49 protein-coding genes, 1 tRNA gene and 1 pseudogene (2 of these 51 cut by a window edge) are annotated in these 56,480 nt (G+C 68.5%); 19 read left to right on the top strand and 32 right to left on the bottom strand.

Annotation, left to right across the window (positions count from 1 at the left end; genetic code table 11):
* The 3 genes from AC6EUL_RS13145 to AC6EUL_RS13135 all read right to left on the bottom strand — a co-directional run.
* Positions 1-633 carry the 5' portion of a CaiB/BaiF CoA transferase family protein gene (locus AC6EUL_RS13145; protein ID WP_499870536.1) on the bottom strand. 603 nt of this gene lie to the left of the window's left edge, so only the first 633 of its 1,236 coding nucleotides appear in the window; it begins with the start codon at positions 631-633; the stop codon falls past the left edge of the window.
* Positions 634-697: 64 nt separating this feature from the next.
* Positions 698-1,999 carry an MFS transporter gene (locus AC6EUL_RS13140; protein WP_056213782.1) on the bottom strand — a complete coding sequence of 434 codons (1,302 nt, stop codon included), beginning with the start codon at positions 1,997-1,999 and terminating at the stop codon, positions 698-700.
* A 307-nt stretch (positions 2,000-2,306) separates the two neighbouring features.
* Positions 2,307-3,482 carry a pyridoxal-phosphate-dependent aminotransferase family protein gene (locus AC6EUL_RS13135; RefSeq protein WP_056213781.1) on the bottom strand — a complete coding sequence of 392 codons (1,176 nt, stop codon included), beginning with the start codon at positions 3,480-3,482 and terminating at the stop codon, positions 2,307-2,309.
* A 221-nt stretch (positions 3,483-3,703) separates the two neighbouring features.
* Here AC6EUL_RS13135 and AC6EUL_RS13130 point away from each other — a divergent pair, with 221 nt between their 5' ends.
* Positions 3,704-4,432: a GntR family transcriptional regulator gene (locus AC6EUL_RS13130; RefSeq protein WP_056380498.1), complete on the top strand. Its 729-nt coding sequence runs from the start codon at positions 3,704-3,706 to the stop codon at positions 4,430-4,432.
* Between the two features lie 52 nt (positions 4,433-4,484).
* On the opposite strand, the gene AC6EUL_RS13125 is transcribed toward AC6EUL_RS13130, so the two are convergent.
* Positions 4,485-5,531 carry a threonine aldolase family protein gene (locus tag AC6EUL_RS13125; protein ID WP_499870533.1) on the bottom strand — a complete coding sequence of 349 codons (1,047 nt, stop codon included), beginning with the start codon at positions 5,529-5,531 and terminating at the stop codon, positions 4,485-4,487.
* 131 nt (positions 5,532-5,662) lie between these two features.
* Between AC6EUL_RS13125 and AC6EUL_RS13120 the strand changes: the two genes are divergently transcribed.
* Both AC6EUL_RS13120 and AC6EUL_RS13115 read left to right on the top strand, forming a co-directional pair.
* A complete protein-coding gene (locus tag AC6EUL_RS13120; RefSeq protein WP_499870531.1) occupies positions 5,663-8,677 on the top strand; it encodes an FAD-binding and (Fe-S)-binding domain-containing protein in 3,015 nt (1,004 codons plus the stop codon).
* 109 nt (positions 8,678-8,786) lie between these two features.
* Entirely contained in the window at positions 8,787-9,617 is an 831-nt protein-coding gene (locus AC6EUL_RS13115) for an oxidoreductase (RefSeq protein ID WP_499870567.1), read from the top strand.
* Positions 9,618-9,643: 26 nt separating this feature from the next.
* On the opposite strand, the gene AC6EUL_RS13110 is transcribed toward AC6EUL_RS13115, so the two are convergent.
* The gene (locus AC6EUL_RS13110; protein WP_499870529.1) at positions 9,644-10,633 is read right to left on the bottom strand and encodes a DUF6662 family protein; all 990 of its coding nucleotides are present in this window, start codon (positions 10,631-10,633) and stop codon (positions 9,644-9,646) included.
* A gap of 344 nt (positions 10,634-10,977) precedes the next feature.
* Here AC6EUL_RS13110 and AC6EUL_RS13105 point away from each other — a divergent pair, with 344 nt between their 5' ends.
* Positions 10,978-11,265 (top strand): hypothetical protein, encoded by a 288-nt coding sequence (locus AC6EUL_RS13105; protein WP_056213765.1) that lies wholly within the window; start codon positions 10,978-10,980, stop codon positions 11,263-11,265.
* 22 nt (positions 11,266-11,287) lie between these two features.
* Here the strand turns inward: AC6EUL_RS13105 and AC6EUL_RS13100 are convergent, their stop codons facing one another.
* The 4 genes from AC6EUL_RS13100 to AC6EUL_RS13085 all read right to left on the bottom strand — a co-directional run bounded on the left by AC6EUL_RS13100 (position 11,288) and on the right by AC6EUL_RS13085 (position 16,069).
* On the bottom strand, positions 11,288-12,007 hold the full coding sequence (locus AC6EUL_RS13100) for a spermidine synthase (RefSeq protein WP_499870565.1): 720 nt from the start codon (positions 12,005-12,007) through the stop codon (positions 11,288-11,290).
* Positions 12,008-12,207: 200 nt separating this feature from the next.
* Positions 12,208-13,644, bottom strand: a complete 1,437-nt coding sequence (locus AC6EUL_RS13095) for an MATE family efflux transporter (RefSeq protein WP_499870527.1) — start codon at positions 13,642-13,644, stop codon at positions 12,208-12,210.
* Positions 13,637-15,550, bottom strand: a complete 1,914-nt coding sequence (locus AC6EUL_RS13090; protein ID WP_056274601.1) for a monovalent cation:proton antiporter-2 (CPA2) family protein — start codon at positions 15,548-15,550, stop codon at positions 13,637-13,639. Before AC6EUL_RS13090 ends, AC6EUL_RS13095 begins: the two co-directional genes overlap by 8 nt.
* Before the next feature lie 189 nt (positions 15,551-15,739).
* Positions 15,740-16,069, bottom strand: a complete 330-nt coding sequence (locus AC6EUL_RS13085) for a DUF1127 domain-containing protein (protein ID WP_499870525.1) — start codon at positions 16,067-16,069, stop codon at positions 15,740-15,742.
* A gap of 120 nt (positions 16,070-16,189) precedes the next feature.
* Between AC6EUL_RS13085 and AC6EUL_RS13080 the strand changes: the two genes are divergently transcribed.
* From AC6EUL_RS13080 to AC6EUL_RS13070, 3 genes are all read left to right on the top strand, one after another.
* On the top strand, positions 16,190-17,614 hold the full coding sequence (locus AC6EUL_RS13080; RefSeq protein WP_499870523.1) for an aminotransferase-like domain-containing protein: 1,425 nt from the start codon (positions 16,190-16,192) through the stop codon (positions 17,612-17,614).
* A gap of 137 nt (positions 17,615-17,751) precedes the next feature.
* Entirely contained in the window at positions 17,752-18,753 is a 1,002-nt protein-coding gene (ispH, locus tag AC6EUL_RS13075; protein ID WP_056213754.1) for a 4-hydroxy-3-methylbut-2-enyl diphosphate reductase, read from the top strand.
* Between the two features lie 92 nt (positions 18,754-18,845).
* Complete coding sequence (locus AC6EUL_RS13070; protein ID WP_499870520.1) at positions 18,846-19,820, top strand: homoserine kinase; 975 nt, start codon at positions 18,846-18,848, stop codon at positions 19,818-19,820.
* A 64-nt stretch (positions 19,821-19,884) separates the two neighbouring features.
* Here the strand turns inward: AC6EUL_RS13070 and AC6EUL_RS13065 are convergent, their stop codons facing one another.
* Positions 19,885-20,367 (bottom strand): peroxiredoxin, encoded by a 483-nt coding sequence (locus AC6EUL_RS13065; protein WP_499870519.1) that lies wholly within the window; start codon positions 20,365-20,367, stop codon positions 19,885-19,887.
* 218 nt (positions 20,368-20,585) lie between these two features.
* Here AC6EUL_RS13065 and AC6EUL_RS13060 point away from each other — a divergent pair, with 218 nt between their 5' ends.
* Positions 20,586-21,194: a YqgE/AlgH family protein gene (locus AC6EUL_RS13060; protein WP_499870517.1), complete on the top strand. Its 609-nt coding sequence runs from the start codon at positions 20,586-20,588 to the stop codon at positions 21,192-21,194.
* Between the two features lie 9 nt (positions 21,195-21,203).
* Here the strand turns inward: AC6EUL_RS13060 and AC6EUL_RS13055 are convergent, their stop codons facing one another.
* Positions 21,204-22,175 carry a hypothetical protein gene (locus tag AC6EUL_RS13055; RefSeq protein ID WP_499870515.1) on the bottom strand — a complete coding sequence of 324 codons (972 nt, stop codon included), beginning with the start codon at positions 22,173-22,175 and terminating at the stop codon, positions 21,204-21,206.
* A gap of 439 nt (positions 22,176-22,614) precedes the next feature.
* Here AC6EUL_RS13055 and dnaK point away from each other — a divergent pair, with 439 nt between their 5' ends.
* The 4 genes from dnaK (at position 22,615) to AC6EUL_RS13035 (ending at position 27,110) form a co-directional block, all read left to right on the top strand.
* Positions 22,615-24,528, top strand: coding sequence for a molecular chaperone DnaK (dnaK, locus tag AC6EUL_RS13050; RefSeq protein ID WP_056213744.1), 1,914 nt, complete (start codon positions 22,615-22,617; stop codon positions 24,526-24,528).
* Between the two features lie 155 nt (positions 24,529-24,683).
* On the top strand, positions 24,684-25,844 hold the full coding sequence (gene dnaJ, locus AC6EUL_RS13045; protein ID WP_499870514.1) for a molecular chaperone DnaJ: 1,161 nt from the start codon (positions 24,684-24,686) through the stop codon (positions 25,842-25,844).
* Positions 25,845-26,022: 178 nt separating this feature from the next.
* Positions 26,023-26,658, top strand: a complete 636-nt coding sequence (locus AC6EUL_RS13040) for a class I SAM-dependent methyltransferase (protein WP_056213738.1) — start codon at positions 26,023-26,025, stop codon at positions 26,656-26,658.
* 122 nt (positions 26,659-26,780) lie between these two features.
* Positions 26,781-27,110, top strand: a complete 330-nt coding sequence (locus AC6EUL_RS13035; RefSeq protein WP_499870512.1) for a hypothetical protein — start codon at positions 26,781-26,783, stop codon at positions 27,108-27,110.
* 42 nt (positions 27,111-27,152) lie between these two features.
* On the opposite strand, the gene deoA is transcribed toward AC6EUL_RS13035, so the two are convergent.
* Genes deoA through AC6EUL_RS13015 form a run of 4 tightly spaced genes read right to left on the bottom strand, consistent with a single transcriptional unit; the run spans position 27,153 to position 30,508 of the window.
* Positions 27,153-28,466, bottom strand: coding sequence for a thymidine phosphorylase (deoA, locus tag AC6EUL_RS13030; protein WP_499870510.1), 1,314 nt, complete (start codon positions 28,464-28,466; stop codon positions 27,153-27,155).
* Entirely contained in the window at positions 28,463-29,206 is a 744-nt protein-coding gene (gene deoC, locus AC6EUL_RS13025) for a deoxyribose-phosphate aldolase (RefSeq protein ID WP_499870508.1), read from the bottom strand. The genes deoA and deoC overlap by 4 nt, the downstream gene beginning before the upstream one ends.
* The gene (locus tag AC6EUL_RS13020; protein ID WP_499870506.1) at positions 29,206-30,036 is read right to left on the bottom strand and encodes a purine-nucleoside phosphorylase; all 831 of its coding nucleotides are present in this window, start codon (positions 30,034-30,036) and stop codon (positions 29,206-29,208) included. The genes deoC and AC6EUL_RS13020 overlap by 1 nt, the downstream gene beginning before the upstream one ends.
* Positions 30,037-30,040: 4 nt before the next feature.
* The gene (locus AC6EUL_RS13015) at positions 30,041-30,508 is read right to left on the bottom strand and encodes a cytidine deaminase (protein ID WP_499870504.1); all 468 of its coding nucleotides are present in this window, start codon (positions 30,506-30,508) and stop codon (positions 30,041-30,043) included.
* A gap of 164 nt (positions 30,509-30,672) precedes the next feature.
* Here AC6EUL_RS13015 and AC6EUL_RS13010 point away from each other — a divergent pair, with 164 nt between their 5' ends.
* Complete coding sequence (locus AC6EUL_RS13010) at positions 30,673-30,894, top strand: DUF2093 domain-containing protein (RefSeq protein WP_499870502.1); 222 nt, start codon at positions 30,673-30,675, stop codon at positions 30,892-30,894.
* A 223-nt stretch (positions 30,895-31,117) separates the two neighbouring features.
* On the opposite strand, the gene AC6EUL_RS13005 is transcribed toward AC6EUL_RS13010, so the two are convergent.
* From AC6EUL_RS13005 to AC6EUL_RS12990, 4 genes are all read right to left on the bottom strand, one after another.
* On the bottom strand, positions 31,118-33,280 hold the full coding sequence (locus AC6EUL_RS13005; RefSeq protein WP_499870500.1) for a TonB-dependent siderophore receptor: 2,163 nt from the start codon (positions 33,278-33,280) through the stop codon (positions 31,118-31,120).
* 402 nt (positions 33,281-33,682) lie between these two features.
* A complete protein-coding gene (gene lpxK, locus AC6EUL_RS13000; protein WP_499870498.1) occupies positions 33,683-34,693 on the bottom strand; it encodes a tetraacyldisaccharide 4'-kinase in 1,011 nt (336 codons plus the stop codon).
* 10 nt (positions 34,694-34,703) lie between these two features.
* Positions 34,704-36,011: a 3-deoxy-D-manno-octulosonic acid transferase gene (locus tag AC6EUL_RS12995; protein ID WP_499870563.1), complete on the bottom strand. Its 1,308-nt coding sequence runs from the start codon at positions 36,009-36,011 to the stop codon at positions 34,704-34,706.
* A 5-nt stretch (positions 36,012-36,016) separates the two neighbouring features.
* A complete protein-coding gene (locus tag AC6EUL_RS12990) occupies positions 36,017-36,793 on the bottom strand; it encodes a lysophospholipid acyltransferase family protein (protein WP_499870496.1) in 777 nt (258 codons plus the stop codon).
* A 317-nt stretch (positions 36,794-37,110) separates the two neighbouring features.
* On the opposite strand from AC6EUL_RS12990, the pseudogene AC6EUL_RS12985 reads away from it, so the two are divergent.
* Both AC6EUL_RS12985 and AC6EUL_RS12980 read left to right on the top strand, forming a co-directional pair.
* Positions 37,111-37,611, top strand: a pseudogene (locus AC6EUL_RS12985) (VIT1/CCC1 transporter family protein); the annotation flags it as partial.
* A gap of 100 nt (positions 37,612-37,711) precedes the next feature.
* Positions 37,712-38,611, top strand: coding sequence for a metallophosphoesterase family protein (locus tag AC6EUL_RS12980; RefSeq protein ID WP_499870561.1), 900 nt, complete (start codon positions 37,712-37,714; stop codon positions 38,609-38,611).
* A gap of 27 nt (positions 38,612-38,638) precedes the next feature.
* On the opposite strand, the gene AC6EUL_RS12975 is transcribed toward AC6EUL_RS12980, so the two are convergent.
* From AC6EUL_RS12975 to AC6EUL_RS12955, 5 genes are all read right to left on the bottom strand, one after another.
* A complete protein-coding gene (locus tag AC6EUL_RS12975; protein WP_200917569.1) occupies positions 38,639-38,791 on the bottom strand; it encodes a hypothetical protein in 153 nt (50 codons plus the stop codon).
* Between the two features lie 330 nt (positions 38,792-39,121).
* On the bottom strand, positions 39,122-39,742 hold the full coding sequence (locus AC6EUL_RS12970; RefSeq protein WP_499870494.1) for a hypothetical protein: 621 nt from the start codon (positions 39,740-39,742) through the stop codon (positions 39,122-39,124).
* Positions 39,743-39,851: 109 nt separating this feature from the next.
* Positions 39,852-40,307, bottom strand: a complete 456-nt coding sequence (locus AC6EUL_RS12965; protein ID WP_056213714.1) for a hypothetical protein — start codon at positions 40,305-40,307, stop codon at positions 39,852-39,854.
* A gap of 90 nt (positions 40,308-40,397) precedes the next feature.
* Positions 40,398-41,705 (bottom strand): hypothetical protein, encoded by a 1,308-nt coding sequence (locus tag AC6EUL_RS12960; RefSeq protein WP_056213712.1) that lies wholly within the window; start codon positions 41,703-41,705, stop codon positions 40,398-40,400.
* Positions 41,706-42,211: 506 nt separating this feature from the next.
* Positions 42,212-42,490 carry a hypothetical protein gene (locus tag AC6EUL_RS12955; protein WP_499870492.1) on the bottom strand — a complete coding sequence of 93 codons (279 nt, stop codon included), beginning with the start codon at positions 42,488-42,490 and terminating at the stop codon, positions 42,212-42,214.
* Positions 42,491-42,965: 475 nt separating this feature from the next.
* Here AC6EUL_RS12955 and AC6EUL_RS12950 point away from each other — a divergent pair, with 475 nt between their 5' ends.
* A complete protein-coding gene (locus AC6EUL_RS12950; protein WP_499870490.1) occupies positions 42,966-43,733 on the top strand; it encodes a Crp/Fnr family transcriptional regulator in 768 nt (255 codons plus the stop codon).
* 66 nt (positions 43,734-43,799) lie between these two features.
* Here AC6EUL_RS12950 and AC6EUL_RS12945 read toward each other — a convergent pair.
* A tRNA-Glu gene (locus AC6EUL_RS12945) sits at positions 43,800-43,874 on the bottom strand.
* A gap of 148 nt (positions 43,875-44,022) precedes the next feature.
* Here AC6EUL_RS12945 and AC6EUL_RS12940 point away from each other — a divergent pair.
* Both AC6EUL_RS12940 and rpoH read left to right on the top strand, forming a co-directional pair.
* Positions 44,023-45,018: an RluA family pseudouridine synthase gene (locus tag AC6EUL_RS12940; RefSeq protein WP_056380458.1), complete on the top strand. Its 996-nt coding sequence runs from the start codon at positions 44,023-44,025 to the stop codon at positions 45,016-45,018.
* 245 nt (positions 45,019-45,263) lie between these two features.
* Positions 45,264-46,154, top strand: a complete 891-nt coding sequence (gene rpoH, locus AC6EUL_RS12935) for an RNA polymerase sigma factor RpoH (RefSeq protein ID WP_056213706.1) — start codon at positions 45,264-45,266, stop codon at positions 46,152-46,154.
* A gap of 133 nt (positions 46,155-46,287) precedes the next feature.
* Here the strand turns inward: rpoH and AC6EUL_RS12930 are convergent, their stop codons facing one another.
* The 5 genes from AC6EUL_RS12930 to purB all read right to left on the bottom strand — a co-directional run bounded on the left by AC6EUL_RS12930 (position 46,288) and on the right by purB (position 52,427).
* Positions 46,288-47,856, bottom strand: a complete 1,569-nt coding sequence (locus tag AC6EUL_RS12930) for a histidine kinase (RefSeq protein ID WP_499870488.1) — start codon at positions 47,854-47,856, stop codon at positions 46,288-46,290.
* A 144-nt stretch (positions 47,857-48,000) separates the two neighbouring features.
* Positions 48,001-49,293: an adenylosuccinate synthase gene (locus AC6EUL_RS12925; RefSeq protein ID WP_056213701.1), complete on the bottom strand. Its 1,293-nt coding sequence runs from the start codon at positions 49,291-49,293 to the stop codon at positions 48,001-48,003.
* 173 nt (positions 49,294-49,466) lie between these two features.
* On the bottom strand, positions 49,467-49,817 hold the full coding sequence (locus tag AC6EUL_RS12920) for a hypothetical protein (protein WP_056213699.1): 351 nt from the start codon (positions 49,815-49,817) through the stop codon (positions 49,467-49,469).
* Between the two features lie 383 nt (positions 49,818-50,200).
* Positions 50,201-51,061 (bottom strand): D-amino-acid transaminase, encoded by an 861-nt coding sequence (locus tag AC6EUL_RS12915; protein WP_499870485.1) that lies wholly within the window; start codon positions 51,059-51,061, stop codon positions 50,201-50,203.
* Positions 51,062-51,119: 58 nt separating this feature from the next.
* A complete protein-coding gene (purB, locus tag AC6EUL_RS12910) occupies positions 51,120-52,427 on the bottom strand; it encodes an adenylosuccinate lyase (RefSeq protein WP_499870483.1) in 1,308 nt (435 codons plus the stop codon).
* Positions 52,428-52,932: 505 nt separating this feature from the next.
* On the opposite strand from purB, the gene AC6EUL_RS12905 reads away from it, so the two are divergent.
* Entirely contained in the window at positions 52,933-55,074 is a 2,142-nt protein-coding gene (locus tag AC6EUL_RS12905; protein ID WP_499870481.1) for a TonB-dependent receptor, read from the top strand.
* Positions 55,075-55,096: 22 nt separating this feature from the next.
* Here AC6EUL_RS12905 and AC6EUL_RS12900 read toward each other — a convergent pair whose 3' ends face one another.
* Positions 55,097-55,843 carry an arginyltransferase gene (locus AC6EUL_RS12900; protein WP_499870479.1) on the bottom strand — a complete coding sequence of 249 codons (747 nt, stop codon included), beginning with the start codon at positions 55,841-55,843 and terminating at the stop codon, positions 55,097-55,099.
* A gap of 193 nt (positions 55,844-56,036) precedes the next feature.
* Positions 56,037-56,480, bottom strand: partial view of an RDD family protein gene (locus AC6EUL_RS12895; RefSeq protein WP_056274637.1) — the 3' portion only. Its footprint extends 45 nt past the window's final position; the window shows 444 of its 489 coding nt (coding positions 46-489); the start codon falls outside the window, past its right edge — the gene reads right to left on this strand; it ends in the stop codon at positions 56,037-56,039.

Here is a 56,480-nt window from a genome sequence, read left to right as displayed (position 1 = left end):
GTCGATGTACTGGCCCTCGCCGCTGGCCTGCCGGCCGATATAGGCGCTGAGGATGCCGTAGACCGCGAACAGCGCGCAGCCGATATCGGCCACCGGCACGCCGGCCTTCACGGGCGGCCCGCCGGGATGGCCGGTGACGCTCATGACGCCGGACATCGCCTGCGCCATGAGGTCGTAGCCGGGGCGCTTGGCCCAGGGGCCGGTCTGCCCGAAGCCCGAGATGCTGGCGTAGATCAGGCCGCGGTTGCGGGCCCGCATCGCGTCGTAGCCGAGACCGAGGCGGGCCATCACGCCGGGGCGGTAGTTCTCGACCACGATGTCGGCGGTCTCGGCCATGTCGAGGAGGAGGTCGCGGCCCGCCGGGCTCTTCAGGTTGAGGGCGAGGCTGCGCTTGTTCCGGTTCATGTTGAGGAAGCCCATGCTGTCGGGCCCCTTCATCTTGAATCCCATGGCGCCCCGGGTCTGGTCGCCGGTGCCGGGCGGCTCGATCTTGATCACGTCCGCCCCGAGATCGGCGAGCAGCATGCTGCAGACCGGCCCCGCCATCACCTGCGTCACGTCGAGGACGCGCAGGCCCGCCAGGGGCAGGGGACGGGAACTGGGGCGGGATGTGTCGTGCACGGGTTCGTCCATCGTGCTCGGCTCCTGTGTTGCTCGCGTAACCCTCCCCCTCTGCGGGGGAGGGTGGGATCCAGCGCTATTCCGCCGGGACGGCCCGTCCCAGCGGCACCGCGGGCTCCTCCACGAAGGGACGCTCGGGGTGCATGGTGAAGGCGAGGCCGGCGCCGAGCAGGCAGAGGCCGACGGACCCGGCGAAGGGCAGGGTCCAGCTTCCCGTCATGTCGACGATCATCCCGAAGACGATCGGCGAGATGATCGCCGCCACCGCCGAGCCGGTGTTCATCAGGCCGGCCGCCGTGCCCGAATATTTCGGCGCGATGTCCATCGGCACCGACCAGATCGGGCCGATGACCAGCTCGGCGAAGAAGAAGCCCGAGCTCAGCAGCAGCGCCACCAGGGTCAGGTCGCGGGTGAAGAACACGCCGGCGAGGCTCGCCGCCGCGCCGAGGAACCCGACCACGATGACGCTCAGGCGGGCGAGCTTGAGGTTGCCGGTCTTCTTCAGGATGCGGTCGCTGAAGACGCCGCCGAGGGTGTCGCCGACGACGCCGGCGAAGAACACGCCCGAGGCGAACAGGGCCGAGTTCTTCAGGTCGAGGCCGTAATTGAGCTTGAAGAAGCTCGGCAGCCAGCCGAGGAACAGCCACAGGGTCCAGCCGTAGCAGAAGTAGGTCAGCGTCACCGGCAGCATGCGCAGGGTCAGGCGGCTCCAGGGAATGTTCTGCTTGGCGCCGACCTTGCTCGGCGGCGGCAGGACGGCCAGTTCCTCCGGGGTGATCGCCGGATGGTCCTTCGGATCGTCGCGGAAATACAGGTACCAGACCACGACCCAGGCGAAGCTCGCCACCCCCAGGACGACGAAGCCGAGGCGCCAGCCCACATGGTAGATCAGCACGGCCACGATGGGCGGTGCCACCGCGTTGCCGAGCCGGGCGAAGGCGTGGGTGATGCCCTGCGCGAAGCCGCGCTTGCCCGGCGCCGTCCAGTTCTGCATGGCGCGGGTGGCGGTGGGGAAGGTCGCGCCCTCGCCGAAGCCCAGCAGCACGCGGGCGAGGAACAGGCTGATCAGACCGCCGACGAGGCCGGTGAGGATCGTGGCCGAAGCCCAGATCAGGCCACAGACCAGGAGCGTGCGCCGGGCGCCGAACTTGTCGCCCACCGAGCCGCCGATGACCTGGAAGATGGCGTAGGGATAGGCGAAGGCGGACAGGATCAGGCCGAACTGGGTGTTCGAAAGCCCGAGATCCTTCATGATCTCGCCGCCCGCCGTCGCGATGTTCACCCGGTCGAGATAGGTGACGAAGTACATCAGGCAGAGCAGGAACAGGACCATGTTCGACGCGGAGACGCGTCTTTTCGCTGGTCCTGACGCGGTCATGCGTCCTTGATCTGGCGTCATCGGGGTTTCCTCCGGTTGAACGCGTCCTCCCGCCCGGTCTGATCGCCGGGCTGTTTGTGGGGGTGCGTCGGGGTGGTGTGATGAGGGCGTCGGGTCTTCGTTTCTCCGAGGGTTTCGCCTTTGGCACTCGGTCATCCCGGGGCCGCGCAGCGGAGCCCGGAATCCAGAACCGCAGGGTTCATCGCGTCCGGCACCGTCGGCGGATCTGGATTCCGGGCTCGCCTTCGGCGCCCCGGAATGACGGTCTGTCAGACCCCGATCCGTCAGGTCCGCCGGAGGTGGCTCCTCAATCGTCCAGCCCGGAACGCAGGGCGTCCATGGCGGCCAGCACGCCGCCGCGGGTGTGGGGCACGGCACCGGCCTTCAGGCCCATCTCGACGCCGGACAGGGCGGCCATCAGCATGAGGTCGTTGGTCTCGCCGAGATGGCCGATGCGGAAGACCTTGCCGGCGACCTTCGCAAGGCCGGTGCCGAGGGACAGGTCGTACTTCTCGAGGATCAGGGTACGCAGGGCGTCGGCGTCGTGGCCCTCGGGCATCACCACGGCGGTGAGCACCGGAGAGTACTCCGACGGCTCCTGGCACAGGACCTCGAGGCCCCAGGCCTCCACGGCGGCGCGGGTCGCGGCGGCGAGGCGCTGGTGACGGGCGAAGACCTGGGGCAGGCCCTCCTCCCTCAGGATGGCGATGGCCTCGCGCAGGCCGTAGAGCAGGTTGGTCGCCGGCGTGTAGGGGAAGTAGCCCGCCGCGTTCGGCTTCAGCATCTCCTGCCAGTCCCAGTAGGAGCGTGGCAGGGTGGCGGTCTTGGTGGCGGCGAGCGCCTTGTCCGAGAGCGCGACGAGGCCGAGGCCGGGGGGCAGCATCAAGCCCTTCTGCGAGCAGCTCACCGAGACGTCGACGCCCCAGGAATCGTGGGCGTACTCGGCCGAGCCGAGGCCCGAGATGGTGTCGACGAGGAAGAGGGCCGGATGATGGGCCCGGTCGATGGCCTTGCGGATCTCGGCGATGCGGCTGGTGACGCCGGTCGAGGTCTCGTTGTGGACCACCATCACGGCCTTGATCGACTTCGCCCGGTCCTCGGCCAGGATCGCCTCGACCCTGGCCGGATCGACGCCCCGGCGCCAGTCGCCCGGCACGAACTCGACCTCGATGCCCCAGCGGGCCGCCATCTGGCGCCACAGGGTGGCGAAGTGGCCGGTCTCGAACATCAGCACCCGGTCGCCGGCCGAGAGGGTGTTGACGATGGCGGCCTCCCAGGCCCCGGTACCCGAGCCGGGATACAGGATCACCGGCGCGCGGGTCTGGAACACGGCCTGCGCGCCCTCCAGCACCGCCCGCCCGAGCTTGGCGAAATCGGGACCGCGATGGTCGATCACCGGCATGTCCATGGCGCGCAGGACGCGCTCGGGCACCGGGCTCGGGCCCGGGATGTGCAGGAAATGGCGTCCGGTCCGTGTCGTCATGGGGGCCTCGCAGGCTTTGAGGTGCGCCAGACGAAGCTGGCAGGTCGCGGGACGGGGGCAGCACGGTCGCGTCGAAGGGCGAGCAGCGCTGGATTGTCGTCGATACGATCCGCGTCCGGTTGAATCGACCAAAAATTTGCATTCATTTTTGCGCGACACAAGCATTATTTTGCGCTCGATCGCCCTCGACCGCGGCGCAACCGGCTGATATTTCTGGAACGATGATGCTCGATTCCGTCCCGGATTCCGCGGTCGACCCGGAGGCTGCATCCCCGCCCCGGATCGCGGGCGCGGGGGTCGCCTCGCTGCACGGGACCTTGTTGGCGCAGCTTCGCGACTACGTGGTCGAGGGCAACCTCGCCCCCGGGGCGCGCGTGCCAGAACGGCTCCTCTGCGAACGCTTCGGCATCTCGCGCACCCCCCTGCGGGAAGCCCTGAAGGTGCTGGCCTCCGAGGGGCTGATCGACCTGCTGCCGAACCGGGGCGCGCGGGTCCGCCAGCTCGGCCCCGACGAGATGGTGGCATTGTTCGACGTCATGGGCGGTCTCGAGGCCCTGGCCGGTCGCCTCGCCTGCGAGAAGATCACCGAGGCGGGCTTTGCCGAGATCGAACGCCTGCACCACGAAATGTACGCGGCCTATCTCCGCCGCGACCTGCACGGTTACTTTGCCGGCAACCAGGCGATCCACGACCGGATCGTGGAGGCCGCCGACAACGAGCCCCTGCGGACGACCTACGCGAATTTCGCCGGGCGCCTGCGCCGGGTGCGCTACGCGGCCAATCTCGACAAGGACCGCGACCGCTGGGGCGAGGCCATGCGCGAGCACGAGGAGATCCTCGACGCCCTGCGGCGCCGGGCGGGACCGGAGCTCAGCGACATCCTGTTCCGTCACCTGCGCAACAAGCGCCGCGCGGCCGCCGTGCGGGAGACCGCGACGGCCGGTGCCTGATGGCCACGATGGGGTCCACGCCGAATCCTTCGCCGGATCTCGGCGAAGCCGATCAGCCGGCGCGCGCCGACAGGCGCTCGGCCTCGGCGTGGATCACCTCGGCCGCTCGCAGGATGCTGGGCTCGTCCACCTCGAGATGGGTCGTGGCGCGGATCTGATGGGCTCCGATCGCCCGCACCCGGACACCTTCTGCGAGGCAGGCCTGGGCGAAGGCGGCGGCCGTGACGCCGAGGGGCTCCACCGAGAAGCACAGGATGTTGGACTGGGCCGCACCTTCGTCGATGGCGAGGCCGGGCGCCCCCGCGATCCGGTCGCGCAGCAGGGCCGCGTGGGCGTTGTCGCGGACGAGCTGGTCGACGTGGTGATCGAGGGCGTAGAGGCCGGCGGCCGCCAGGATCCCGGACTGGCGCATGGCTCCGCCCAGGCGGTACTTCCAGCGCCAGGCCTCGGCAATGAACGCCCGCGTCCCGCACAGGACGGCCCCGACCGGGCAGCCGAGGCCCTTGCTGAGATCGATCCAGGCGCTGTCGAAGCCCTGGGCGTAGTCCTTCGCGGCGATGCCGGTGGCCGCCACCGCATTGAGGAGACGGGCCCCGTCGATATGCGCCCGCAGGCCCCGCTCATGGGCGATGTCGCGGATGCGCCGCATGTCCGGGAGCGCCCAGACCGAACCGCCGGAGAAGCTCGTCGTCTGCTCGATCGAGACCAGGGCGGAGCGCGGCGCCGTGCGGGCGGACGGGCGGATGGCCGCCGCGAAGGCCTCGGGCGTGTAGACACCCGCCGGGGTCTTCAGGGCCATCACGGAGACGCCGCCGATGGCCGCCGAGCCGGCGGCCTCGGTGTTGTAGATGTGGGACTGGTCGTCCACGATGATCTCGTCGCCGGGCCGGGTCTGCACCAGGATCGCCACCAGATTGCACATCGTGCCGGACGGCATGAAGACGCCCGCCTCCTGGCCGAGCAGGTCCGCCACCCGTTCGCAGAGCGCCAGGGTCGTGGGGTCGGAATCCGACTGCTCATCCCCCACCTCGGCCCGCACCATGGCGTCCCGCATCCCCGTCGTGGGCCGCGTCTGGGTGTCGCTGAACAGGTCGATCATCTTGCAAGCCCGTTTGCATTCAAAATATCACCGGTATCTTAGCTCCGGCGACCGAGACCGCCACCCCATCCGGCGGCCGCAGCCCGGCATTCCGATCCGGATGCCCATCCGCAACGCGAGGACGATGACGCATGACCGCCACGGCTGAGCCATCGACCACGCCGCGGGCGGCGAACCGCACGCCCCGCGCGGCCACTCGACTGAATGCCGGGCTCGCCCGGCGGCTGGCCGAGGCCCTGCAGGGCGAGGCCCGCTTCGATCCCTTCACCCGGGGACGCTACGCCACCGACGCCTCGATCTACCAGATCGTGCCGGCCGGCGTGGTGCTGCCGCGCTCGGCCGCCGACATCGCCGCGACCCTGAAGATCGCCGCCGAGCACGACGTGCCCGTCATCCTGCGCGGCGGCGGTACCTCGCAGAACGGCCAGCCGATCGGGCACGGCCTCGTGGTCGATTGCTCGCGCCACTTCAACGGCATCACCGCCTACGATCCGCAAGCGGGCACCATCACCGTCGAGCCCGGCATGGTGTTGGAACGCCTGAACACCCGGGTGAAGGCGGACGGCTGGTTCTTCCCCGTCGAGCCCTCCACCGCCACCCGCTGCACCATCGGCGGCATGGCCGGCAACAATTCCTGCGGCGCGCGCTCGCTCCGCTTCGGCAAGATGAGCGACAACGTCCTGGCCATGGAGGCGCTGTTCCCCGACGGCACCGCCTTCGGCTTCGGTCTCACGGGTCACGACAGCACCGGGGTCACGGGCTCGGACCGGGCCATGCACCTCGCCGCCGCGATGCGCGCGCTCGCCGAGGCGGAGCGCGACGAGATCCTGGCCCGGTATCCGCGGGTGCAGCGGCGGGTCGGCGGCTACAACCTCGACGCCCTGATCGAGGCGCGGCCGAACCTCGCCCACCTCCTCGTCGGCTCCGAGGGCACCCTGGCGGCCACCACCGGCGTCACCCTGAAGCTCTCGCGGCTGCCCGCCCACCGGGTCATGGGCGTCTGCCACTTCCCGTCCTTCCGCGCCGCCATGGAAACCACGAAGGCGCTGGTCGACCTCGATCCCGTGGCGGTGGAACTCGTCGACAACAACGTGCTGGTCCTCGGGGCCGACATCCCGCTGTTCCGCACGACGCTCGCCGACATCACCCGCGGCACGCCGAACTGCCTGCTGCTGGTGGAATTCGCCGGCGACGACCGCGACGCGCTGCTGGCCGACCTCGTGCGCCTCGACGCCTGCATGAGCGACCACGGCTTCCGGAACGCCGTGGTGAAGGTGCCCGAGCCCGTCCGGCAGAAATCGGTCTGGGAGGTGCGCGAGGCCTGCCTCAACATCATGATGTCGATGAAGGGCGACGCCAAGCCGGTCTCCTTCATCGAGGACTGCGCGGTGCCCCTGGAGCACCTGGCCGACTATACCGACGCCGTCACCGAGGTCTTCACCCGGCACGGCACCCGCGGCACCTGGTACGCCCACGCCTCGGTGGGCTGCCTGCATGTCCGCCCGATCCTCGACATGAAGCAGGGCGGCGACGTCGCCAAGATGCGGGCCATCGCCGAGGAGGCCAGCGCGGCCGTGCGCCGCTTCAAGGGCTCCTACTCGGGCGAGCACGGCGACGGCATCTCGCGGTCCGAATACATCGAGCCGATGTTCGGGGCGCGCCTGACCCGCGCCTTCGAGGCGGTGAAGGACGGCTTCGACCCGGACAATCGCCTCAACCCCGGCAAGATCGTCCGGCCGCTGCGCATGGACGACCGCTCGCTGCTGCGCTTCCAGCCGGGCTACGCCGTGACCGAGCCCACCGTACCCGCCCTCGACTGGTCCGATTGGGGCGGCTTCGGCTCGGCGGTCGAGATGTGCAACAGCAACGGCACCTGCCGGAAACTCGCCGGCGGCGCCATGTGCCCGTCCTACCGCGTCACCAAGGAGGAACAGCACCTCACCCGGGGCCGGGCCAATTCCCTGCGGCTCGCCATCTCGGGCCAGCTCGGGCCGGACGCCTTCACCAGCCCGGAGATGAAGCGGACCCTGGACCTCTGCGTCTCCTGCAAGGCCTGCCGGCGCGAATGCCCCACCGGCGTCGATATGGCCAAGATGAAGATCGAGTTCCTGCACCATTACCACGCCCGGCACGGCCTGCCGCTGAAGGAGCGCCTGGTGGCAGCCCTTCCGCTCTACGCCGGCACGGCGGCGCGGCTGGCGCCCCTCCTCAACCTGCGCGACCGCCTGCCGGCCCTGGCCCGCCTGTCCGAGCGCTGGGTCGGCCTTTCGGCCCGCCGGACCCTGCCGCAATGGCGCCGGCCCTGGCGCGAATCGGGCGAGCCCGCCCATCCCGCCGACGTGAACGGCGATTTCCGCGACGTCGTCCTGTTCGGCGACACCTTCAACCGAGCCTTCGAGCGCGAGAACCTGGAGGCGGCCGAGCGGGTGCTGGTCGCCGCCGGCTACCGCCTGCACCGGGTCTTCCCCCATCGCGGTCGCCGCCCCCTCTGCTGCGGACGGACCTACCTCGCCTCGGGCCAGACCGACCGGGCCCGGGCCGAGGCCCGGCGGACGCTGAGCGCACTGCTGCCCTACGTCCGGGCCGGCGCCCGGATCGTCGGCCTCGAGCCGTCCTGCCTGCTGACCTTCCGCGACGAGTTCGCCTCGCTCCTGCCCGGCCCCGACGCCGCCGAACTCGGGCGCGCGAGCGTCCTGTTCGAGGAACTGCTCGCCGCCGACCTCAAGGCCGGTCGGATCGACCTGCCGCTCGCCGACCAGGGCGGCCGGGTCGCCCATCTCCACGGCCATTGCCACCAGAAGGCCTTCGCGGCCATGGGTGCGGTGGAGACGGTCCTGCGGGCGGTGCCCGGTCTCGACGTCCGCCCGATCGAGTCGAGCTGCTGCGGCATGGCCGGCGCCTTCGGCTACGGCGCCGAGACCATCGACGTGTCCCTGGCCATGGCCGAGCTGTCACTGTTCCCGGCCCTGCGCCAAGCCGGCCCGGACGATCTCGTGGTCGCCGACGGCACGAGCTGCCGCCATCAGATCCACGACGGCCTCGGCCTCACCGCACGTCACGTCGCGCGCGTTCTCGACGACGCCCTTGTGACCTCGACACGTCCTTCGCCCGCGTTGCGAAACGGAAAGCCGTTTTTGCCGCTGTAATACCAACGATGCGCGTGTGCCACGGCACGCCCATCCGCTTGCCATTTTACATTTCAATCGTCATTTAAAAGGGGACGGGCCGGTGGATCGGACCCGCTGGGAGAGGGTCATGAGCCAAGCCATTCGCGAGCAAGCCGTTCGAAAGACGGCCATCGTCACCGGAGCCTCCTCCGGCATCGGTCTCGCCAGCGTCCGTGCCCTCCACAAGGCCGGCTATCGCGTGTTCGGGACGAGCCGACGCAGCAGCGCCGTCCTGTGCGATGCCGGCACCCTCCTGACCTGCGATCTGACCGACGAGGCGTCGGTCGCCGCGATGGTGAAGGTGGTGCTGGACGAGACCGGCCGGATCGACCTCCTCGTCAACAATGCCGGCTTCGGCATCAGCGGCGGGGCCGAGGAATCCTCGATCGCCCAGGCACAGGACCTGTTCGACGTGAACCTGTTCGGCGTGATCCGGGCGATCCGCGCGGTCATTCCGACGATGCGCGCGCAGAAGAACGGCCGCATCATCAACATCAGTTCCGTGCTCGGTCTGATTCCGGCCCCCTACATGGCGCTCTACGCTGCCAGCAAGCACGCGGTGGAAGGCTATTCGGAATCGCTCGACCACGAGGTCCGCAGTCAGGGTATCCGCGTCGTCTTGGTCGAGCCGGCCTATACCCGCACGGCCTTCGACCAGAATCTTCTCGTTCCCGATGCCCAGCTTGACCTGTACATCGAGGCCCGGGCCGGTGCCGACCGGACGATGCGGGCGGCCATGGCGACCGCCGACGCACCGGAGATCGTGGCCGACGCCGTGCTCGCCGCGGCCGAGGCATCCGTGCCGCGGCGCCGCTACACCGCCGGCAAGGTCGCGCGCCAGATCAGTCTGCTTCGCCGCTTCGCCCCCGCCCACCTCTTCGACAAAAGCCTGCGCAAGCAGATGCAGCTGACGAACTGAGGCGGCAGACTTTCCGCACCCGGCGCTCAGAACTCCATGCCGAACTTGACCCGGACGGTGTGCCGCTCGAACTGGTTCAGGCCGAGCGCGCGACCGGACAGGCTCGGGTCGGCATCGCGGCCCCAGACCTGTCCGGCATACGCCACCGTGAGCCAGATCTTTTCGGTAAAGCGGTGGTGCAGGGCAGGGCCGACGAACAGGGCCTCACTCTCCAAGTCATTGAGAAACGTGCCGTTGTAGCCCCGCAAGTAGCGGATCTCGGGCCCGAGATAGGTGCTCTCCCCAACGCGGGCGACCAGGGCGTTCGACCAGAGGAAGGTCGATGAGCGGTAGCCCGGGGCGTCCGGGCCGCGCTGGCGACCGGCCGCCGGCTCGAAGCTGATGTTGCTGCCGTACCAGAGCTTGTTCGGCACGAGTTGCAGATCGAGCTGGAGCACGGTCTCCATGTCGAAGATGTCGGCACCATTTCCCTCGATGGGCAGGACGCGGGCGAAACGCGGACGAAGCTCAAGCGCGAGCCCGAGGGGCTGATCCTTGTCGCCCTTCAGGAACTGGTACTTCACCTCGACGGAGACGCCGTCGAACGTTCCGTAGGACTTATCGTCGAGATCGACGATGTTGCGGACCTGACGAAAGGTGCCGAACGCGCCGAACTCGATGCTCAGGCGGTCGATCGGATCGAACTGGTAGCCGAGCTTGGTGTCGAGGACGCGGTAGTGGCCTCCGCCGGGGCCCGATAACCGCTTGCCCAGGCGGGAAATCGTATCCACGACGACCTCCTGCTCGCCCTTCTCACCGGCATCGGAGCCTTCCGTGAAGCCGAAGAGATGCTCGGTGTCGACATCCTGAGACTTACCGTCGTCACCGCCGCCCTTACCGTCCCGTGTGTCTTTGTCCGCCTTGGCATCCTGGTGGCCCAATGGCTTTTTCTGTGGTGGGGCCCCCTTTCGGGACGGCGCTGACCGGCCATCCTTCGATGCCCAGACCGATGGTTTAGCGGTTGCGGGATCGTCCATTTCAGCGGCGCCAACGACTGTCGACGATAGAGCCAGGACCATACCCATGATGGGTATGATTGGACGCACGCAACTCCCAGTCATCAGGCAAGATCCTGCTTCGTCCCCCGACATGATGACTGGCGGACCCTCGTTATGACCTTAGACACGCCCGCGTTGATCCTGCCTGCTGCGAATGAGACACAGATCCAAGAAATGACGATACTGATGGATTAAGAACGCAGTTTCTTACGCGCAGGACGCCCGGAGGAGATCGCATCGGGAATTTACCGGATCCGCGTCTTCCGATCGGAACGGGCGCGGTGTGGGACGGTTTCCTCGACGCATCAGCCGGGAGATTGAACATGCGGATCATTGCGACAGCGTCGGCCCTCGCCCTCCTCACCTTTGGCAGCGTCGGAGCGGCCGAAGCCAAGGGCTGCATCAAGGGCGCGATCATCGGCGGAATCGCCGGCCACTACCTCGCCGAACGTGGGGTCGTCGGGGCGGTCGCGGGCTGCCTCGGCGGCCGATATCTGGCGAACCGTCAGGCGAAGCGGCAACGCGACATCGATTACGGTTCACGCGTGGAGCCCCGCGGCGCGGGTTATGGGCCGTCCCAGGGACCGGCGCGCCGCAACTACAGCTACTGACACGAGGCCGGGGCCATCGAGCTTAAGGCCTGCTTCCCAGCGACGCGAACCGCAGCGGGGCAACGGGGCGCGTCGCCATCCAGAGAACGTGGCGCGGTCCGTCAGCCCCGCCGTTCGCGCGAATGCGGAATTCATCGACGGCAAAGCCATGCAGGCGTAGGCGCGCCTTGAAACGTCGGTCGGGTTTACCGGACCAGACCGCGAGGATGCCGTCGCTCCGCAGGGCGTAGTGCGCCCGCTTCAAACCCCAGGCATCGTACAGGCGGTCGTTCTCCCGTCGTGTCATGCCGGACGGACCGTTATCGACATCCAGCAGAATTGCATCGAAGCGCTCGGGTCCCGATTGGATCAGGCGATTGACGTCGGTCTCGACGATCTCGACTCGTGGGTCGTCGAGACTGTCACCGAAGAGATGGGCGAGGGGACCTCGTGCCCAGGCGACGACAGCCGGGATCAGTTCGGCGACCACGATCTTCGCGTCCGGTCCGAGGGCACTCAGGGCAGCGCGCAGGGTGAAGCCCATGCCGAGTCCGCCGATCAGGATGCGTGGCGCCGCGCGACCAGCGAGTCGTTCACAGGAGATCGTCGCGAGGGCCTGCTCCGAGCCGCGATCGAGGCTCGTCATGAGTTCCGCTTTCCCGACCTGGATCGAGTAGGCGTCTCCCTGGCGCAGGAGGTTCAGCGGAGCGGAACTACCGGGAATGAGGCTGGTGTCACAGAGGACCCAGGGGGGTGACGACATCGACGCTGGACTCCCTCCGCGACATCGTACGGACGCGGCTGCCACCGCCTCATCCGAAATCTCGCGAAGGTCAACCTCGGTAGCGACCCTGCGTTTCTCCATCGGAGAGGGTTCGTACACCCCGAAGCGTTCGCTCAAGGGGACGGATCCAGCACGATCCTGAAACCCGGCTCGCGGATAGGTCTCCCCGGCGGCAGAATTCAGATCAGGGCGCCGGACTGCGCCGGTGCAGCGGCGCGGGTGGCCTCCGTGCCAGCATTCGGGGCCTCCGCAGCTTTGGCCGGGGAGAGCACGACACCGGCCCGTCGCTCCAAGGTGACGACGGTGCGGAAGGCAAGGGCGATCCCGGCGAGACCGAACAGGACGGAGCCGAGGCCGACCCCGGCGATGACGCCTTTGGGACCGTAGAAATGCGCGCCGATGAGGGCTGGCGGTACGGTGCCCAGGGTGGCGCGTCCCCAGTTCAGGGCGGTGGAATAGAATGGGAACCCGAGATTGTTGAAGGAGGCGTTGGCCAAGAACAGCAGCCCGGTGAAGAACCAGACGCCACCACTAACGAGACAGAAGAACCCGAACAGGTCGGCCGCAACGCCCTCCAGAGCAAAGAGGCGTGTCAGAGGGTCGGCTCCCAGGATCAGGGCTGTCCAGACCACCAGAACGTAGACGGCGGTGACCAGCGTGCCATCACGCAGAACGCCGCGCATGCGATCGAACCGGGCCGCACCCCAGTTCTGACCCAGGATCGGTCCAATCGAGCCAGACATGGCGAAGAGGCCGCCGAACGCTACCGGAGTCAGGCGGTCGACCACCACGTTGCCAGCCACCGCGACAGCGCCGAATTGCGCGAGCGCGTGGGCGATGAAGGCGCTCGCCACCGAGGGCGCGAGATTCGTCAACACCGCCGGCAGGGCGATCCGCATCACGACGGGCGCGTCCGCGATGACGTCGGCGAGCTTCGGTCGCGCGAGCATCCGATGCTGACGCACACCCCACAGGCCGATGATCGCAAAGGTGGCGCGGGCAAAGCAGGTCGTGATGGCCGCCCCGTCGACGCCGAGGCCAGCACCGAAGATCAGCAGTGGGTCGAGTCCGGCGGTGACGATGGCGCCGCCAAGGGTCACGTACATGGCCTGACGCGCAGCCCCGACCGCTCGCAGCAGGCCGGAGAACATCATGCCAGGCCCCATCAGCAGGTTGGAGGGCAGCGTGATCCAGAGAAAGCGTGTCGCCACCGGAAGAGTCTCGGCGTCGGCACCGATCCAACCCAGGAAGGTAGGCAGGCATGGCAGCATCGCCACGACGAGGACGCCGGAGACGACGATTCCCTGGAGGGTCCCGGAGGTGGCGAGGCGCCGCGCGCTCTCCTCATCACCGGCCCCAATGGCTCGCGAAACGAGAGCACCAGCCGCGATCATCAGGCCGATATTGATGGCGATGGCGAAGAACTGGACGATGGTGGCAAAGCCCACCGCCGCCGTCAGCGTCGGCTCTCCGAGCTTGGAGACGTAGAGCAAGGACAGGAAGTCGACGACGAAGATCGCCATCAGCCCGATTGAACCAGTGGCGCTCATGGTCACCACGTGGCGCAGAATCGATCCCTCGACGAACCGCGCCGACCCGGATGTCACCTCAGGCATCCGTCCGGGATTCCTGCTGCCGACTCTGGAAGGCTTCATCGGTCTCGAGGGTGCGGGTTGCCGCCTCCCGCCTCTGGGATCCAATGATGTCGCGCGTCTCCGCATTGAGTGCACGGGAAGGCCGCTTCGGCTCCGTCAGCGGCTCCGGCTTGATCTCGTTGAGGCCGCGGGCCCAGCTCATGGTGTCCGGCAGCGCGCCCGCCTGCTGAAGTACGAGGCGTGCGACGTCGCGCTTGCGCACGTCCTCGGCGGTGGCGGCGGCCGCCTCCGTGCTGAGACCGAGACCTTCCAGGGTCGCCCGACCGAAGGCGAGGGCGGAGTCGACCGTTTCGCGGAGCTGGAAGTCGACGTCCCGGTTCATCAGCTCGACGGCATGCATGCGATCGAAGGCCCGCACATAGGTGCGCACGCTCGCGAATTCCTCGTGGACGATATCGACGATCTTCAGGGCGGCCTCGCTGTCGTCGACGCAGATGCAGACGAGTTCGGCCCGGCCGATGCCGGCGGCGCGCAGCACATCGAGGCGGGTCCCGTCTCCGTAATAGATGCGGAATCCGAAACGGGCGGCACTGCGGATCTGCTCCACGTCCTTGTCGATCACCGTGACGCTGATGCCCTCGGCGAGCAGCACCTGTGTGAGAATCTGTCCGAAGCGGCCGAAGCCGATGACGAGGACGCGGGCCTCGGTGCTCTCGATGGCCTCCGGCAGCGCCTCGGGCCCTTCGGGACGTCGGGCAAGCAGGGCGTCCAGAGCCTTCGCCGCCACTGGACCGACCAGCATGGTCAGTGCCGCGAGCGCCACCGCAAAGCGTGTGCTCGCAGAATCCACGAGGCCGAGTTCGCCGCCCGCCGGCAACAGCACGAAGGCGAATTCTCCCGCCGGCGCCAGGATGGCTCCACCGCGCACCGCATCGAGCCAGGGCGAGCCGAACAGGCGGAACAGGCCCGCCACCACAGCGACCTTGAGCAGGATCGCACCGGCTGTTGCCCCCAGCAGGGTCGGCCATTCGGCCTTGAGCAAGCCGCCATCGATCGACATGCCCACGCTCATGAAGAACAGGCCGAGCAGCATGCCGCGGAACGGCTCGATGTCGGCCTCAAGCTGATGGCGGAAGTTGGACTCGGCCAGAAGCACGCCTGCCAGAAATGCGCCCATCGCCATCGACAGGCCGACATGCTCCATCAGCATTGCGGTGCCGAGCACAACGAGAAGGGCCGCGGCCGTCATGACCTCGCGGGCGCCACTGGCCGCCAAGAGGCCGAAGAACGGATTGAGGCCGTAGCGCCCGACCAACACCACGGCAAGGATCGCCGCGCCCACCGTACCGGTGGATTGCAGGGCTGAAAGGAGCCATCCGTCGCCGCCGCCCGTGCCGGATGAGGCGACCAGCGGCATCAGCGCCAGGATCGCGACCACGGAGATGTCCTGAAACAGCAGCACCGCGAAGGCCCGCCCGCCATAGGGCGTCCCCATATCGCCGCGCTCTTCCAGCAATTGGAGCGCGACGGCTGTGGCCGAGAGGGCGAGCGCGATGCCGATCACGAGGCTCGCCGAGGGCTTGGCCCCCATCAGGATTCCGACGCCTGCCAGAGCTGCCGAGCAGACGACGAGCTGAGCGGTGCCGAGGCCGAAGATGTCCCGTCGCATCGAGACGAGTCGCGAGATCTGGAGTTCGAGCCCGACGATGAAGAGCAGCAGCACAACGCCGAGTTCGGCGACGCTCGCCGCCGTCTCGGGCTCCGCGATCAGCGAGAAACCGAAGGGCCCGATGACCACACCGGCGACGAGGTAGCCGAGCACGGCGCTCTGGCCGATGAGGCGGAAGATCGGCACGCCGATCACCGCCGCCGACAGGAACGTCAGCACGGGAGGCAGGAAGCTGACGTGGGTCGTGGCGCTTGCCATGAAAATCCGAGGTTGGATGCGAATCCAAGACGGCGATGGCCGACCCCGCTCGGAACGATCCAAGCGTGCCAGGCGGGTCCGTCTTAACCAGCGGGAGCCCAGCCGTCACGTTAGGGGAAGGAGGAAGCTCCCCGCAAACAACCCGAAGGGTCTCCCACAGTGCGAATCGGCACCTTCCTGGATCCGGCGTCAATCGCATCGCGGCGGCCATTGTCCGCGCGGAACGCGCCGGCCCGCCCGGCGCTCGTTTCGGCGGCCGATCAGGAAACTCGACGCATCGCCTTCAAGCGGCAGGATCTCGGAATCCAGTACGTCCTGGCGGCTGAGCCCGATGTCCCGGAGTTCGCGATCCGACATCACCGATAGCTGTCGGACGACCCGCCGATTGATCGCAGAGCGGGAAATTCCGGAAGCCGCAGCGGCGAATATGGCGCCCAACCGCGCCGTAGCCACCGCCATGACGGTCCGGGTCCTACCAGCGGTGACAGGCCCAGCGATGGTCGTACGGAAGCCGTCCATGATGCGCGTCCTTTCTTCGAAGCGCGTGGCGATGCCGCGACTCTGCGTGGAAGAGGATGGGCACGACCGGGACAGTCCAGTACGGTTGGGGTGAATTGTCCGGGACAAGGATCAGGACAGATGAAGACGTTCCCCTTGTCGAAGCGCTCTTTGGTCGAGACGGTGGCGGGGGCGATCACGGATCGGATCGACAGCCGCCAGCTCATGCCCGGCGCACGCCTCCCCTCGGTCCGCGCCTTCGCTGAAGCCATGGGAGTCTCGAAGTCCACTGTCGTCGAGGCCTACGACCGGCTCGGGGCCGAGGGCGCGATCGTGGCGCGGCGCGGTTCGGGGTTCTACGTGGCGGGCAAGACCCGCCCGCTCTGTCTCAAGGCGGTGGGACTGCAGCTCGACCGAGCCGTGGATCCGCTCTGGATCACCCGGCAATCCATGCAGGCCGGCCCGGACCTCGTGATGCCGGGCTCCGGCTGGCTTCCGTCGTCCTGGATGCCCGATGAGGCGATTCGGCGCGGCCTTCGTCAGCTCGCACGCGGTCCAGCAACCAACCTGGTCTCACACGATCAGCCCCTCGGCTTTCCACCCTTACGCGCCCAGATCGCCCGGCGGCTGGCGGAGAAGGGGGTCGAGGCCGGCGCCGATCAGGTGGTGCTGGTCGACTCGGCGACGCAGGCTCTCGACCTGCTCTGCCGATTCCTGCTCGAACCCGGCGATACCGTGCTGGTCGACGATCCTTGCTACTTCAATTATCACGGCCTCCTGCGGGCGCAGCGTGCCCGGGTCGTCGGCGTTTCGATAACCCCGAACGGTCCTGATCTCGCTGCCCTCGCCGCGCACCTCGTCGAGCATCGGCCGCGCTTCTACGTCATCAATTCTGCGCTTCAGAACCCGACCGGCTCCACCCTCGCGTCGGCCATCACCCATCGCATCCTGAAGCTCGCCGAGGCGCACGATACGCTGATCATTGAGGATGATATCTTCGGGGATTTCGAGGGAAAGCCGTCTCCACGCCTCGCCGGTTTCGACGGGTTGGAGCGCGTCATTCAGATCGGCAGCTTCTCGAAGACGCTGTCGGCTGCCATCCGTTGCGGTTTCATCGCGCTGCGCGAGGACTGGGTGGAGCCTCTGATCGACCTCAAGCTGGCCATGAGTCTGGGGAACAGCCACCTGTCGGCGAGCCTGATGCACGGGCTCCTGACGGACGGCACGTACCGCCGGCACCTCGCCGAGGTCCGCGAGAAATTGGGACGGGCGATGGCGCCGGCTCTTCGGCGCCTCGAAGGATGCGGACTGACGGCGTGGCTGGAGCCGTCCGGGGGGTTCTTTCTGTGGATGCGTCTGCCGGATGGAATCGATTCGGCAGACGTTGCCCGGCGTGCCCTGGCACGCGGACTCGTGCTCGCACCGGGAGGCGCCTTCAGCCCCTCGTCGCTCGGCAACAGTTTCCTGCGCTTCAACGTCGCCCAGTGCACCGACCCACGTCTGATCCCCATGCTCGAGGCCGCCCTGAACGAGTGCGTGGCGGCGCGATCCGAGCCGGTGGGTTGACGGAAGGCTGGCGGAAAATTTTCCGGGTCCTGTGCGCCACGCGTACCCGCTTTCGCCGGACCGGAGGTGCCCGCAGGGGAGTTTTCCGTTATGACAGGTTGACAGGGGCGTCCCCGCCTCGCCACATCCCGGCTATCATGAGCGACGCGAATCTGACGACCTCCTCCGCCTCCGGTGACACGGGCAAGCCACCTCTGGAGATCCTGCTCTGTGCGCCGCGCGGTTTCTGCGCCGGTGTCGTGCGGGCGATCGACGTGGTGGAACGGGCACTCGCCATCTACGGACCTCCGGTCTACGTCCGTCATGAAATCGTCCACAACAAGTACGTGGTCGAGAGCCTGAAGCGGAAGGGCGCGGTGTTCGTCCGCGAGCTCGACGAGGTTCCCGACGGCTCTGCTCCGGTAATCTTCTCGGCTCACGGCGTCGCCAAGACGGTGCCACACAACGCTGATTCCCGCGGCCTCACCACCATCGATGCCACTTGCCCGCTGGTGACCAAGGTCCATCGCGAGGCGGAGATCCACCACAAGCGCGGCCGCCACGTGCTACTCGTCGGCCATTCCGGTCACCCCGAGGTGGTCGGCACCATGGGCCAGTTACCCAAAGGCTCGATCACGCTGGTTGAGGACCTCGATCAGATCGCCGCCCTGGAGCCGGAAAACCGCGACAACCTCGCTTGGGTGACGCAGACCACCCTGTCGGTGGACGACACACACCACATCGTCGAGGCGCTGAAGAAGAAGTTTCCGACGATCACCGGCCCGCACAAGGACGATATCTGCTATGCCACCACCAACCGCCAGGAGGCGGTGAAGCAGGTAGCGCCGCTCGTCGATGCGGTCATCGTGGTCGGTTCCTCAAACTCTTCGAACTCGCAGCGCCTGCGCGAGGTCGCCGAACGCGTCGGCTGCCCGATCACCCGCTTGGTGCTGCGGGCCGAGGAAATCGATTGGCCGGCCTTTGAGGGCATCCGAAAGCTCGGACTCACGGCTGGTGCCTCGGCACCGGAGGTGCTGGTGGAGGAGATCATCGACGCCTTCGCAGCGCGCTACACCGTGACGGTGGATACGGTTTCCACGGTGGTCGAGGACATGTCCTTCCCGTTGCCGCGCGAACTGCGCAGCGAAGCTGCCGAGTAGGCAGACAGCGCTCCCGATAGACTTGGCTTCAGCAGGGGCGCCGTTCGGCGCCCCTGTCCATTTCATCCCCGAAATTATCAAGCGAACGTGCCGTGGCAGTCTACACCGAGGTCTCCGACGCGGCGCTGACCGCCTTTCTCGCGGCCTACGACATCGGTACGCTGCTTTCCTACAAGGGCATCGCCGAGGGCGTGGAGAATACGAATTTCTATCTCCACACCACTGGCGGCTCGTTCATCCTGACTCTCTACGAGAAGCGCGTCCGAGCGGACGACCTGCCGTTCTTCCTCAACCTGATGGAGCACCTCGCCGCTCGCGGCCTCGCGTGCCCACAGCCGATCCGCGATCGCACCGGAGTTGCACTGGGTGAGCTCTGCGGCCGACCCGCAGTGATCGTGACCTTCCTCGACGGTGTCTCGGTGAAGCGTCCCGGCGTCGATCACTGCCATGCCCTCGGTCGGGCGCTCGCCGGGTTGCACGCGGCAGGTGCCGATTTCGGGATGCGGCGCGTCAACAATCTCTCGGTCGATGCATGGGAACCGCTCTTCCGTCTTTCGGAGCCTCAAGCGGACACCGTTTCACACGGCCTGACCGAACGGGTTCTCGGCGACCTCGCCGTGCTCCAGGCGTCGTGGCCCTTGGGTCTTCCGTCCGGCGTGATCCACGCCGACCTCTTCACCGACAACGTGTTCTTCATCGGCGATGAACTGTCGGGGCTGATCGACTTTTATTTCGCCTGTACCGACGCCTTCGCTTACGATCTGGCCATCTGCCTCAACGCCTGGTGCTTCGAGGCGGACGGCAGCTTCCACCGCGATATGGGCGCGGCTCTGATCGCGGGCTACGAGGCGGTGCGCCCCTTGGTTTCGGCCGAGGTCACGGCCTTGCCGATCTTGTGCCGGGGCGCGGCCCTACGCTTCATGCTGACCCGACTCGTCGACTGGCTCAATGTGCCGACCGGCGCCCTGGTCCAGCCGAAGGATCCCCTGGAATACGACCGCCGGCTGACCTTCCATCGCACTGCGACGGATGCGCGGGATTACGGTTGGGCCGGCCCGGGACCGTAAGCCTAAGGGCCTCCCCGGACGTCTCATGTTGCCGGCGGATCCATGGCATCCGCCGGCGCATGGGTCAGATCACCTTGAGAAGAGCCTCGGCACCCGACAACTCGGTCTTGGCCGGGGAGTCCTCGACGTTGAGAACACGTACGACACCGTCCTCGACGAGCATGGCGTAGCGCTTCGAACGGGTACCGAGGCCGAACCCGGCACCGTCCATATCGAGCCCCATCGCCTTCGCGAACTCGGCATTGCCGTCAGCGAGGAACTCGAGGCCCTCGGCCCCACTCGCCTCCTGCCAGGCATCGAGCACGAACACGTCGTTGACCGAGGTGATCGCGATGGTGTCGATGCCCCGAGCCTTGATCTCGGCCTGCTTCTCCACGAAGCCGGGCAGGTGGTTGCGGTGACAGCTCGGCGTGAAGGCACCGGGGACCCCGACGAGGACGACGCGGCGGCCCTTGAAGAGGTCGTCGGTGGTCTTGGCTTCCGGGCCGTCCGCCCCACTCACGCGGAACGTGACCTGGGGGAGGTGGTCGCCAACCTGAATGGTCATCCGTCGTCTCCTGAAGATCGCCGGGGCATCCGAACCTTCGGATCCCTGATCACTGTCGCAGCGTCGTACCCGGTCGACACACTGGGCCCGCCCGTGAAAAATCGTCTAGCTCGCAGGGGTTAGCCTGTCGAGTTTCCACTGCCGCCGATGTGGCGGATATCCATCGGCGGAACGTGCCGTGCCCTGGACAAAGGCGTCTGCCCGCGTAGCATGCGCCAATGCAGCGTTCACAGGCCCGCACGGGCGATCCCGCCTATCTTGATGGTCAGTTTCTCGTCGCCATGCCGGGTCTGACGGATTCACGCTTCGCCCGGTCGGTCATTTATCTCTGCGCCCATTCGGCGGACGGAGCCATGGGGATCATTCTCAACAAGGCCGTCACTGACCTCAGTATGCCCGATCTGCTGATCCAGCTCGATATCGCGAGCGAGACCGATGCGATCCGGCTCCGCGAGCGCGTCGGGCACATGCCCGTGCTGATGGGCGGCCCGGTCGATGCCAAGCGCGGCTTCGTTCTCCACACTGACGATTTCCATATCGATCAGTCCACGCTGATCATCGATGATGGAATCTGCCTCACGGCGACAGTGGACATCCTACGGGCGATCGTGGCCGGAGACGGTCCGGCCAGTGCCGTCTTGGCCCTTGGCTATGCGGGATGGCAGGCGGGGCAACTCGAGAACGAGATCCTGGCCAATGGCTGGCTGGTCTGCCCGGCCGACCCAAACATGATCTTCCACACGGCTCTCGAAGCCAAGTACGAGCGCACGTTGCGCAACAACGGCATCGATCTCGCGATGCTGTCGGTGAGCGCCGGCCATAGCTGAGGCTTCGCGCTACTGATCGGCGAACGGAGCGCCACCCGTATCCGGATTCATGCCCTCCACCGGCGGCTTGCGGCGCGGGCGTGGCGGGGATGCCGAGGCGCTTGGTGACGCGGTGTTGGTGTTGACCCCAAGGCGGGTGGCGAGTGCCAAGGCCCGCGCTTCGGTGAAACGCAGGTTGCAGAAGCCATGCGCCCCTTCGCGAGCATAAGTTCGGCACATCTGCTCACGATCCGATGAGAAGGCCGCCTGTTCGGTGACCACGGGGCGAAGCTCGGGGCCGCGCAGGCGCTGGCTGATCAGCTTGTAATTCTCACGCACCGCCCGGTCGGCACCACCGCGTGCGGCCTCGAACTCGCTCGCTCGTGGAACGAGCGTCGCGGCAGCCGGTCCCCACAGGCCCGTTGGGGTCGTGGCGCAATCGGCCGATGCGAAGGTGCAGACAGGACCGGACATCGATTGCACCAGGATGGCGCCATCGAGCACATCGAACCGAAGGGGACACTCGCCGCCGGTGACCTCGAAGCGGCCGACGCCTTCCGGGCGGCCCTCCGACGAGACCGCCAACGGCGCCCCCCCGTTCAACGGCACCTTGCAGACTTCGACCGGCTGCGAAATCTTATTGCCGGGCAGGACGATGCGGGCTGTGGTGCCCGCTCCGGCCCGTTCCAGCTTCAGGCTACCCGTGAGCCCGTTCAGCATCAACTCCTGGCCCATCAGGTTGTCCTCGGAGGGCGCTTTGAGGACGATGGGCTGACGGGGAACCGGGGGCGCTTTCGGCGCCTCGGTGGCGGATGGCGGAATTCCCTCGCCGGGGGCACCCGGCATCGGAGCCTGCGGAGCCGAGGGCACCCCCCGTGGAGGTACTGGCGGCTTGGCCGCCCGCCCAATCCCGAACAAATCCTCGAAGAACGACTGCGCACAGGCCGGGTGAGGAACCGATGCCAGCACCGGGAGAAGAAGAAGCACGCGGGTCAGACGCATCGAAACTTTCAGGCCTATATCCGTGGAAACGGCGTGATGCGCAGGCAAGCACGTTCAAGCCCCACTTACCATGCAACGATTGTCTTGCCACGGCAGCGATGCCGCTCCTTGCCGACGAGACATCGGGGACCCCGCTGGCGCCGTCGTTGCTAGAACCGCCGCTGGCGGTCCGTGAAGCTGTCGGAATTCCAAGTCGACGAGGGGGGTAACGCGGTTCCGCGCAATCGGATGCACCTCCTCGCCGGGCTCTGCCTTGCGGCCTCGCGACACCCTTCTTATATCGGCCGAGACGCGGGATTAAGACCCGGCTCTGCACCGTTCCGGGGCGCGAACCGGTGTCCAAGCCCGTTCTCACACAGTCAGTTTTGCAAAGCCATGGGCCGAGCTGCTTCGGGGCTCGGCGGTCTGCTTGACCAAACGACAACAGAGGGATCCCACCATGGGTAAGGTAATCGGTATCGATCTCGGCACCACGAATTCCTGCGTGGCCGTCATGGAAGGCACGCAGCCCAAGGTCGTCGAGAATTCGGAAGGTGCACGCACCACGCCGTCGATCGTCGCATTCACCGACGAGGGCGAGCGGCTCGTGGGCCAGCCCGCCAAGCGTCAGGCGGTCACGAACCCAGAGCGCACCTTCTTCGCCATCAAGCGTCTCGTGGGTCGGACCTACGACGATCCGATGACGCAGAAGGACAAGGGTCTTGTCCCCTACAAGATCGTTCGCGGCGACAATGGCGATGCCTGGGTCGAGGCGGACGGCAAGAAGTACTCGCCCTCGCAGATTTCCGCCTTCACCCTGCAGAAGATGAAGGAGACGGCCGAGGCGCATCTCGGTCAACCGGTGACGCAGGCCGTCATCACGGTACCCGCTTACTTCAACGATGCCCAGCGTCAGGCCACCAAGGATGCTGGCAAGATCGCCGGTCTCGAGGTCTTGCGAATCATCAACGAGCCGACCGCGGCGGCCCTCGCCTACGGCCTCGACAAGAAGAAGGCCGGCACCATCGCAGTTTACGACCTCGGCGGTGGTACCTTCGACGTGTCGATCCTTGAGATTGGTGATGGCGTATTCGAGGTGAAGTCTACCAACGGCGACACCTTCCTGGGTGGCGAGGACTTCGACAACCGTGTGGTCGAGTATCTGACGAGCGAGTTCAAGCGCGAGCAGGGCATCGACCTCACGAAGGACAAGCTCGCCCTCCAGCGCCTGAAGGAAGCCGCTGAGAAGGCCAAGATCGAGCTGTCGTCAGCGACACAGACCGAGATCAACCTGCCCTACATCACGGCCGATGCTACGGGTCCAAAGCACCTCGCGCTCAAGCTCAGCCGAGCGAAATTTGAATCCCTCGTGGACGATCTCGTCCAGCGCACCATCGAACCCTGTCGCAAGGCGCTCAAGGATGCGGGCGTTTCGGCCTCCGAAATCGACGAGGTGGTGCTGGTCGGTGGCATGATCCGCATGCCGAAGATCCAGGAAGTCGTGAAGTCCTTCTTCGGCAAGGAGCCCCACAAGGGCGTCAACCCGGATGAGGTCGTGGCCATCGGCGCGGCGGTTCAGGCCGGTGTGCTCCAAGGCGACGTCAAGGACGTGCTGCTCCTCGACGTGACCCCGCTGTCGCTGGGCATCGAGACCCTGGGCGGCGTGTTCACTCGCTTGATCGACCGCAACACCACGATCCCGACGAAGAAGTCCCAGACCTTCTCGACGGCCGAGGACAACCAGAACGCGGTGACCATCCGGGTCTTCCAGGGCGAGCGCGAGATGGCGGCCGACAACAAGCTGCTCGGCCAGTTCGATCTGATGGGCATTCCTCCGGCGCCGCGCGGCATGCCGCAGATCGAGGTGACCTTCGACATCGACGCCAATGGCATCGTGAACGTCACGGCCAAGGACAAGGCGACGAACAAGGAACACCAGATCCGCATCCAGGCGTCGGGTGGCCTGTCGGACGCCGATATCGAGCGGATGGTCAAGGACGCCGAGGCGAATGCCGAGGCGGACAAGAAGCGCCGCGAACTCGTCGAGGTGAAGAACCAGGGCGAGAGCCTGATCCATGCCACCGAGAAGTCGGTGAAGGAGTACGGCGACAAGGTCACTGCGGACGACAAGGGCGCCATCGAGACGGCCATCACCGCGCTCCGCACCGCCCTCGAGGGGGACGATGTGGAGGTCATCAAGGCCCGCACCACCGACGTGATGCAGGCTTCGATGAAGCTCGGCGAGGCGATGTACGCCGCCAACCAAGCCGGTGAGGCGGGGGCCGAAGCCGGCACCGGTGAGGCGAAGAAGGACGACGTCATCGACGCCGACTTCCAGGAAGTCGATGACAAGGACCAGAAGAAGCGGGCATAACGCCTACATCTGAAGACGGGGCCGGAGCGATCCGGCCCCGAGCCATGTTCGGCTTGTCCCGATGAGCGGAACCAGCCGCGTTTCAGGCGCACCGGCGTTTGATGGGGACGGTGCGGTCCAGTCGGATCGAAGCGCCGGGGACTTTGAGGACGGGAATGTCGAAACGGGACTATTACGAGATTCTAGGCGTCTCCAAGACCGCGACTGACGGCGAGATGAAGGTCGCCTTCCGTAAGCTCGCCATGAGCTATCACCCGGATCGCAATCCGGGGAATGCAGAGGCCGAGCTCAAGTTCAAGGAAATCAACGAGGCTTATCAGTGCCTGTCTGACGGTCAAAAGCGTGCCGCGTACGACCGCTTCGGCCACGCCGCATTCCAGCAGGGTGGCGGCGGCGGTCCCGGATTCGGAAACGAGTTCGGCGACTTCATGTCGGATATCTTCGACAACTTCTTCGGTGATGGCCGGGCCGGCGCTGGCGGCGGACGTGGCGGCACGCGCGGCGGCCCGGCACGCGAACGCGGCGCCGACCTCCGCTACAATCTCGAGATCTCCCTCGAAGAGGCGTTCAGTGGAAAGGCCGAGACCATCAAAATGGCGACCTCGGTCACCTGCGAGGTCTGCTCCGGCTCCGGTGCCAAGGCCGGTTCGAAGCCGCGTCCCTGTCAGACCTGCGGTGGCTATGGCCGCGTGCGTGCGGCGCAGGGCTTCTTCGCCATCGAGCGCACCTGCCCGAACTGCCACGGCCGCGGTGAGGTGATCGACGATCCCTGTAGCGCCTGCAGCGGCGCAGGCCGCGTGACGCGCGAACGGACCCTCGCCATCAACGTACCGGCCGGCGTTGACGACGGCCTGCGGATCCGTTTGGCCGGCGAAGGCGAGACAGGCCTGCGCGGCGGACCGGCGGGTGACCTCTACGTCTTCCTCTCGATCAAGCCGCACGAGTTCTTCCAACGTGACGGCGCCGACCTGTTCTGCCGCGTGCCGATCTCCATGGTGACCGCGGCGCTCTCGGGCGAAATCACCGTGCCGGTGATCGATGGCTCGCAAACCCAGGTCCGTATCCCAGCCGGCACCCAGACGGCGAAGCAATTCCGTATCAAGGGCAAGGGCATGCCGGTGCTGCGATCGCGCGACGTCGGCGACCTCTACATCCAGGTTTTCGTCGAGACGCCGCAGAACCTCTCGAAGCGCCAGCGCGAATTGCTCCAAGAGTTCGATCAGTCGGCCTCCGACGAGAACCATCCGGAGAGCGCGGGCTTCTTCTCCAAGGTCAAGGATTTCTTCGACGGGCTCGGTGGGGTAGCCAGGACATAGACTTGCAATATCCTTCGGATCAAAACCGTTCGGCCACGGTTATCGCATGTGGCGGTCGAGCACCGCCTGCACGATCCTTGTGTGCGCCCCGGCGGGTTCGATGTTTGCAAGCTTGACTGCCGGAGAGCTTCGTCGTCTAGCCTTTCCCTCCCAACCCGTGATCTGAGGACATAGGGTCTTGCCGCCGCTACGCCGCTCCAGCGCAAAAGCCGACCTCGCTTCCGGTGCCAACCGTACACGGCGGGATCCGCTGGAGGACGAGGCGCGATTCCTGCGTTCCTGGTTCGAGCGTCCCCTCGTCACTGGCGCTGTGACGCCGTCTGGCAAGATGCTCGCCCGCACGATGGCCTCCTACGTCGATCCGCGCATCACCGGCCCTGTAATTGAACTCGGACCTGGGACGGGACCCGTCACCGAGGCTTTGATCCGGCGTGGCGTTGAGCAGGAGCGCCTGATCCTGGTCGAGTATAATCCGGATTTCTGCAAGCTGCTGCAGAAGCGCTTTCCCCGCGCGACGATCTTGCGCGGCGACGCCTACAACATTCGCGAAACATTCGGCACGATGCTGGCGGAGAAGGCGGCGGCGATGGTTTCAAGCCTTCCGCTCTTCACGAAGCCCTTGGAGCAACGTCTCGATCTCTTGAACGCCGCCCACGAAATGATGCATCCGAGTGCGCCGTTCGTGCAGTTCACGTACGCGGTGGTCCCGCCGATCCCGGCCCGGTGCGATGCCGGCACCTACACGGCCAGTCGTTCGAACCGAGTCTGGCTCAATCTTCCGCCGGCGCGTGTCTGGGTCTATCGCCGACCCTGAGGGCGATCGTTGAATTTCCGAACGCAGGCTGAAGAGAGGTCTCAGTTCGCGTTCAGTGCCAGAGCACTATCCCGGATGCCGAGGGCGAGACCCGCCTTGGCAATCGAGACAGGAGCTTCACGATGATCACCTTGCGCGCAGTTTCTTTGCGGGGAATGAGAACTCTGTTCGCCGTGATGAGCTTCGCCGGCGGCTTCGCACTCGCGACGAATGCGCAGGCTTTGCCCCTCGTGGCGCTGGTCCACGGGGATCCGCAAACCGCAATCACCCCGGTGCAGTACTGGGGCGGGCATGGTGATTGGGGCCATCATCGCCGCCATCACGAGGACCGCGGCTATGGTCACCGCCGCCGGCATTTTGGCTGGGGGCATCGCGATCACGGCTGGGATCATTACCGCGGTTGGGAAGGGCGTCGTCACCATCACCACGGTCGCGGACGTTACGACTACTGACCGCTCCGGCTTCCGGTGCTTCACCGAAGAGCCGGCGCCTGCCTATCCCGCGATCCGCTCCAGGACCGCAGGCGTTCGCTCCACGGGTGTCGGGTCGATGCGGTAGGCCGCCAGCAAAGCGGCTTCGGCTCGCTCGGCGGAGGCTGCATCGGCTGCATGGACCATCGCAAGCGGCTGGCCTTGCTCGATCCGAGCTCCGATACGGGGCAGCCCGGTGAAGCCGACACGTGGATCGATGTCGTCCTGCGGGCGGGTTCGACCACCACCGAGACCGATCACCGCAATGCCCAGATCTCGCGTCGCGATCGAGGCGACGTAGCCGTCCGTCTTCGCAGCGATCGCGCGCGTGATCGGCGCCTTTGGCAGGTAGCGCCCGGTCCGCTCGACGAGGTCGACGGGCCCTCCGAGCGCAGTGACCATCCGGGCGAAGACTTCGAGCGCGCGGCCTGACGCTCTCGCGTTCTCCAGGCGGGCAGAAGCGTCCGCGACGTCGGAACTGAGGCCGCCGACCACCAGCATCTCGGCGGCAAGCGCCATCGTCACGGCGTGGAAGGCCGGCTCGCACCAGCGCCCGGTGAGATAGTCGAGGGTATAGGCAACCTCCAGGGCGTTTCCGGCCGCCGAGGCGAGGGGCGAGTCCATGTCGGTGATCAGCGCCACCGTACGCAGGCCCGCACCACCCGCCACATCGACGATACTCCGCGCAAGACCCTCGGCTTCCGGGCGCTCGGCCATGAAGGCGCCCGAGCCCACCTTGACGTCCATCACCAGGCCGTCGAGACCGGCAGCGAGTTTCTTGGACAGGATGGAGGCGGTGATCAGGTCGAGGGACTCGACAGTGCCCGTCACGTCCCGAATCGCGTAGAGGCGCCGATCCGCGGGCGCGAGGTCTGCGGTCTGTCCGATGATGGCGCAGCCCACGTCGGCGGTCACACTCCGGAAGCGGTCGAGGCCCGGCATCGCGTCGTAGCCCGGGATGCTCGCGAGTTTATCGAGGGTGCCGCCGGTATGCCCGAGGCCGCGTCCCGAGATCATCGGGACGTAGCCGCCGCAGGCCGCGACCATCGGTGCGAGCGCGAGGCTGACCGCGTCCCCCACTCCGCCGGACGAATGCTTGTCCAGGACGGGTCCGGGTAGGTCCCACCGCAGGACGGTGCCGGACTGGGTCATCGCCCGGGTCAGCGCCACGCGCTCCGACCACGACAGGCCGCGGAAAAACACCGCCATGGCGAAGGCAGCGGCCTGCCCCTCGGTCACCCGCCCGTCCGTCAGGCCCGCGACGAAGTCCGCGATGTCCTCGGCCGGGATCGCGCCGCCGTCCCGCTTGGTGCGGATGAGTTCCTGGGGCAGCCTCATCGGCCGGGCTCGGCGGAGGCCGCGACCAAGGCCGTGCGCAGGCTGCTGGCGCCGAGGCGAAATGTGCGGGGAGAAACCCAGTTCGGCCCCATGATGCGATCGGCGAGGGCGAGGTAAGCGCCCGCATCCGCGACGGTTTTCAGGCCTCCCGAGACCTTGAGACCGACGGGATGCCCCCCCGCGTGGTCCCGGATGGCGCGGAGCATGGTCTCGGCGGCCTCCGGGGTCGCCGAGACCGCGCTCTTGCCCGTGGAGGTCTTGAGGAAATCCGCCCTGGCCTCGATGGCGAGGCGGCTCGCGGCCGTGATGGCGTCCGGGGTCGCCAGGACGCCGGTCTCCAGGATGACCTTCAGCAGACGAGCGCCGTCGCAGACGTCGCGGATCGCGGCGAGCATGGCGCGCGCCGTGCCGGTCTCGCCGGCGAGGACGCTGCGGTAGGGCAGGACGAGATCGATCTCGTGGGCGCCATCGGCCAGCGCTTCGGTCGTATCCTCCACCGCCCGCTCGATGTCGTCGCCGCCGGCGGGAAAGTTGATGACGGTGGCGACGCGCACCGGCGTGCCGGCGAGCAGCCGGGCGGCGCGGCTCACGTAGTGCGGCCAGACGCAGACGGCGGCGACCGCGCTCGCCCGGGCGTCGCGGCAGAGCGCGTCGATGGCGATCTCTGAGCAGGATTCGCTCAGATCGGTGAGGTCGAGGAGGGGCAGGGCCCGCCGGGCGATGGAGGCATCGTCGGTCATCAGGGGGCACTCGCGGGCAGGCGGGCGACGAAGGCGGCGACCAGGCGGGCGAGGGCGTCGCCGGCCCGGGCGGCGACGGCCTTGGTCTCCGCGTGGTGGGGATCGCCGCCATCGATCCCGGCGCCGAGGTTGGTTACAACGGACAGGGCGGCGACGGGCAGGCCGTAGAAACGGGCGAGGATGACCTCCGGGACCGTCGACATGCCGACGAGGTCGGCCCCGAGGAGGCCGGCCATGCGGACTTCCGCCGGGGTCTCGAAGCTCGGTCCGGCGAACCAGGCATAGACGCCCTGGTGCAGGGCGACGCCGGATTCCCGTGCCGCGTCAAGGAGATGGGCGCGCAGGGCGGCGTCGTAGGCGCCCACCAGGGGCACGAAGCGGGCGTCGCTGGCCTCGCCGATCAGCGGGTTGAGGCCCGAGAGGTTGAGGTGGTCGGTGAGCGCCACGAGGCTGCCGGGGCCGACGGAGGGCCGCAGGGAGCCGGCGGCATTGGTGAGGAGAAGCGCTTGTGCTCCAAGAACTTGCGCGACGCCGAGCGGCACCCGCATCACGGCGGCGTCGCCGGTCTCGTAGGCGTGGGCGCGGCCCTCGAAGACGAGGACCCGGCGTCCGGCGAGGGTCCCGGCATGGAGGCGGCCGCCATGGCCGCTCACGCCCGGGGCCGGAAACCCCGGAATTTGCCCGTAGGATACCGAGAGGGTCGTGTCGAGGTCACGCACGATTCCGCCGAGTCCGGTGCCGGTGACGATCGCGCAGGCGAAGGGTCCGCCGAACCCCTGCGCGCGCAGCAGACCGGCGGCGGCCTGGACCCCCGGCTCCGGTTCACGCAAGGATTCATCCCCCATCGGTCCCCCCGGGAGCGGCGCCCAGGTTGTCCGGGCCGAAGGAGTCGGGCAGCAGGGCCCCGACGGTGAAGGCGGCGCGCAGGCCCGCCGGGTCGGCGACGTGGACCCGGACCGCGGGACCCGCGAATTCGCGGATGCGCTGCCGGCAGGCGCCGCAGGGGGTGACGAGGCCGGGCCCCGGGCCGAGGACCAGCAGGGCGGCGATGCGCCGGCCGCCCGCGGCCACCATGGCGGCGATGGCGCCGGCCTCGGCGCAGGTCCCCACCGGATAGGCGGCGTTCTCTACGTTGCAGCCGGCATGGAGGGCGCCCGACTCGTCCAGGAGCGCCGCCCCGACGGGAAAGCGCGAGTAGGGGGCGTAGGCGCGCCCCTGCGCGGCCCGGGCGGCCGCGAACAGGCGGGACAGGTCCGGACTCACGACGTCCGAAATCTTGGCGTCCGAAATCTTGGCGTCCAAAGTCGTGGATTCCGGGATCATCGGGGCGGGACACGGCACGGCATCCCGCGACTTAGGCACCAAGGGGCGGGGCTGTCGAGGGCCGGCGCGGTGGATGCATCGACAGCGCGCCCCCGGGCTCCTAAGACGGGGCGAACGGGAGACGAGCCGGGAGGCGGGGGACCATGTTGGGACGTTTCGAGCGCGGCGCCTCCGGCGAGGCGGTGGTGGAGTACGGCGACGGCACCATGCGGGTGATCAAGCCCGGCAGCTTCGTGCGCTGCGCGGTGACCGGCGCGGCGATCCCCCTCGATGCCCTGCGCTACTGGAGCGCGACCCGACAGGAGGCCTATGCCAGCCCCGAGGCGGCGATGCAGCGCCTCGCCGAGACGGGACGTCCGGATTAGGGGATTTTCGCGCAATTAATAGGTCAGAGACCGGGTAGGTTCTGCACATACGAATTTGATGAAGGCTACCGCGGGTGCAGCCCTAACATCGGATTGCCTCGTACGACCAGCTTGGGCGGATTTTCGCTGGTCCGCTTACCGGCGGTTCAGGCATTACAGTGGTCGTAGACGCCAAACAGATGGGTGATCCGTTTCAGAGGCCCCTTCTTGGCAACGATAAAGGTCAAAAGCGTGCTGCGACACCGCCCATGATCGTGCGCGGCGTACCCGGTGTAGCGTAGCGGTTCTGGAAGGCGCGGTCGTAATAGTTCGTGTCGAGTAGGTTGTCGACATTGAGATAGACCCGCACCTGCGGAGTGATCCAATAGTACGAGATCAGGCTTAAGATCGTGTAGTCCGGCAGACGAAAGGTCGAGAGGGCGGTGCCAGCCTTGCGCTGACTGACATAAGTCACGCCACCACCAAGACCAAGCCCCCGTAATTCTGCCCCTTGGAACTCGTAGACGCTCTGCAGGGCGAGGGTGTCGGCAGGGATGTTGGCGATCCGCGTGCCCACGGGCAGCGTGTTGTCGCGGCTCACGGAGGCATCCGCATGGGTATAGGTGCCGATCACCCGCCAGCCGGGTGCCAGATATCCAGCAACGGTCAGGTCGAAGCCCCGGCTGCGCACCTCGCCCGCCGCCACGCTGAAGTTTGGATCGACGGCATCGGCCGTGAGGACGTTGGTGCGCCGGATGTCGAACAGAGCCGCCGTGGCGCTCAGTTGCCCGTCGAGTAGGCTGAGCTTGGCGCCGACCTCGTAGCCTTCGCCTTGCTGGAAAGCAAAGGGGCGTCCCGAGCGATCCGTGCCGGTATTCGGCAGGAAGGAACGGCCGTAGCTGCCGTAGACCGAGACCTCATCGGTGAGATCGTAGGTGAGGCCGAAGCGCGGGGTCGCGACCGTATCCTGCAGGCTCGTGGTGCGGCCGGTGCGGTAGTCGGTGGAAACGAGGCCTAGATTCTCCACGCGCACGCCCAGAAGGGCATGAAGGCGTGGGGTGAGGTCCATCTGATCCTGAACGTAGCCACCGAAGCTCTCGGTGTTCTGCAGGAAGTTGGTGATCGAAGTGAGTGGAGGGCGGGTGGATTGCCCGTAGCGGGGCGAGAGGAGGTCGAGGATGAAGGGGAAGAGGTTTGCGTTCGAGCGGTCGAAGATCTCGCGATAGCGGTACGTGTCGTACTCCAAGCCCATCAGCAGAGTATGGCGGAATGGGCCGGTCTCGAACTTGCCCGCGAGGTTGAGTTGCAGGTCGAGATCCGACCAACTCAAGTCGCGATGCTCGAAGGTTCGGCGTAGGGTACGCCCATCACTGAGGACATTCATGGCGCCTACGCCGTCGCCAAAGAGCTTCCCACCCAGCGCCTGGACGCCGGCAGTGACCACCCAGTCCTGATCGAGCTTGTGCTCGATGCGCAGCTGGCCAAGGGCGTTATCGTTGCGCACCGGCGGGATGCCGGGCTCGCCAATGAAGCGGTTGCGCGGCAGGGCGCGGATGTTACCGTTGATCGGCACGACGCCCCGGTCGAAGGTCGCCGTCGTGCTGGCGAACTCGCCCTCCAAAGTGATCGTGGTGTCAGCGGTGGGCTTCCAGGCGATGACGGGAGCGAGGTAGAAGCGGTCGCCGTGTACGAAGTCGCGGAAACTTCCGTTGTCCTCAACGGCGCCCGTAATGCGAGCGAGCACCCGGCCTTGCTCGTCGAGGGCGCCAGTCGCATCGAAGGTACTGCGCTTCTGGTTGAAGCTTCCGAACTGCGTGCCGATCGCAAGGGCTCGCTCGGCCAATGGCTGCTTAGTGACGATGTTGAAGGTCCCGCCGGGATCGCCGCGTCCGTATAGGAAGGCAGACGGACCCTTCAGCACCTCGATTCGCTCAATGGAGACCACGTCCGGCGAGGGCGGGTAGCCCCGATTGATTGGGAAGCCGTTGCGGTAGTACTCGCCCGTATTGAAGCCACGGATGGTGAACTCCGTCAGGCCAAGGCCCGCGAAATTGTTGGCCCGGCCGACGCCGGCAAGATCGAGGGCGGTGTCGACCCGCGTCGCGGCGGCGTCCTGCAGAACCCGATCCGGCACGACGACGACCGTCTGGGGCACCTCGCGTATCGGCGTGTCGGTGCGGGTTGCGCTGACGCTGTCCCGTGCAAGGTAGCCATCGACCTTGCGTGCTGTTCCGCCCGCAGACGCTCCGGAGCCGGCCACCGAAAGTTCGTCGAGCTGAACCTCTTGCGAAGCATCTGCGGCGAGCTGAGCTACGGCCAAACTGGGCCCGAGGCTGACTAACGAACCCGATTGCGCCAGAAGCACGAAAGCAGCGGACGAGGCCAGCGTAGTGGTTCTCTTGGGCATTTTGCTCGACACGTTCACGCACGCAAACCAACTTGAATCAATTCGGTCCGTTACGGTCCAGAAACACATGCGGTCAAGCTTGCGGGTTTCCGTGCACACACGTCTAGTTTCGAGGTATTCAAATATACCTTAGCCTTGGTCTAGAAGCGTTATAATCTGTCGCGTCTCACAGGAGATGTGTTGCATACGCGTGACAGCGATCGAGGTCGTTCGGCGGGCCAGCAGTTCCATTTGTGTTGCATCCGGTTTGAGGCGGCATCCCGCCTGCGTACTTCTGACGAACAGCGCATCCGCTGGACGCCCCGACGGATTGCTGCTTTCAAGAAGTGCTCATAGTTGTCCGTAGAATCGCCTGGGGTCGTCAGTGACCTGTCCGCTTCGAACTGCAGATCGAATTGGGCGTCAGGCGAGAAACTCTTTCAAAGATCCGACTTGATCTTTGCTATCGCCCAACCCCCGCAACTGCCCTAACAAAACCCCCTCATCGGCAAACGCCAAAGTGACGGGCAGCACCGCGACGCGGGCGGCGAAGAGGGGGGAGAGGCGGACGTAATCCTTCTCAGTGGTGACGAGGTCGGCGCCGAGGCGGGTGGCTTCGGCCGCGAGGGTGGCTTCGTCGGCGGGGCCGTAAGGGTGGTGGTCCGGATAGGCGCGGGTTCCGACGAGGGTGGCGCCGGCCTTTACGCAGGTTGCGAAGAACTTTTGGGGGCGGCCGATGCCCGCGAAGGCGAAGACGCGGCGGCCTGTCAGGTCGGCGCCGGGGATCAGGCGGGCGCGGTGGACCGGGAGTCCGCGGGCTTGCGCCGCCGCCGCCACGGCCTCGCCCCGGTCTCCGGTCCCGATCAGCACGAGGCCGTGGATGTGGGGCCATTGCCGGGCCAGGGGCACCCGCAGGGGACCGGCCGGGAAGGGCCGCCCATTGCCGAGGCCGGCGCCGGCATCGACCACGGCGAGCGAGAGCGTCTTGGCGAGGCTCGGGTTCTGCAGGCCGTCATCCATGACGATGACGTCGGCGCCCGCGCGGACGCAGAGGGCGGCGCCGGCCGGGCGGTCCCGCGACAGGATCGTCGGCGCGGCCCGGGCCAGGAGCCGGGGCTCGTCGCCGGTCTCTTCGGCCGTCTGGCGGGACGGATCGACCCGCACCGGCCCTGCGAGGCGCCCGCCATAGCCGCGGGTCAAGAAGGCCGGGTTCGCCCCGAGGGCGCGCAGGTGGGCGGCGAGCGCCAGGGCGGTGGGGGTCTTGCCGGCCCCGCCCAGGGTGAAGTTGCCGACGCAGAGGACGGGGCAGGGGGCTTTCGCGCCGGGCCGGTCCATGCGCGCGGCGGTGTGCCGGCCGTAGAGGGCGCTCAACGGCGCGAGCCACCGGGCGGCGGGATGGCCGGGGCCTGCGTCCCAGAAGGCGGGGGCGCGCATCAGCCGGCGCTCACGGGGCCGCCATCGCCCGGAGCGTCATCTGGGCGATGAAGGGATCGAGCACCGCCAGGGTGCGGGCGACGGCGCCCTCGAAGGGCTGGAGCGCGGCTTCCCCCGCCCGGCTCATCGCCGCGATGCGGGGGCCGTCGGCCAGGAGGGCGTCCAGGGTTTTCGCGAGGGCGTCGGCGTCGGTCACCGTCAGGGCGCCGCCGGCTTCGTCCAGGGCGGCATAGACCTGGGTGAAGTTGTGGATGTGCGGCCCGTGCAGCACGGCGGCCCGCAGGCGGGTCGGCTCGATCGGGTTCTGGCCGCCATGGGGCACCAGGGAGCCGCCGAGATAGACGATGCGGCCCAGGCGATAGAACAGGCCGAGCTCGCCCAGGGTGTCGGCGACGTAGAGCTCGACCCCGCCATGGGGGCGCCCGCCCTGCGCGCGCCGGGCGCTGGTCAGGCCCTCGGCCCCCGCGCAGGCGGCGACGTCGCCGCCGCGATGGGGATGGCGCGGCACCACGATGGTGAGGAGGCGCGGCCAGCGTTCCTTGAGGCGGGCATGGGCCCGGGCCGCCATGGCGTCCTCCCCCGGATGGGTGCTCGCCGCGACCCAGACCGGCCGGTCGCCCACGAGGTCGCGCAGGTGGGCGAGCTGCTGGCCATCCGCCGGGGGCACCTCGGAATCGTATTTCAGGTTGCCCGCGATGCTGACCCGGGGGGCGCCGAGGCGGCGGAAGCGGTCGGCATCCGCGTCGGTCTGGGCGAGGCAGATCGCGATGCGGGCCAGCAGCGCCTCGGCGGTCCGGGGGGTGCGGGCCCAGCCCCGATACGAGCGCTCGGACATCCGTCCGTTGACCACGAGGAGGGGGATGCCGTGCCGGTGCAGGCCCAGCACCGTGTTCGGCCAGATCTCGGATTCGGCGACGAGGGCGAGGTCGGGCCGCCAATGGGCGAGGAAGCGGTCCACCCAGCGCGGCGCGTCGAGGGGCATGTACTGGTGCACGGCCCCGGCGGGCAGGCGCCGCCCGATCAGGTCGGCGGCGCTGCGGGTGCCCGTCGTCACCAGCACCGAGAAGCCGCGGGCGATCATGCCGTCCACGAGGCCGACCAGGGACAGAGCCTCCCCGACGCTGGCCCCGTGCATCCAGACGAGGCGGCCCGTGGGCCGGGCCCGGCCCGGCAGGCCGCGCCGCTCGGCCAGGCGTCCGGCATCCTCCTTGCCCCGGCGGGCGCGCCAGCCGAGCAGCCCCACCAGCGCCGGTTCGCCGAGATAGAGACCGGTGCGGTAGGCCCGCAGGAGCGCCGTGAGGGGCGGGGCCTTCGCCATCGCCTTCACGCCGGTTCCCCGACCCGGCCGTCCGCCCCGACGCGGTCGGGATGGCCGACGCGGTCGTGGGGCCCGACCCGGTCGGGCCGGCCGACCAGGGTGTAGGCGCGGTCGTGGACGCGGTTCATCTCGGCCTCGAGCTGCCGGCGCAGGGCCTCCAGGGCCTCGGGCTCCACGTCCCGCGGCACGAAGACGGGCTCGCCGAACACCATCGCGCCCCGGCCGAAGGGCAGACCGAGGCAGGCCCGGTCCCAGCTGTCGAAGCGCCAGTGCCGGCTCGTCACCACCGCCACGGGGATGATCGGCCGGCCGGAGAAGCGCGCCAGGGTGAGGATGCCGGCATCGGCCCGGCGCGAGACCTTCGGCACGTCGGCGCTGAAGGCCACGCTCTCCCCGTCCTTCAGGGCCCGCAGCATGGCGCGCAGGCCCTCGGCGCCGCCCTTGGCCCGGGCGTCCCGCAGGACGCGGCCGCGGGCGCCCGAGGCCCGGATCACCCGGACGCCCATGCGGGTGAGCGCGATGGTGTTGATGTTGCCGTCGGCCGACCGGGAGATGATCGTGGCGATCCGGTCGTGCGGCCGGCGCATGAACGAGATCATCGTGTGCTGGCCGTGCCACATGCCGGCGATGAAGGGGCTGTGCCCGTCGAGCCAGGCATCCGGCGCGGCCGGCTCCACCGTGAAGCGGTTGGTGCGCCGCACGAGGCGGAGGTAGCCGCCCGCGAGGATGCCGAGGGCCTGCTGGACCGCCGGGGCGCGGCCGATGCGTTTGACGAGGCTCATCACGTCGCTTTCGCGTCGCCGACGGACCGGCGATGCCGTCGAGGAGGGGATGTCCGCGGAGCCGTCCCGCGCGGCGCGCCGGACGGGCAGGCGGCTGTCTAGCTCCGATCGCGCGGCCGGCGCAACGGCGCTGTGGCGGCCGAATCCGCCGTTTCGGGGGCGAAACCCGGCGCAGGGCGCTTGTTTGGAGTCGTTCCAAGCAATAGATTGGAATGAGTCCAAAGAGGAACGCGCTCCGAAGGGAGCCCATCAGGACAGGACGCGCGATGATGATGATCTCCCCCGCCCAGGGCGCCCCGGAGCCGATGGCCGCGATCGATGCCGCCGCGGCGGAGGCGCACCGCGCCTTCGTCCTGCGCTACGTCCAGCCGGGGCTCGCCGGGCTGATCGACGGCTCTGTCTCGACCCTGGCGCCGATCTTCGCCGCCGCCTTCGCCACCCACAGCAACGGCGCCACCTTCCTGGTGGGGCTCGCCGCCTCCATCGGCGCCGGGATCAGCATGGGCTTCACCGAGGCGCTCTCGGATGACGGGCAGATCACCGGGCGCGGAACACCCTGGATGCGCGGCCTCGTCTGCGGGGTGATGACCACGGTGGGCGGCCTCGGCCACACGCTGCCCTACGCGATCCCCTCCACCTGGCCGAACGCCTTCGGCGTCGCGACGGCCCTGGCCATCCTGGTGGTGGTGGTGGAGCTGCTGGCGATCGCGGCGATCCGCACCCGCTACATGGCGACGCCGTTCTGGCGCGCGGCCCTGCAGGTCGTGCTCGGGGGCGCCCTGGTGCTCCTCGCCGGCATCGCCATCGGGAGCGCCTGAGGGACGGCGGGCGGATTCGGAAGGCGAGGGTTGACCCCCGGCCCCGGATGGGGCGATGCGGGGCGCGAAATCCCGATCATCGACCGCGCATTGGGGGATGATGTTCCGCCTCGCCCACCTGACCGACCCCCATGTGGGGCCGCTGACACGCCCGCGCCTGCGCCAGCTTCTGAGCAAGCGGGCCACCGGCTACGTGAACTGGCAGCGCGGCCGCAAGGACGCCCACGACATGGAGGTGCTGGCCGCCTTGGTGGCCGACCTCCAGGCGCAGGGGCACGACCACGTCGCCTGCACCGGCGACCTCTGCAACATCGGCCTGCCGAGCGAGTGGTCGACCGCGAAGGTCTTCCTGGAAGCCCTGGGGACGCCCGAGACCGTAAGCTTCGTGCCGGGCAACCACGACGCCTACGTGCGCGGCTCCCTCGAGGGCCTGCTCCTCGCCTGCGGCGCCTGGACGGCGGGCGACGACGGCACGCACGGGCATTTCCCGTACCTGCGCCGGCGCGGGCCGGTGGCCCTGATCGGCCTGTCCTCGGCGGTGCCGACGAAGCCCCTGATGGCGAGCGGCCGCCTCGGGCCGCAGCAGATCGCCGCCACCGAGGCCCTGCTGCGGACGCTGGGGGCCGAACCCGAGCCGCCGTTCCGCGTGGTGATGATCCACCACCCGTCGCATCCCGGCGGCACGTCGTCCGGGCGTGAGCTGAAGGATGCGGGGACGTTCACCGCCATGGTGGCCCATGCCGGGGCGGAGCTGATCCTGCACGGGCACAACCACGTCCGCAGCGTCGCGTTCGTGCCCGGGCCGGGGGGGACGTCGATTCCGGTGGTGGGGGCCGCCTCGGCCTCGGCCCGGGGCGATGCCCGGCATCACCGCGCGAGCTACCACCTCTACACGATCACGCGCCGCGCGACGGGCTACGCCGTCGCGGGCATCGAGCGGGGCCTGACCGAGTCCGGAACCATCGCGGATCTCGGCGCCCTTCCGCTGGCCCGCTCCTGAGGCGTCGCCGCCTCGGGATCTCAGGGCTCAGGCGTCCTCCAGCACCTTCGCCTGGGCGGCGAGGCTGGCCTCGTAGCGCTCCGCCTGCAGGCGGGTCAGGCCGCTGACGAGCACGGCCTCGCCCCGGTAGACCGTATAGGTGCCGTCATGCGTCGGCTTCACGCGAATCACGTTGGACATGGCTGTCACCCCGTCAAAAAAGGTTAGACGCGATATGATTTCGGCGGAGGGGAAACATTAACGGTGGGTTCAGACTACGCAAGTCCTCGGCGGCGCTAGACGCGACAAATCGATCCCGCGATGCAGCGAACATCTTGGTATATCAGTTCAGCGGACGAAATCCCCGAGCCTTCTCAACGAATGGCTACGCTTGCGCCGCACCATGATCTCCGGGGGAAGGCGGGGGCCCGCCGGGCCCGTTCCGGCCATCCTGGGCCGCCTCGGCCCCCACCGCGGGCGGACTCGTCGCCGGACCTGATTCTTTTGAGGCGCGACGCCGCCGCCCGACCCTCAGGCGTCGCGCGACGGCCGGCCCGGGACTCGTCCGAGATTGGCCTGCAGGTAGTCGCTGATCTTGCGCAGGTAGGCTTCCAGATCCTGGACCTCGCCCTCGGCGGAGCGGGCCCGCTCCCGCGCATCGAGGGCGGCCTGATCCGCCTCGCGCCGCGCCATCTCGGCCTCGCGGACGCGCAGCTGGGCCTCGCGCATCCGGATCTCCAGTTCCATCGCCTGACGCCGCCAGGCGGACGCCTCGGCGCGGGCCCGATCCAGCTCGGCCTGCTGCTCGACCCGCTCCCGGTGGGTGAGGCGGATCAGGTCCCGCGCCTGGGCCGAGATCGTATCGACCCGCTCGTGCAGAGCCTGGATCGTCTCCATGCTGTGCTCGACCAGGCGCAGGGTCGTGGCGCCGAGTTCCGAGGTGTGCGTGATCGCCGGCACGGGCACCAGGGCAAGTGCCTGGCTGCCGCTCCGCACGGGGCTTTCCGTCTCGCGCGGGTCCGAGGCCTCGCCCCCGTGACGGACGGGCAGCCGGGCGAGCGCGAGATCGATCACGGGCGACAGGACGGGGGAGGCGGCAGCGGGCATAGGAGCGGCTGGGATGGGAGCGGCGGAGATGGGTGCAGCGGACATGGGGGCGGAGACCCGGACGGGAAAACGATCATGGTGACGGTCGTTGAACAGGGTCCCGGGCGGGCGGCGTGACCACGCGGGATGGATCCGCCACCGGCGCCCCGGCCCCTCACGGCGTTCCGACCTTGGCCGGGTTCGCCTCGTCCGCCGGCGCACGGCGGGTGAAGCCCTCCACCACGGCGTCGTGCAGGCGGGCCAGCCACTCCTCCGCCTCGTCCGCCCGGCGCTCGGCGAGGTCGGCGCGGGTCTGCGCGGCGGCGACCTGCGCCTCCAGGGCGGTGGCCCGCTCCAGGGCCCGAGCGACCGTGCGCTCCAGCTCCTGCTCCAGCTCCGCGGCCCGCTCCTCGCTGATGCGAATCGCGGCCGTGGCCTCGTGGATCAGATCGAGGGAGGCGGACCAGTCCCGCGTCCGGCCGGCATTGGCCGGAGCCGGAAGGGTCTCGTCCAGATGGGCCTGCTGAGCCGGCTCGGGCGCCCCCGGCCCGCGATGGGGGCTGGGCAGGCTGCGCATCAGCCAGGCTCCGGCGGAGGAGGTTTCTCGGTCGCGAAGCGCGGTCTCGGACATCTGGGCATCCCTGCGCGGGGTCTCCGCCGCGCCGTCTCTTGAAGGGGTGGAGGGGTCGGGTCGGCGAGGCTGGATCGGTCGGGTCGGGCGCTACTTCTCGGGCGGGGGCGAGAAGGGACGGACGTTGCTCGGCTCCGGCGGGGGCGCGGCCGGGGCCGGCTCGCTCCGCGCCCCCTCGTCCCCCGCGAAACTGCGGGCCGAGCGGCGCAGGGCCTCGTGCTGCTTCTGCAGGGCGACGCGGCTCTCGCGGGCGATGTCCAGGGCACCCTGCGCGAGCTTGCGCTCGGAACGCTCGTGCTGGAGCTCCTCGATCAGGCGGTGGTTCACGGTCTCGAAATCCGCACGCTCCACCTCCTGGCGGTGGACGAGGTGGTCGATGCGGTCGGACAGGCTGGAGACCCGGCCGAGGGCCTGTTCCAGGGCCGCATCCTTGGCCGCCATCGCCTTGGTCAGCATCTCGCAGCGGTGCTCGAATTCCGAGCGGGCCCGCTGCATCTCGAGGAAGCGCTCGTTCTGCCGGGCGAGGTCGACCTGGGCGCTCTCCAGCCGACGCTCCAGGGTGACGCGCTCGATGGAGGCTTCCTTGAGGCCGCGCTCGGCCGAGCGGCCGGCCTCGTCGCGCTCGCGGAGCTGCGTGCGGAGCTGGGCCAGCATCTGCTCGGTGTTGGCGAGCCGGCTCGTGGCGGCTTCCACCCGCATGGCGAGGCTCGCGCGCTCGGTGCGATGGTTCGCGACCTCGGCCTCGTACTGGGCCTCCGCCTTCTGGGCGGCGGCGATCTCAGCCGCCAGCTGCTGTTCGACGTTGTGCAGGGCGACGCGGCCGGACTCGGCCTGGCCCTCGAACTCCTGGGCGCGGGCGCTCAGTTCCGCGAGCTGGGCCGCCTGGGCCTCGCTCAGGTTCTGGAGCCGGAGGTTGTCCCGGTCGAGGGCGTGCCGGCTCTCGCGCAGGTCCTGCAGCTCGCTGTCGGACCGGGCCAGCGCCTGGTCGAGGGCCTTGGCCTCCACCCGCAGCGCCTTGCTCTCGCCCTGCAGGGCCCGGCTCTGCTCGGTCTCGGCGAAGAGGCGCCGCTCCAGGTTCTCGGCCTGCAGGGTCTTGTCGCGCAGGGCGATCCGCACCTCCTCGGCCGCCGCGTCGCGGGCCTGGAGGCTGGTTTCGAGGTGGTGCAGCTGGATCTTGGCGGCCGCCACGTCGTTGGTCGCCGCGGCGAGGCGTCCGGTGGCGTCGGCGAGATCGCGCCGGAGGGTGGCCGCGTTGCCCTGCTCCATCGCCAGAAGGGTCTCGAGCTCCGCCGTCCGGACCTTGGCCCGCGGAAGCTCCTCGGTGATCGCCACGATCGGCACCAGGAGGGCGGAGAAATCCGCCTGAAGCGACTTCAGGTCGTCGAGGCGCTCGGACATTTCCGCCACGCGGAACCGCAGGCTCTCGTTGTGCTGCCCGAGGGAATCCAGCGAAAGGTCTTCACTGTCCAGTAGCGGCTCCGTCGTCTCCGCCTCATCGGCAATACGGATAAAAGGCACATCCTGTATTGGAGAACGAAGCAATGCATCAGTCTGCTGTGAAGACGGCGCCTTGCTTTCACTTGCGGTCAATTTGCGGAGCGAAAGCCAGCTCATTTCTGCGATCCAATCTCGTGGCGGACAACCCACGACCAGGATTCAACAAGGTTGCAATTTGCTGCCCCTGTCAATCACGCCAAACGCGTCCTGTTAGCAAATTCTTAACGTATGGCTTTTGAAGCGCAGCGGCGCCTGATCCGTCGCGTTGCTGGGCTCAGCTTGACAAGCGTGGCGGTCGACTTGCGGTTCGGACGGCCGATTGCAGCATTGCGGCGTGCAAGCTCGTCCGTCATCCCTCCCGCAAGCGTGAAAACGCGCTGGGGATGGCGCTCCCCACCCGCGACGCGTCAATCCGGCCCGGCGTCGCGCGCCGCCCCGACATGATCGGGCGGCGTCCCGTCCCCGGCCTGGCGAAAGTCGCCCCAGGCGTCCCGGGCGCCGCGCCATGCCATCAGGTGGAGGAGCGGAAGCCGCACCTCGACGACGAGGTCATCGTCGAGCAGGCCGGGGACGATCTCCGTGGTGGCGTCCGGAAACCGGGCGAGGACCGCCGCCTGAATCCGTCGCAGGCGCGGCAGCTGGTCCGCCGTGGGCTCGACGAGGATGTGCTTGATGATCCGGATCATGCCCGCTCATCGCATGGCGCGGGCGCGGCCGTCAGCCGGACAGCTTGTCCTATCGCGGCCGGGCAAGGGCCCTGTCTCGTCGGACGCCCGGCGGCAGCGGAATGGCGCGCTCGATCCTCCGACGCTCCCGTTACTCCGAAGCTCCTGGCCGCGGTCCCCCCGGGATTCGCACCGCGTCCAGGCCGCGCCGGCGACGAGGACGGTTCGCAATGCCGCGGGATCGATCCGGAATTTCGCAGTGCTCGGGGGTGCCCAGTGTTTGCCCGTAGCCTTTCCACGCCGGACGAAATGTCCGGTTTTCGACATTTCCCAATACCCGATTGAAGACTTCACATTCGACCGCTAACATTTACAAAATTAAGATCTACGTAAGTGCTGTCATCGGCCGGAACACGTGGGTGAAAACTGCATGACCCGGACGGACAATTCGCCCCCACGTTTGCCCAATCCCTTCACGCGAAAGCTCGAAAGCTTCGTGGAATTATCGGAGGCAGACCGGGCGATTCTGGAGCGGATCAGCGCGGAGCGGCGCAGCCTCGAAGCGCACACGCCCCTGGTGCGCGAGGGTGACAAGCCGGACGGTCTCTGGCTGATCCTGGACGGGATGGCGTGCCGACAGAAGGCGCGGGCGAGCGGCCGCCGTCAGATCCTGGCGTTCCTGCTGCCCGGCGACCTCTGCGCGCTGGATGTCTCCCTCCTGGAGCGGATGGACCACAGCATCGTCACCCTGTCGCCCTGCAAGGCGGTTCACCTCGCAGCCGAGACCGTCGCGGAGATCCTGGACACCGTCCCGGCCTTGGCCTGCGCCCTGAGCCTCAGCAGGCTCGTGGACGAGGCGACCCTGCGCGAGTGGATGGTCAATCTCGGCTGCCAGCCGGGCGTGAAGCGGATCGCCCACCTCTTCTGCGAACTCTATGTCCGCCAGCAGCGGGTGGGGCGGACGACCGGGACCAGCTGCGCGCTGCCCGTGACCCAGGCGGATCTCGCGGACGCGACCGGCCTCTCGAACGTCCACGTCAACCGGGTGCTGCAGGATCTGCGCGGCAATGGGCGCATCGGACTCCGGGACCGGCGCCTCACCATTCCCGACCTCGCCGCCCTGTCCGCCTTCGCCGAGTTCGACGCCGCCTACCTGCGCATGGACGCGGAGGCGGAGACGCGCGCCATCCGGCGGATTCCGGCCCATTGCCTCAACGCCATGGCCGCCCATGGCCTCGGCGCGCGGGCCCCGCATTCGAATTGACGGGAACCGACCGCGCGCGAAGGCTTAGGGCAGCCGGGACGTTTCGGAATGTCGAGGGGGAGTGCTTGGCGCGCCCACGGGGAATCGAACCCCGGTCTGATCCGTGAGAGGGACCTGTCCTAACCGCTAGACGATGGGCGCGGACCGGAGGGAGGCACTCGGTGATCGCTGCGGCGATCCGTGCTTCCCGGCCGATGGGCGATCGTATAGCGAGGGTCGCGCGGCACGACAAGGGCTGAAATCGCCCGGTCGGCCCGCACGCGACATTTTTAAATCGAAGGATGGCCCCTTGCCGGGACTCGAAGACCGCCGCGCGACGCTTCCCGAGGACGCCGCGACGGAGCGCCTGGACCGGGCCCTGGCCCGGGCCTTTCCCGATGTCTCGCGCTCGCGCCTGCAGGATCTCATCCGCGCCGGGCAGGTGTGCCGGGACGGCGCCGTCAGCCGCGACCCCTCCGCGAAGGTCGGCCCCGGGGCCGAGCTCGCCGTGGTGATCCCGGCGGCGGTGGCGCCGGAACCCGTGGCGCAGGCCCTCGACCTCGCCATCGTGTACGAGGACGACGACCTCATCGTCATCGACAAGCCGGCCGGCCTCGTCGTCCACCCGGCGCCGGGCCACGAGTCGGGGACCCTGGTGAACGGCCTCATCGCCCATTGCGGCGAGAGCCTGTCGGGGATCGGCGGCGTGCGCCGGCCGGGCATCGTCCACCGCATCGACAAGGACACCAGCGGCCTGCTGGTGGTGGCCAAGAACGATCTGGCCCATGCGGGGCTCACGGCGCAGTTCGCCGACCACGGCCGCACCGGCCCGCTGGAGCGGGCCTACCTCGCCCTGGCCTGGGGCGTGCCCGAGCCCCGGGCCGGGACCATCGCGGCGAACCTCGCCCGCAGCGTGCGCAACCGGGAGAAGATCGCGGTGGTGCGCGGGGAGGGCGGCCGGCACGCCATCACGCATTACCGGGTCGAGGCGGTGCTGGGGGCCGAGGCGCCGGTGGCGCTGGTGCGCTGCTCGCTGGAGACGGGGCGCACGCATCAGATCCGCGTGCATCTCAGCCATCGCGGCCACCCCCTGCTGGGCGACGCGGTCTATGGCGGGGCCTTCAAGACCAAGGCAGGCCGGCTCGGCCCGGCGGCGCGCGCCGCCCTCGGCACCCTGGGCCGGCAGGCGCTGCACGCCAGCGTCCTGGGCTTTGCCCATCCGCGCACGGGCGACACCCTGCATTTCGAGAGCCCGCTGCCCGCGGACCTCCAGGCCCTCGTCACCGCGCTGCGGGCCGGGGCGTAGCGCCGCAGACACAGTCAAGACTGCGCGAGACCGCGCGGGCGTGCGCCAGGACACGGCGGGCTGCGGCCATTCGTGTCATCAGAGACCCAAGCGGGATCCCGTGCGTTGATGCCGGACGCGTCCCACGCGCCGCCTTTCCGTTCCCGCCGGTTTCCCGCTAGACTTGGGGAATCGAACGGTCGGCTCAAGGGAGCGGCGGTTCGCTTCGGACCGCCCTCAGGGGGTCCTTTCAAGGAGGTAAGATCATGGCCGGCGCATTGCCAGTGCTCGCCACCGAAGGTGGCCTCTCACGCTACCTCGACGAGATCCGCAAGTTCCCGATGCTCGAGCCGAACGAGGAGTTCACGCTCGCCAAGGACTGGCGCGAGAAGGGCGACCGCAACGCCGCCCATCGGCTCGTCACGTCCCACCTGCGTCTCGTCGCCAAGATCGCCATGGGCTATCGCGGCTACGGCCTGCCCATCGGCGAGGTCGTGTCCGAGGGCAATGTCGGCCTGATGCAGGCGGTCAAGCGCTTCGAGCCGGACAAGGGCTTCCGGCTGGCCACCTACGCCATGTGGTGGATCAAGGCGGCGATCCAGGAATACATCCTGCGCTCGTGGTCGCTCGTGAAGATGGGCACCACCGCCAACCAGAAGAAGTTGTTCTTCAACCTGCGCAAGGCCAAGGGCCGGATCTCGGCCCTCGACGAGGGCGACCTCAAGCCGGACCAGGTCGCCCAGATCGCCACCAAGCTCGGCGTGCCCGAGCAAGAGGTGGTCGACATGAACCGCCGCCTCTCGGGCGATACCTCCCTCAACGCGCCCCTGCGCGAGGAGGGCGAGGGCGAGTGGCAGGACTGGCTGGTGGACAACAGCCCGAGCCAGGAGACCGTGCTCGCCCGCGAGGAAGAGGGGCAGAACCGCCTCTCGGCCCTGCGCGACGCGCTCTCGGTGCTCAATCCGCGCGAGCGGCGCATCTTCGAGGCACGCCGCCTCGCCGACGACCCGATCACCCTGGAGGATCTCTCCGGCGAGTTCGGCGTCTCGCGCGAGCGCGTCCGTCAGATCGAGGTCCGCGCCTTCGAGAAGATCCAGGAGGCGGTCAAGCGCAACCTCGCCACCCGCGAGGCCCCGCGCGTCGAGGCTCACGCCTGAGTTCTTGAGACCGCCTTCGCCGACAGGAGAACGGCCCCCCGGACATCGTGCCGGGGGGCCGTTTTGCGTTCCGGGCCCGATGCGCGGTCGCTGACGAGAGCTTCCGCGCGCGTGACCCGCGGCGCGAAACGCCCTAGCGCCACTGATCGAAGGCGCCTTGCAGGACCTGGGTTCCGGCGGTGCCCTTCTCGAAGGCGATGATCCCGCGGGGGCCGGCGGCGAACTTCAGCGTGATGTCGAACCAGTTCTTGTGCAGCAGGATGTCGGTGTTGCGCTCGATGTCGTTCGGCAGCGACGAAAGCCCGATGAGGAACAGGTTTTCGCGGACCCGCACCGGCAGGCCAGCCACGGGGGAGCCGCGGGCGCCTTCGTCGTCCTTGCCCTGGAGCAGGCCGATATCCTGGACGTTGTGGCGGGCGGCCGTGGGGCCGCTCGGCGTGAAGGCGAGCTCGATGGTGTGCGAGGCCGGGAGGGTCGCGTCGAGGTTGCGGCGCACGGTCATCGCGAGGGTCAGCCCGGCCTCCGGGAAGTCGGCCGTGGCCCGCACGACGGTCTCCAGCTGCTGGCCCTGCTCGCCCGGGACGGTGTCGAGGCGCCAGACCACCCGGCCCTGGGTGGTGGTGGGCGTGGCGTTGGCGCCGCCGCCCATGTTCTCCTCGTAGAGCACCGCGCGCTGGGTGACCGCGAGGTCCGGCTGGGCCTGGGTCGGGGCGGCCGGCGTCGAGGACGGCGTCGGCGCGGGCGTGGCACGCCGGGCCGGCGCGGCGCGCTCGGCCGGCGCGGCGTCGCCGCCGACCCGGTCGGCGAACTTCGAATCGGCGCCCTCCGGGGCCGCGTCCTGCTGCTCGGTGGCGATCGGTTGAAGGTCGGCCGGCCTGTCGCGCAGGAGGAAGGCGGCCACCGCGATCAGCCCGATCACCGCGATCAGGATGCTGCCGACGAGCACGTTGCGCAGGAGGCGCGAGCGCCCGTGCCGCGGCCCGACCACCTCGATGCGCGGACGCTGGCGCTGGCCGCCATCCGGGGGCGGCACGTCGCTGCCGTCCTCCTGCGGGGGCGGGGTCGGCGCGGACGCCTCGTCCGCCCCCTCGGCGGCCATGAAGGGCGGGCTCTTCGCCTTGCGGGCCTGGATGCGGACCGGCGGCGGGATCGTGTCGGCGCCGCCCTCGGCCGACGGACCGGCGCCGTCGCGCGGCGTCGGCGGCGAAACGGCGATCGGCTGCACCGGCTCAGGCGCCGGCGGAACGGGCGCCGGCGGACCCGGCTCGGGCTGGGCCGACACGGGCGGTCCGGCGGCCGGCACGCCGAGATTCGGCGGCGGCGCGGGCGGCAGGGTCGCCTCCGGCGGAACCGGCTCGGACCCAGACGGCTCGGGCGGGAGCGGCTCGGGCAGATCGGTGAGATCGTTGGCCGGGGGAGGCGGCCGGAGGGGGTCCGGCTCGGGGGCGGGCAGATCGGGCGCCGGCGCCGGCTCGGGCGGCGACGGGGCGACGCCCCCGTGGTCGCGCTCCAGGCGCAGGATGGCGGCCTCAAGGGCGTTGCGCTCGAGGTCGATGTCGTCCTCGGACAGGGGCGGATCGAGGGAGCGGAGCTGACCGATCAGCGCACCCCGCGCGCGCTCGTAGACGGCCTGGCGCAGGGCCGGGGAGCGGTCGGGCATCGCGTCGAGCGCCCGTGCCAGCAGGGGATAATAGTCGGCCATCGTGCCTCAGATCCGCCTTCTCACCGGCGGCCGACCCGCCGCCTCGTCCCGCCGTCCCGCGGACAGGCGGAGCCGGCCGACCACCGCGGGTCCGTCAGGGGCATCATCCCCGCGCGGCCGCGCGCCCATCAAGCGGAAACCGCCCTAGTCCTCAAAGGGGTTGTGCATGAGAATGGTGTCGTTGCGCTCCGGGGAGGTCGAGAGCAACGCCACCGGTGCGCCGATCAACTCCTCGATCCGGCGCACGTACTTGATCGCCTGGGCCGGCAGGTCGGCCCAGGAGCGGGCCCCGGCCGTGGTGCCTGACCAGCCCTCGATGGTCTCGTAGATCGGCTCCACCTTGGCCTGCGCCGCCTGATTGGCGGGGAGGTGGTCCACCACCTGTCCGTCGAGGCGGTAGCCGGTGCAGACCTTGATCGACTCGAAGCCGTCGAGGATGTCGAGCTTGGTCAGGGCGATGCCGTCGATGCCCGAGGTGCGGACGGTCTGGCGCACCAGCACGGCGTCGAACCAGCCGCAGCGGCGCTTGCGCCCGGTGTTGACGCCGAACTCGCGGCCCTTGGCGCCGATGGTTTCGCCGATCTCGTCGAACAGCTCGGTGGGGAACGGACCCTCGCCGACCCGGGTGGTGTAGGCCTTGGCGATGCCGAGCACGTAGCCGATGGCCGAGGGGCCCATGCCGGAGCCGGTGGCGGCCTGCGCGGCCACGATGTTCGAGGAGGTCACAAACGGATAGGTGCCGTGGTCGACGTCGAGCAGCGCGCCCTGCGCGCCCTCGAACAGGATGCGCTTGCCGGCGCGGCGCTCGTCGTCGAGGAGCTTCCAGACCGTGTCGGCATAGGGCAGGATCGTCGGGGCGATCGCCTTCAGCTCGGAGAGCAGGGCGCCCGCGTCCACCTCGGCGATGCCGAGGCCCCGGCGCAGGGCGTTGTGATGGGTGAGCACCCGCTCGATCTTCGCCTCGAGGGTCGACTCGTCGGCGAGGTCGACGACTCGGATGGCCCGGCGGCCGACTTTGTCCTCGTAGGCCGGGCCGATGCCGCGCTTCGTCGTGCCGATCTTGAGCCCGGCGTTCGACGTCTCGCGAAAGTGGTCGAGCTCGCGGTGCAGCGGGAGGATCAGGGTCGCGTTGTCGGCGATGCGCAGGGTCCGGGGCGAGATCTCGACGCCCTGGGCCTGAAGCCGGGCGATCTCGTCCACGAGGTGCCACGGATCGACCACGACGCCGTTGCCGATCACCGACAGCTTGCCGCCCCGCACCACGCCCGACGGCAGCAGCGCGAGCTTGTACGTCACCCCGTCGATCACGAGCGTGTGGCCGGCATTGTGGCCGCCCTGGAAGCGGACCACGACGTCGGCCTGCTCGGAGAGCCAGTCGACGATCTTGCCCTTGCCTTCGTCACCCCACTGGGCGCCTACGACGACGACGTTTGCCATTCACTGAAGACCTGTGCCGTAACCCGCGCGAAAGCGGTCCGGCCTGACGGTCGGACCGCTTTCGCTGTCCTCGGGTCTTTCCGCGATCCGTGCGCGGAAATCAAGCAAGGGGCCGGTTCGCCGCCCGATGAGCAGGTATGTCGCCCAGTCGGCCTCCCCGCCGAGCGGGAGGTCTAGCGGGCCTCGGTCCCGGGCTGGCGGCCGGGCAGGTCGCCGGGCTTGATCACCGGCATCGAGCCGGGGTTCGGGTCGGGCGGGGTCACCACCATGCCGGGGGCCGCATTGCCCGGCGGCTTGATGACGCCATCGCTCTTCTCGAGCCTGTCGCTCAGCGTGCCCTTGTCGGCGGAGGTGCCCTGGTCGGCCGTTCCCTCGGAGGGACGGATCTTGTCGGGAATGGTCTGGTTCGGCGGCGGCAAGGCCGGATCGGTGTCCCGGCCTTTCAGTGGCGCGTCGGGGGACTGCGCGAAGGCCGTGCCGGCGATCAGGCCGAAGCCGACCGCGAGGGTGAGGATCGAGCGCATAGGGTCTCCCTGTCTCGGATGCGGGGTTTCAGGGAGAACAGGCCGGGCGCCGAAGCGTTCCTGCCCCATCGGTCCCGTGATGGGACGATGGTCCTGGGATGGCTTCAGGCGAGGGCTTCGGGCGAGGGCTTCGGGAAGGGGCTTGTGCCGCGGATTTCTCCCTCGCCCCTCTGCGGGGGAGGGTGGTCTTGCAGCGACCGGGAGAGGGGCGCGCCGCATCCGAAGAGGTCTCCCCCTCTTCTGACCCGCTTCGCGGGCCACTCTCTCCCGCACAGGCGAGAGGAAGATACTCGGTCGGTCTTCGTTTGAGTCCGCAGCCCTCTGCTTTCGCCCGGATCGACCGGACAGGTCTCACGCGCTTTCGCACGTCCTGTCCGTGCGCCTCAAACGCTCTCGCGCGCCATGCCGATGTAGAGTTCGCGCAGGCGCCGGGTGTGCGGGCCGGGGCGGCCCTCACCAACGGCGTGGCCGTCGATGGAGACCACCGGCATCACGAAGGCCGAGGCGCTGGTGTAGAAGGCCTCGGACGCCGCCAGGGCCTCGGCGACGCTGAACAGGCGCTCCTCGAGGGCGAGGCCGGACTCCTCGGCGAGGCGTAGCACTGCCTTGCGGGTGATGCCGGGCAGGAGCGCCGTGGAGAGTGGCCGCGTGACGAGGGCGCCGCCTTTCGTGACGATGAACGCGGTCGAAGACGACCCCTCGGTGACCGCGTCGTCCTCGACCATCCAGGCCTCGGCGACGCCGGCGGCGGCGGCCTGCTGCTTGGCCAGCACCTGGGCCAGGAGGGCCACCGACTTGATGTCCCGGCGCTTCCAGCGCAGGTCCGGCACGGTGATGATCTTGGCGCCGGTCTCGGCGAGCGGGTTGGCCGCCACGGTCTTGGCCTGGGTGAACATCATCACCGTGGGCGCGGTGCCGACGGGGGGATAGGCGAAATCGCGCTCGTACACGCCGCGCGTGACCTGCATGTAGACCAGTCCCTCAGTCAGCCCGTTGCGGGCGATGAGCGCGGTCTGCAGGCCGATCCACTCGGCCAGGCTGTGCGGGTTGGCGATGTCGATCTCGCCCAGCGAGCGGTCGAGGCGGGCCAGATGCGCCTCGTTGTCCACGAGGCGACCGTCGAGCACCGCCGAGACCTCGTAGATCCCGTCGGCGAAGAGGAAGCCCCGGTCCATGATCGGCACGCGCGCCTCGGCGAAGGGCAGGAAGTCGCCGTTCAGGTAGACGATGCGGGCCTGGGACACGGGGTTACCTCTTCGGTCCGGGTGGGGCGGGTCGGGGCAAGCAGGATTCGTGCGGAGCTCAGCTTGCGCCGAACACCCGGGCGAAGATCGTGTCCACGTGCTTGAAGTGGTAGCCGAGATCGAAGCACTCCTCGATCTGCTCCGGGCTCAGAGCCGCGGTGACGTCGGCATCGGCCTTGAGGAGCGTGAGGAAGTCGCCCTCGCCGCGCCAGACCGGCATCGCGTTGCGCTGGACCAGGCGGTAGGCGTCCTCGCGGGAGACGCCGGCCTGGGTCAGGGCCAGCAGCACCCGCTGCGAGTGGACGAGGCCGCCGAGCTTGTCGAGATTGCGCTGCATGGTCTCGGGGTAGATCAGCAGCTTGTCGATGACGCCGGTGAGACGCGCCAGCGCGAAGTCGAGGGTGACGGTGGCGTCCGGCCCGATCATGCGCTCCACCGAGGAATGCGAGATGTCGCGCTCGTGCCAGAGGGCGACGTTCTCCATGGCGGGCAGGGCGTAGGCGCGCACCATGCGGGCGAGACCCGTGAGGTTCTCGGTGAGCACGGGGTTGCGCTTGTGCGGCATGGCCGAGGAGCCCTTCTGCCCTTCCGAGAAGAACTCCTCCGCTTCCAGCACCTCCGTGCGCTGCAGGTGGCGGACCTCGATGGAGAGGCGCTCCACCGAAGAGGCGACCACGCCCAGGATGGCGAAGAACATCGCGTGGCGGTCGCGCGGGATGACCTGGGTCGAGACCGGCTCCGGCGTCAGGCCCATGGCCTCGGCGACGTAGGCCTCAACCCGCGGATCGATGTTGGCGAAGGTGCCGACGGCGCCCGAGATGGCGCAGGTGGCGATTTCCTCCCGCGCGGCAACGAGGCGGGCGCGGTTGCGCTCGAACTCCGCGTAGGCTTGCGCCAGCTTCAGGCCGAAGGTGACCGGCTCGGCGTGGATGCCGTGCGAGCGGCCGATGGTCGGCGTCATCCTGTGCTCGAGGGCCCGGCGCTTGAGGGCGGCGAGCAGGGCGTCGACATCCTTGATCAGCAGGTCGGCGGCGCGCACGAGCTGGACGTTGAGGCAGGTGTCGAGCACGTCCGACGAGGTCATGCCCTGGTGGACGAAGCGCGCCTCGGGGCCGACGATCTCGGCCAGGTGCGTCAGGAACGCGATGACGTCGTGCTTGGTCACCGCCTCGATGGCGTCGATGCGGGCCACGTCGAAGACCGCGTCGCGGCCCTTCTCCCAGATCGCGTCGGCGGCCTGCTTCGGGACGACGCCGATCTCGGCCAGCGCGGTCGTCGCGTGGGCCTCGATCTCGAACCAGATCCGGAAACGCGATTCGGGCGACCAGATCGCGGTCATCTCGGGGCGGCTGTAGCGGGGGATCATGCGGGCGCCTCGGTCAACGCGTCGGAAAAAGGGGCAACGGGATCAGGCGCGCCTAGCATGGGCGGCGACCGCGCTCAACGCGGCCCCCCCGGCGGCCGCCGACGCCGTCCCGCGCGAAGCGCAGCGCATCGGAGCGTCACGGCCGCCGCAGACACGAGCCACGGCCCGGCGACGCTGGCGCAGAACCCTGCCGATGCCCCCGATCCGGTCGCGGCACGCGTCCGACGCCCCTTAAGACCGTGGCAGAAAAGGAACAGCCCTGTCGGATCAGCCGTTTTCGGAGTCGTTCCAAGTTTCCGAACCGCGCAGGGATTGCGCAGTGCGAAGAGGATGTTGCCGCTTTGTTTCCAGGGGTTCTAAGAACGATTGAAAAAGATGAACCCTTCATCGGGGGCCATCGCCTCTTGCTTGAAAAATAGGCTCGCCCCAAGGGACAAAGACGCCCTGCAACTGCTTAATGGGCGAACTCTCAAGCACAGATGAACTACAGGCGGGCGATAAACCGATGAGCACGACAGCAGGATTACGACTGATCGCACCCCTCCTGTGCGGAACGGCCCTCACGGCCATCGCCCAGGCCCAGCCAGTCGGGCCGCGCGACGGAACGACCGTCACCCTGGATCAGCTCAGCGTCGAGGGCCTGCCGGGCAACACGGTCGGCTACGTCACCCGCGCCACCCGCAGCGCGACCAAGACCGACACGCCGCTCCTCGACACCCCGCAATCGATCACGGTGGTAAGCCGCCAGCAGATCCGGGACCAGAACGTCCAGAACCTTACCGAGCAGCTGCGCTACGTGCCGGGCGTGATTCCGGCCCAGGGCGAGAACAACCGCGACGAGGTCGTCATCCGCGGCCAGAAGACCAACGCGGACTTTTTCGTCAACGGCGTGCGCGACGACGTCCAGTACTTCCGCGACCTGTACAACATCGAGCGGATCGAGGTGCTCAAGGGCCCGGATTCGCTGATCTTCGGGCGCGGCGGCGGCGGCGGCGTGATCAACCGCGTCCTCAAGGAGGCCGACGGCCTGCGGGTGCGCGAGATCGTGGCCGGCGGCGGTCAGTTCAACCAGAAGCGCGTGGCGCTCGATGTCGGCGACCGCATCAGCGACAGCGTGTTCTTCCGCCTCAACGGCGTGTTCGAGGACAGCGAGACCTACCGGCAATTCGGGAAGCTGCAGCGCTACGGCATCAATCCGACGATGACCTTCCTGCTCGGCCCGGCCACCACGCTGAAGCTCTCCTACGAGTTCTTCCACGACGACCGCTTCCCGGATCGCGGCATCCCCTCGCAGAACGGCCGGCCGTACAACTACCGCAACAACACCCGCACCTTCTTCGGCAACCCGACCGTGAACCGGACGGCGGTCGATGCCAACATCGCCACGGCGACCCTCGATCACACGTTCGAGTCCGGCGTGCAGATGCGCAATCAGCTGCGCTTCGCCGACTACAACCGCTTCTACTCGAATTCCCTGCCGGCCGCGCCGGTCAACGCCGCCGGCACGCAGGTGCCGATCACGATCTACCGCAGCGAGACCAACCGGACCAACTACTTCAGCCAGAACGACTTCACCTACAAGTTCCTCACCGGCGACGTGAAGCACACGCTGCTCGCCGGTTTCGAGCTCGGCTACCAGGAAGGCCTCGCCTTCCGGGAGACGGGCTTCTCCCGGGTGGGCGACAGCCTCGTCACCAGCGTGGTTGTGAACCCGATGTCGCCGATCTCCAGGGCACCGGTGACCTTCCGCAACAACGGCACCACGGACGCCAACGTTCGCTACGACCTCGGCCTGGCCGCGGCCTATGCCCAGGACCAGATCGACCTCAACGAGTACGTCCAGATCGTCGGCGGCCTGCGCTACGACTATTTCGACTTCTCCGCGCGGGGCCGGGCCACGGGCCTGACCAACGAGCGCGTCGACAACCTCGTCTCGCCCCGCGCCGGCCTCGTGATCAAGCCGCTGGCGAACCTCGCCTTCTACGGCAGCTACAGCGTGTCCTACCTGCCGTCCTCGGGCGACCAGATCGGCGCGTTCACGCCCGGCCTCGTCATCGCCAGGCCGGAGGGTTTCCAGAACCTCGAAGTGGGCGTGAAATACGACGTGACGCCGACCTTCCAGGTCACCGGTGCCCTGTACAATCTCGACCGCACCAACCAGCGGCTGCCCGACCCGAACAATGCGGGCTTCTTCCTCCTGTCGGGCAGGACCAACACGCAAGGCGCCGAGATCGGCGCCAACGGCTACCTCACCGATTGGTGGCAGATCGCCGGCGGCTACGCCTTCACCGATGCCCGCATCGAAAGTGCCGTCTCGTCCACCATCGTGAAGGGCAACACCGTCGGGCTGGTGCCGTTCAACAGCGTCTCCCTCTGGAACAAATTCGACCTCACGCCCGAATTCGGCATCGGCATCGGGGTGATCCACCAGACCCACACCTTCGCCACCTCGGACGACACCGTGCGTCTGCCGAGCTACACGCGCTTCGATTTGGGGCTGTTCTACCAGGTCAGCGAGTCGATCCGGGCCCAGGTGAACATCGAGAACCTGTTCGACCGGCGCTACATCTACACCGCCGACAACAACCAGAACCTCACGCCGGGCGCGCCACGCACGATCCGGGCGCAGATCATCGCCAAGTTCTGAGGGTCACGCGCGGCGGGTGGCGCTACTCCACCCGCTGCCAGCCGTGGCCCATCAGGCGCTCCTGCGGCGTGAAGCGGGCCTTGTAGTCCATCTTGCGCGAGCCCTCGACCCAGTAGCCGAGATAGAGGTAGGGCAGGCCGAGATCGGCGGCGCGGCGGATGTGGTCGAGGATCATGTAGGTGCCGAGCGAGCGGTGCGCCTCGGCCGGATCGTAGAACGAGTAGACCATCGACAGGCCGTCCGCGAGAACGTCGGTCAGGCAGAGGGCGACGGTGGGTCCGGTGCCGCGCCCGTTGATCGCGGTGTCGGGCCCGCGCCGGCGATAGTTCACCAGGTGGGTGTCGACGTGGCTGTCCTCGATCATCATGGCGTAGTCGAGCACGGTCATGTCGACCATGCCGCCGTCGCCGTGGCGGGCATCGAGGTAGCGCCGGAACAGGGCGTACTGCTCCGAAGCGGGACGGTTGGGCTCGGGATTGCCCACGAGGTCGGCACTGCGCTGGAGGATGCGGCGCTGGCTGGCCGAGGGACGGAAATCGGAGACCACCACCCGCACCGAGATGCAGGCCCGGCAGGATTCGCAGGCCGGCCGGTAGGCGATGGTCTGCGAGCGGCGGAAGCCCCCCTGCGTCAGGATCTCGTTGAGGTCGCGGGCGCGGCGCCCCACCAGGTGGGTGAAGACCTTCCGCTCCTCCTGGCCCGGCAGGTAGGGGCACGGGGAGGGCGCCGTCAGGTAGAATTGCGGGGTGTCCCGGGAATGGCTCGTCACGCTTGTCTGTCGCTCGCCGCGTGCCGGGTGCGCACCGCGCACCCCGAGACTTGAGTGTATCCGCAACGCGGGCCGGCTCAACTCCCTGGGAGGGTTCCGCGACGATTTCGTGCGAAACCGGGATCGTGCTGTCCGGCCGAGAGCCGCCGCGTCGTCGAAGACGTGCGTCGACGCGACGCCGGAGGCGACCGCGTCAGCCGGCCCGCACCACCGCGAGGCCGAGGATCAGGTCGTGACCGAGGCGGCGATCGGCCCGCACCAGGCCGATGCCGACATCCAGCACCCAGAGCAGGAAGGCCGAGGCCACGGCCACGTAGAACAGCAGCGCGTGGATCGCGGCGGTGAGGTAGTCCACGCGCGCGCCGCTCTCCGGCGCGACGACGCGCAGGCCCATCATCCGCATGCCCCAGGTGCTCTGGGCCGGGCCGCCGACCGTGATCGCGCTGTAGAGGATGCCGCTCGCCGGCAGGATCGCGAACAGGGTCCAGCCCAGCCCGAAGGTAAGGACGCCGATCACCGTGATCAGCAGGGTGAGGAGGGCGGTGAATCCGAAGATGAACAGGATGTCGAGGAGATAAGCGAGGAAGCGCGCGCCCAGGCTGCCCCGGACATAGGGCACCGGGACCTGGGGGGCGTA

This window comes from Methylobacterium sp. 001424705, from assembly GCF_059816145.1.
Note: the sequence above shows the minus strand (reverse complement) of the source record. Positions and strands in the feature narration are given on the sequence as shown.

What these genes read in the sequence shown, in the direction of transcription:
- AC6EUL_RS13140 (WP_056213782.1), bottom strand. Translation starts at nt 1,999, where the DNA reads ATGACCGCGTCAGGACCAGCGAAAAGACGCGTCTCCGCGTCGAACATG.
- AC6EUL_RS13135 (WP_056213781.1), bottom strand. Translation starts at nt 3,482, where the DNA reads ATGACGACACGGACCGGACGCCATTTCCTGCACATCCCGGGCCCGAGC.
- AC6EUL_RS13130 (WP_056380498.1), top strand. Translation starts at nt 3,704, where the DNA reads ATGATGCTCGATTCCGTCCCGGATTCCGCGGTCGACCCGGAGGCTGCA.
- AC6EUL_RS13125 (WP_499870533.1), bottom strand. Translation starts at nt 5,531, where the DNA reads ATGATCGACCTGTTCAGCGACACCCAGACGCGGCCCACGACGGGGATG.
- AC6EUL_RS13120 (WP_499870531.1), top strand. Translation starts at nt 5,663, where the DNA reads ATGACCGCCACGGCTGAGCCATCGACCACGCCGCGGGCGGCGAACCGC.
- AC6EUL_RS13115 (WP_499870567.1), top strand. Translation starts at nt 8,787, where the DNA reads ATGAGCCAAGCCATTCGCGAGCAAGCCGTTCGAAAGACGGCCATCGTC.
- AC6EUL_RS13110 (WP_499870529.1), bottom strand. Translation starts at nt 10,633, where the DNA reads ATGGACGATCCCGCAACCGCTAAACCATCGGTCTGGGCATCGAAGGAT.
- AC6EUL_RS13105 (WP_056213765.1), top strand. Translation starts at nt 10,978, where the DNA reads ATGCGGATCATTGCGACAGCGTCGGCCCTCGCCCTCCTCACCTTTGGC.
- AC6EUL_RS13100 (WP_499870565.1), bottom strand. Translation starts at nt 12,007, where the DNA reads ATGTCGTCACCCCCCTGGGTCCTCTGTGACACCAGCCTCATTCCCGGT.
- AC6EUL_RS13095 (WP_499870527.1), bottom strand. Translation starts at nt 13,644, where the DNA reads ATGCCTGAGGTGACATCCGGGTCGGCGCGGTTCGTCGAGGGATCGATT.
- AC6EUL_RS13090 (WP_056274601.1), bottom strand. Translation starts at nt 15,550, where the DNA reads ATGGCAAGCGCCACGACCCACGTCAGCTTCCTGCCTCCCGTGCTGACG.
- AC6EUL_RS13085 (WP_499870525.1), bottom strand. Translation starts at nt 16,069, where the DNA reads ATGGACGGCTTCCGTACGACCATCGCTGGGCCTGTCACCGCTGGTAGG.
- AC6EUL_RS13080 (WP_499870523.1), top strand. Translation starts at nt 16,190, where the DNA reads ATGAAGACGTTCCCCTTGTCGAAGCGCTCTTTGGTCGAGACGGTGGCG.
- ispH (WP_056213754.1), top strand. Translation starts at nt 17,752, where the DNA reads ATGAGCGACGCGAATCTGACGACCTCCTCCGCCTCCGGTGACACGGGC.
- AC6EUL_RS13065 (WP_499870519.1), bottom strand. Translation starts at nt 20,367, where the DNA reads ATGACCATTCAGGTTGGCGACCACCTCCCCCAGGTCACGTTCCGCGTG.
- AC6EUL_RS13060 (WP_499870517.1), top strand. Translation starts at nt 20,586, where the DNA reads ATGCAGCGTTCACAGGCCCGCACGGGCGATCCCGCCTATCTTGATGGT.
- AC6EUL_RS13055 (WP_499870515.1), bottom strand. Translation starts at nt 22,175, where the DNA reads ATGCGTCTGACCCGCGTGCTTCTTCTTCTCCCGGTGCTGGCATCGGTT.
- dnaK (WP_056213744.1), top strand. Translation starts at nt 22,615, where the DNA reads ATGGGTAAGGTAATCGGTATCGATCTCGGCACCACGAATTCCTGCGTG.
- dnaJ (WP_499870514.1), top strand. Translation starts at nt 24,684, where the DNA reads ATGTCGAAACGGGACTATTACGAGATTCTAGGCGTCTCCAAGACCGCG.
- AC6EUL_RS13035 (WP_499870512.1), top strand. Translation starts at nt 26,781, where the DNA reads ATGATCACCTTGCGCGCAGTTTCTTTGCGGGGAATGAGAACTCTGTTC.
- deoA (WP_499870510.1), bottom strand. Translation starts at nt 28,466, where the DNA reads ATGAGGCTGCCCCAGGAACTCATCCGCACCAAGCGGGACGGCGGCGCG.
- deoC (WP_499870508.1), bottom strand. Translation starts at nt 29,206, where the DNA reads ATGACCGACGATGCCTCCATCGCCCGGCGGGCCCTGCCCCTCCTCGAC.
- AC6EUL_RS13010 (WP_499870502.1), top strand. Translation starts at nt 30,673, where the DNA reads ATGTTGGGACGTTTCGAGCGCGGCGCCTCCGGCGAGGCGGTGGTGGAG.
- AC6EUL_RS13005 (WP_499870500.1), bottom strand. Translation starts at nt 33,280, where the DNA reads ATGCCCAAGAGAACCACTACGCTGGCCTCGTCCGCTGCTTTCGTGCTT.
- lpxK (WP_499870498.1), bottom strand. Translation starts at nt 34,693, where the DNA reads ATGCGCGCCCCCGCCTTCTGGGACGCAGGCCCCGGCCATCCCGCCGCC.
- AC6EUL_RS12995 (WP_499870563.1), bottom strand. Translation starts at nt 36,011, where the DNA reads ATGGCGAAGGCCCCGCCCCTCACGGCGCTCCTGCGGGCCTACCGCACC.
- AC6EUL_RS12990 (WP_499870496.1), bottom strand. Translation starts at nt 36,793, where the DNA reads ATGAGCCTCGTCAAACGCATCGGCCGCGCCCCGGCGGTCCAGCAGGCC.
- AC6EUL_RS12980 (WP_499870561.1), top strand. Translation starts at nt 37,712, where the DNA reads ATGTTCCGCCTCGCCCACCTGACCGACCCCCATGTGGGGCCGCTGACA.
- AC6EUL_RS12975 (WP_200917569.1), bottom strand. Translation starts at nt 38,791, where the DNA reads ATGTCCAACGTGATTCGCGTGAAGCCGACGCATGACGGCACCTATACG.
- AC6EUL_RS12970 (WP_499870494.1), bottom strand. Translation starts at nt 39,742, where the DNA reads ATGTCCGCTGCACCCATCTCCGCCGCTCCCATCCCAGCCGCTCCTATG.
- AC6EUL_RS12965 (WP_056213714.1), bottom strand. Translation starts at nt 40,307, where the DNA reads ATGTCCGAGACCGCGCTTCGCGACCGAGAAACCTCCTCCGCCGGAGCC.
- AC6EUL_RS12960 (WP_056213712.1), bottom strand. Translation starts at nt 41,705, where the DNA reads ATGTCCGAGCGCCTCGACGACCTGAAGTCGCTTCAGGCGGATTTCTCC.
- AC6EUL_RS12955 (WP_499870492.1), bottom strand. Translation starts at nt 42,490, where the DNA reads ATGATCCGGATCATCAAGCACATCCTCGTCGAGCCCACGGCGGACCAG.
- rpoH (WP_056213706.1), top strand. Translation starts at nt 45,264, where the DNA reads ATGGCCGGCGCATTGCCAGTGCTCGCCACCGAAGGTGGCCTCTCACGC.
- AC6EUL_RS12930 (WP_499870488.1), bottom strand. Translation starts at nt 47,856, where the DNA reads ATGGCCGACTATTATCCCCTGCTGGCACGGGCGCTCGACGCGATGCCC.
- AC6EUL_RS12925 (WP_056213701.1), bottom strand. Translation starts at nt 49,293, where the DNA reads ATGGCAAACGTCGTCGTCGTAGGCGCCCAGTGGGGTGACGAAGGCAAG.
- AC6EUL_RS12920 (WP_056213699.1), bottom strand. Translation starts at nt 49,817, where the DNA reads ATGCGCTCGATCCTCACCCTCGCGGTCGGCTTCGGCCTGATCGCCGGC.
- purB (WP_499870483.1), bottom strand. Translation starts at nt 52,427, where the DNA reads ATGATCCCCCGCTACAGCCGCCCCGAGATGACCGCGATCTGGTCGCCC.
- AC6EUL_RS12905 (WP_499870481.1), top strand. Translation starts at nt 52,933, where the DNA reads ATGAGCACGACAGCAGGATTACGACTGATCGCACCCCTCCTGTGCGGA.